At 40.3% G+C, this 57,671-nt stretch carries 57 protein-coding genes, 1 pseudogene and 1 other annotated feature (2 of these 59 running past the window's edge); of the genes and pseudogenes, 41 read left to right on the top strand and 17 right to left on the bottom strand.

What is annotated here, in order from left to right; all coding sequences use genetic code 11:
• Positions 1–1,045: the start of a transglycosylase domain-containing protein gene (locus BUB71_RS06550; protein ID WP_073154013.1), read on the bottom strand. It extends 1,337 nt beyond the left edge of the window; the window shows 1,045 of its 2,382 coding nt (coding positions 1–1,045); its start codon is at positions 1,043–1,045; its stop codon lies off the left edge, out of view.
• 78 nt (positions 1,046–1,123) lie between these two features.
• Positions 1,124–1,328: a binding site (T-box leader), on the top strand.
• Between the two features lie 44 nt (positions 1,329–1,372).
• On the opposite strand from BUB71_RS06550, the gene tyrS reads away from it, so the two are divergent.
• A complete protein-coding gene (tyrS, locus tag BUB71_RS06545; RefSeq protein WP_073154012.1) occupies positions 1,373–2,593 on the top strand; it encodes a tyrosine--tRNA ligase in 1,221 nt (406 codons plus the stop codon).
• A 120-nt stretch (positions 2,594–2,713) separates the two neighbouring features.
• On the opposite strand, the gene rpsD is transcribed toward tyrS, so the two are convergent.
• Both rpsD and trmB read right to left on the bottom strand, forming a co-directional pair.
• Complete coding sequence (gene rpsD / locus BUB71_RS06540) at positions 2,714–3,313, bottom strand: 30S ribosomal protein S4 (protein ID WP_073154011.1); 600 nt, start codon at positions 3,311–3,313, stop codon at positions 2,714–2,716.
• Positions 3,314–3,610: 297 nt separating this feature from the next.
• Entirely contained in the window at positions 3,611–4,252 is a 642-nt protein-coding gene (gene trmB / locus BUB71_RS06535; protein ID WP_073154010.1) for a tRNA (guanosine(46)-N7)-methyltransferase TrmB, read from the bottom strand.
• 327 nt (positions 4,253–4,579) lie between these two features.
• Here trmB and BUB71_RS06530 point away from each other — a divergent pair, with 327 nt between their 5' ends.
• The 9 genes from BUB71_RS06530 (at position 4,580) to BUB71_RS06490 (ending at position 13,189) form a co-directional block, all read left to right on the top strand.
• Complete coding sequence (locus BUB71_RS06530) at positions 4,580–5,551, top strand: sugar phosphate isomerase/epimerase family protein (RefSeq protein WP_073154009.1); 972 nt, start codon at positions 4,580–4,582, stop codon at positions 5,549–5,551.
• Positions 5,552–5,571: 20 nt separating this feature from the next.
• Entirely contained in the window at positions 5,572–6,603 is a 1,032-nt protein-coding gene (locus BUB71_RS06525; RefSeq protein WP_073154110.1) for a Gfo/Idh/MocA family protein, read from the top strand.
• On the top strand, positions 6,600–7,652 hold the full coding sequence (locus tag BUB71_RS06520; RefSeq protein ID WP_073154008.1) for a Gfo/Idh/MocA family protein: 1,053 nt from the start codon (positions 6,600–6,602) through the stop codon (positions 7,650–7,652). The genes BUB71_RS06525 and BUB71_RS06520 overlap by 4 nt, the downstream gene beginning before the upstream one ends.
• A 138-nt stretch (positions 7,653–7,790) precedes the next feature.
• Entirely contained in the window at positions 7,791–8,270 is a 480-nt protein-coding gene (locus BUB71_RS06515; RefSeq protein WP_073154007.1) for a PaaI family thioesterase, read from the top strand.
• 27 nt (positions 8,271–8,297) lie between these two features.
• On the top strand, positions 8,298–9,089 hold the full coding sequence (locus BUB71_RS06510; protein ID WP_073154006.1) for an NUDIX hydrolase: 792 nt from the start codon (positions 8,298–8,300) through the stop codon (positions 9,087–9,089).
• Between the two features lie 75 nt (positions 9,090–9,164).
• Positions 9,165–10,349 (top strand): N-acetylglucosamine-6-phosphate deacetylase, encoded by a 1,185-nt coding sequence (gene nagA, locus BUB71_RS06505; RefSeq protein ID WP_073154005.1) that lies wholly within the window; start codon positions 9,165–9,167, stop codon positions 10,347–10,349.
• Between the two features lie 72 nt (positions 10,350–10,421).
• Positions 10,422–11,162 carry a glucosamine-6-phosphate deaminase gene (nagB, locus tag BUB71_RS06500; RefSeq protein ID WP_073154004.1) on the top strand — a complete coding sequence of 247 codons (741 nt, stop codon included), beginning with the start codon at positions 10,422–10,424 and terminating at the stop codon, positions 11,160–11,162.
• Between the two features lie 79 nt (positions 11,163–11,241).
• Positions 11,242–11,976, top strand: coding sequence for a GntR family transcriptional regulator (locus BUB71_RS06495; RefSeq protein WP_073154003.1), 735 nt, complete (start codon positions 11,242–11,244; stop codon positions 11,974–11,976).
• A gap of 97 nt (positions 11,977–12,073) precedes the next feature.
• Complete coding sequence (locus tag BUB71_RS06490) at positions 12,074–13,189, top strand: aminopeptidase (protein ID WP_073154002.1); 1,116 nt, start codon at positions 12,074–12,076, stop codon at positions 13,187–13,189.
• A gap of 309 nt (positions 13,190–13,498) precedes the next feature.
• Here the strand turns inward: BUB71_RS06490 and BUB71_RS06485 are convergent, their stop codons facing one another.
• The gene (locus BUB71_RS06485) at positions 13,499–14,041 is read right to left on the bottom strand and encodes a hypothetical protein (protein ID WP_073154001.1); all 543 of its coding nucleotides are present in this window, start codon (positions 14,039–14,041) and stop codon (positions 13,499–13,501) included.
• Positions 14,042–14,220: 179 nt separating this feature from the next.
• On the opposite strand from BUB71_RS06485, the gene BUB71_RS06480 reads away from it, so the two are divergent.
• Positions 14,221–14,517: an Fpa/YlaN family protein gene (locus tag BUB71_RS06480; protein WP_073154109.1), complete on the top strand. Its 297-nt coding sequence runs from the start codon at positions 14,221–14,223 to the stop codon at positions 14,515–14,517.
• A 67-nt stretch (positions 14,518–14,584) separates the two neighbouring features.
• On the opposite strand, the gene cax is transcribed toward BUB71_RS06480, so the two are convergent.
• Positions 14,585–15,679 carry a calcium/proton exchanger gene (gene cax, locus BUB71_RS06475; protein ID WP_073154000.1) on the bottom strand — a complete coding sequence of 365 codons (1,095 nt, stop codon included), beginning with the start codon at positions 15,677–15,679 and terminating at the stop codon, positions 14,585–14,587.
• Positions 15,680–15,830: 151 nt separating this feature from the next.
• Here cax and BUB71_RS06470 point away from each other — a divergent pair, with 151 nt between their 5' ends.
• Together BUB71_RS06470 and BUB71_RS06465 are read left to right on the top strand one after the other, a co-directional pair.
• A complete protein-coding gene (locus BUB71_RS06470; protein ID WP_084731186.1) occupies positions 15,831–16,649 on the top strand; it encodes an NYN domain-containing protein in 819 nt (272 codons plus the stop codon).
• 130 nt (positions 16,650–16,779) lie between these two features.
• Positions 16,780–17,163 carry an Asp23/Gls24 family envelope stress response protein gene (locus BUB71_RS06465; protein ID WP_073153998.1) on the top strand — a complete coding sequence of 128 codons (384 nt, stop codon included), beginning with the start codon at positions 16,780–16,782 and terminating at the stop codon, positions 17,161–17,163.
• A 367-nt stretch (positions 17,164–17,530) separates the two neighbouring features.
• Here BUB71_RS06465 and BUB71_RS06460 read toward each other — a convergent pair whose 3' ends face one another.
• On the bottom strand, positions 17,531–17,875 hold the full coding sequence (locus BUB71_RS06460; protein WP_073153997.1) for a YugN family protein: 345 nt from the start codon (positions 17,873–17,875) through the stop codon (positions 17,531–17,533).
• A 41-nt stretch (positions 17,876–17,916) separates the two neighbouring features.
• On the opposite strand from BUB71_RS06460, the gene BUB71_RS06455 reads away from it, so the two are divergent.
• The 9 genes from BUB71_RS06455 to BUB71_RS06415 all read left to right on the top strand — a co-directional run bounded on the left by BUB71_RS06455 (position 17,917) and on the right by BUB71_RS06415 (position 23,526).
• Positions 17,917–19,236, top strand: a complete 1,320-nt coding sequence (locus BUB71_RS06455; protein WP_245815536.1) for a M20 metallopeptidase family protein — start codon at positions 17,917–17,919, stop codon at positions 19,234–19,236.
• Positions 19,237–19,270: 34 nt separating this feature from the next.
• The gene (locus tag BUB71_RS06450; protein WP_073153996.1) at positions 19,271–19,723 is read left to right on the top strand and encodes a CBS domain-containing protein; all 453 of its coding nucleotides are present in this window, start codon (positions 19,271–19,273) and stop codon (positions 19,721–19,723) included.
• A gap of 85 nt (positions 19,724–19,808) precedes the next feature.
• The gene (locus BUB71_RS06445; RefSeq protein ID WP_073153995.1) at positions 19,809–20,675 is read left to right on the top strand and encodes an SPFH domain-containing protein; all 867 of its coding nucleotides are present in this window, start codon (positions 19,809–19,811) and stop codon (positions 20,673–20,675) included.
• Between the two features lie 7 nt (positions 20,676–20,682).
• Entirely contained in the window at positions 20,683–20,832 is a 150-nt protein-coding gene (locus BUB71_RS06440; RefSeq protein ID WP_073153994.1) for a type II toxin-antitoxin system antitoxin, read from the top strand.
• Between the two features lie 108 nt (positions 20,833–20,940).
• On the top strand, positions 20,941–21,351 hold the full coding sequence (locus tag BUB71_RS06435) for a YlbF/YmcA family competence regulator (protein WP_073153993.1): 411 nt from the start codon (positions 20,941–20,943) through the stop codon (positions 21,349–21,351).
• Between the two features lie 94 nt (positions 21,352–21,445).
• Entirely contained in the window at positions 21,446–21,700 is a 255-nt protein-coding gene (locus BUB71_RS06430; protein WP_073153992.1) for a DUF2129 domain-containing protein, read from the top strand.
• 83 nt (positions 21,701–21,783) lie between these two features.
• A complete protein-coding gene (locus tag BUB71_RS06425; RefSeq protein WP_073153991.1) occupies positions 21,784–22,269 on the top strand; it encodes a hypothetical protein in 486 nt (161 codons plus the stop codon).
• Between the two features lie 168 nt (positions 22,270–22,437).
• A complete protein-coding gene (minD, locus tag BUB71_RS06420; protein ID WP_073153990.1) occupies positions 22,438–23,238 on the top strand; it encodes a septum site-determining protein MinD in 801 nt (266 codons plus the stop codon).
• Positions 23,239–23,259: 21 nt separating this feature from the next.
• Positions 23,260–23,526: a hypothetical protein gene (locus tag BUB71_RS06415; RefSeq protein ID WP_073153989.1), complete on the top strand. Its 267-nt coding sequence runs from the start codon at positions 23,260–23,262 to the stop codon at positions 23,524–23,526.
• A 140-nt stretch (positions 23,527–23,666) separates the two neighbouring features.
• Here BUB71_RS06415 and BUB71_RS06410 read toward each other — a convergent pair whose 3' ends face one another.
• Positions 23,667–24,524 carry a hypothetical protein gene (locus BUB71_RS06410; protein WP_073153988.1) on the bottom strand — a complete coding sequence of 286 codons (858 nt, stop codon included), beginning with the start codon at positions 24,522–24,524 and terminating at the stop codon, positions 23,667–23,669.
• Positions 24,525–24,866: 342 nt separating this feature from the next.
• On the opposite strand from BUB71_RS06410, the gene BUB71_RS06405 reads away from it, so the two are divergent.
• A complete protein-coding gene (locus BUB71_RS06405) occupies positions 24,867–25,265 on the top strand; it encodes a hypothetical protein (protein WP_175552305.1) in 399 nt (132 codons plus the stop codon).
• Positions 25,266–25,293: 28 nt separating this feature from the next.
• On the opposite strand, the gene BUB71_RS06400 is transcribed toward BUB71_RS06405, so the two are convergent.
• Both BUB71_RS06400 and BUB71_RS19485 read right to left on the bottom strand, forming a co-directional pair.
• Complete coding sequence (locus BUB71_RS06400) at positions 25,294–25,536, bottom strand: hypothetical protein (protein ID WP_139279000.1); 243 nt, start codon at positions 25,534–25,536, stop codon at positions 25,294–25,296.
• The gene (locus tag BUB71_RS19485) at positions 25,520–25,675 is read right to left on the bottom strand and encodes a hypothetical protein (RefSeq protein WP_175552304.1); all 156 of its coding nucleotides are present in this window, start codon (positions 25,673–25,675) and stop codon (positions 25,520–25,522) included. The genes BUB71_RS06400 and BUB71_RS19485 overlap by 17 nt, the downstream gene beginning before the upstream one ends.
• A gap of 254 nt (positions 25,676–25,929) precedes the next feature.
• Between BUB71_RS19485 and BUB71_RS19480 the strand changes: the two genes are divergently transcribed.
• A complete protein-coding gene (locus BUB71_RS19480; protein ID WP_175552303.1) occupies positions 25,930–26,097 on the top strand; it encodes a hypothetical protein in 168 nt (55 codons plus the stop codon).
• Between the two features lie 235 nt (positions 26,098–26,332).
• A complete protein-coding gene (gene cas6, locus BUB71_RS06395; RefSeq protein WP_073153985.1) occupies positions 26,333–27,076 on the top strand; it encodes a CRISPR-associated endoribonuclease Cas6 in 744 nt (247 codons plus the stop codon).
• A gap of 28 nt (positions 27,077–27,104) precedes the next feature.
• Here cas6 and BUB71_RS06390 read toward each other — a convergent pair whose 3' ends face one another.
• On the bottom strand, positions 27,105–27,845 hold the full coding sequence (locus BUB71_RS06390) for a YheC/YheD family protein (protein WP_073153984.1): 741 nt from the start codon (positions 27,843–27,845) through the stop codon (positions 27,105–27,107).
• Between the two features lie 142 nt (positions 27,846–27,987).
• On the opposite strand from BUB71_RS06390, the gene BUB71_RS06385 reads away from it, so the two are divergent.
• Complete coding sequence (locus tag BUB71_RS06385) at positions 27,988–28,269, top strand: hypothetical protein (protein WP_073153983.1); 282 nt, start codon at positions 27,988–27,990, stop codon at positions 28,267–28,269.
• Between the two features lie 288 nt (positions 28,270–28,557).
• Here BUB71_RS06385 and BUB71_RS06380 read toward each other — a convergent pair whose 3' ends face one another.
• The 4 genes and pseudogenes from BUB71_RS06380 to BUB71_RS06365 form a co-directional block, all read right to left on the bottom strand.
• Positions 28,558–28,881, bottom strand: coding sequence for a PTS sugar transporter subunit IIB (locus BUB71_RS06380; protein ID WP_073153982.1), 324 nt, complete (start codon positions 28,879–28,881; stop codon positions 28,558–28,560).
• Positions 28,882–28,943: 62 nt separating this feature from the next.
• Entirely contained in the window at positions 28,944–29,270 is a 327-nt protein-coding gene (locus BUB71_RS06375) for a PTS sugar transporter subunit IIA (protein WP_073153981.1), read from the bottom strand.
• A pseudogene (locus tag BUB71_RS06370) lies at positions 29,270–30,552 on the bottom strand (PTS sugar transporter subunit IIC). The gene BUB71_RS06375 and the pseudogene BUB71_RS06370 overlap by 1 nt, the downstream one beginning before the upstream one ends.
• Before the next feature lie 34 nt (positions 30,553–30,586).
• On the bottom strand, positions 30,587–31,912 hold the full coding sequence (locus BUB71_RS06365; RefSeq protein ID WP_073153980.1) for a 6-phospho-beta-glucosidase: 1,326 nt from the start codon (positions 31,910–31,912) through the stop codon (positions 30,587–30,589).
• Between the two features lie 270 nt (positions 31,913–32,182).
• Here BUB71_RS06365 and BUB71_RS06360 point away from each other — a divergent pair, with 270 nt between their 5' ends.
• The 3 genes from BUB71_RS06360 (at position 32,183) to BUB71_RS06350 (ending at position 34,152) form a co-directional block, all read left to right on the top strand.
• Positions 32,183–32,914: a GntR family transcriptional regulator gene (locus tag BUB71_RS06360; protein WP_073153979.1), complete on the top strand. Its 732-nt coding sequence runs from the start codon at positions 32,183–32,185 to the stop codon at positions 32,912–32,914.
• A gap of 5 nt (positions 32,915–32,919) precedes the next feature.
• Positions 32,920–33,639 (top strand): chitin disaccharide deacetylase, encoded by a 720-nt coding sequence (gene chbG / locus BUB71_RS06355; protein WP_073153978.1) that lies wholly within the window; start codon positions 32,920–32,922, stop codon positions 33,637–33,639.
• A 150-nt stretch (positions 33,640–33,789) separates the two neighbouring features.
• Positions 33,790–34,152 carry an EthD family reductase gene (locus BUB71_RS06350; protein WP_073153977.1) on the top strand — a complete coding sequence of 121 codons (363 nt, stop codon included), beginning with the start codon at positions 33,790–33,792 and terminating at the stop codon, positions 34,150–34,152.
• A gap of 172 nt (positions 34,153–34,324) precedes the next feature.
• Here BUB71_RS06350 and BUB71_RS06345 read toward each other — a convergent pair whose 3' ends face one another.
• The gene (locus tag BUB71_RS06345; protein ID WP_073153976.1) at positions 34,325–35,278 is read right to left on the bottom strand and encodes a hypothetical protein; all 954 of its coding nucleotides are present in this window, start codon (positions 35,276–35,278) and stop codon (positions 34,325–34,327) included.
• Positions 35,279–35,487: 209 nt separating this feature from the next.
• Between BUB71_RS06345 and BUB71_RS06340 the strand changes: the two genes are divergently transcribed.
• Positions 35,488–35,826 (top strand): hypothetical protein, encoded by a 339-nt coding sequence (locus BUB71_RS06340; RefSeq protein WP_073153975.1) that lies wholly within the window; start codon positions 35,488–35,490, stop codon positions 35,824–35,826.
• A 295-nt stretch (positions 35,827–36,121) separates the two neighbouring features.
• On the opposite strand, the gene BUB71_RS06335 is transcribed toward BUB71_RS06340, so the two are convergent.
• Positions 36,122–37,267 (bottom strand): hypothetical protein, encoded by a 1,146-nt coding sequence (locus BUB71_RS06335; protein WP_139278998.1) that lies wholly within the window; start codon positions 37,265–37,267, stop codon positions 36,122–36,124.
• Between the two features lie 144 nt (positions 37,268–37,411).
• Here BUB71_RS06335 and BUB71_RS06330 point away from each other — a divergent pair, with 144 nt between their 5' ends.
• The 7 genes from BUB71_RS06330 (at position 37,412) to BUB71_RS06300 (ending at position 43,485) form a co-directional block, all read left to right on the top strand.
• The gene (locus BUB71_RS06330; protein ID WP_073153973.1) at positions 37,412–38,071 is read left to right on the top strand and encodes a GntR family transcriptional regulator; all 660 of its coding nucleotides are present in this window, start codon (positions 37,412–37,414) and stop codon (positions 38,069–38,071) included.
• A 15-nt stretch (positions 38,072–38,086) separates the two neighbouring features.
• On the top strand, positions 38,087–38,539 hold the full coding sequence (locus tag BUB71_RS06325; protein ID WP_073153972.1) for a pyridoxamine 5'-phosphate oxidase family protein: 453 nt from the start codon (positions 38,087–38,089) through the stop codon (positions 38,537–38,539).
• A gap of 132 nt (positions 38,540–38,671) precedes the next feature.
• Complete coding sequence (locus BUB71_RS06320; RefSeq protein WP_073153971.1) at positions 38,672–40,114, top strand: 4-hydroxyphenylacetate 3-hydroxylase family protein; 1,443 nt, start codon at positions 38,672–38,674, stop codon at positions 40,112–40,114.
• 20 nt (positions 40,115–40,134) lie between these two features.
• Entirely contained in the window at positions 40,135–40,905 is a 771-nt protein-coding gene (locus tag BUB71_RS06315) for a carbon-nitrogen family hydrolase (RefSeq protein WP_073153970.1), read from the top strand.
• A gap of 48 nt (positions 40,906–40,953) precedes the next feature.
• Positions 40,954–41,628, top strand: coding sequence for a DUF2848 family protein (locus BUB71_RS06310; RefSeq protein WP_073153969.1), 675 nt, complete (start codon positions 40,954–40,956; stop codon positions 41,626–41,628).
• 2 nt (positions 41,629–41,630) lie between these two features.
• Complete coding sequence (locus tag BUB71_RS06305) at positions 41,631–41,975, top strand: cupin domain-containing protein (RefSeq protein ID WP_073153968.1); 345 nt, start codon at positions 41,631–41,633, stop codon at positions 41,973–41,975.
• Between the two features lie 196 nt (positions 41,976–42,171).
• Entirely contained in the window at positions 42,172–43,485 is a 1,314-nt protein-coding gene (locus BUB71_RS06300) for an MFS transporter (RefSeq protein WP_084731182.1), read from the top strand.
• 54 nt (positions 43,486–43,539) lie between these two features.
• On the opposite strand, the gene yknW is transcribed toward BUB71_RS06300, so the two are convergent.
• A complete protein-coding gene (gene yknW / locus BUB71_RS06295) occupies positions 43,540–44,232 on the bottom strand; it encodes a YknW family membrane protein (protein ID WP_073153967.1) in 693 nt (230 codons plus the stop codon).
• A 172-nt stretch (positions 44,233–44,404) separates the two neighbouring features.
• On the opposite strand from yknW, the gene BUB71_RS06290 reads away from it, so the two are divergent.
• From BUB71_RS06290 to BUB71_RS06275, 4 genes are all read left to right on the top strand, one after another.
• Positions 44,405–50,680, top strand: a complete 6,276-nt coding sequence (locus BUB71_RS06290) for a non-ribosomal peptide synthetase (protein WP_073153966.1) — start codon at positions 44,405–44,407, stop codon at positions 50,678–50,680.
• 35 nt (positions 50,681–50,715) lie between these two features.
• Complete coding sequence (locus BUB71_RS06285; protein ID WP_073153965.1) at positions 50,716–57,012, top strand: non-ribosomal peptide synthetase; 6,297 nt, start codon at positions 50,716–50,718, stop codon at positions 57,010–57,012.
• 121 nt (positions 57,013–57,133) lie between these two features.
• Positions 57,134–57,391, top strand: coding sequence for a hypothetical protein (locus tag BUB71_RS19035; protein WP_139278997.1), 258 nt, complete (start codon positions 57,134–57,136; stop codon positions 57,389–57,391).
• Positions 57,392–57,581: 190 nt separating this feature from the next.
• Positions 57,582–57,671 carry the 5' end (the start) of a non-ribosomal peptide synthetase gene (locus tag BUB71_RS06275; RefSeq protein WP_073153963.1) on the top strand. Its footprint extends 7,512 nt past the window's final position, so the window shows 90 of its 7,602 coding nt (coding positions 1–90); it begins with the start codon at positions 57,582–57,584; the stop codon falls past the right edge of the window.

The raw sequence follows: 57,671 nt of genomic DNA, 5'->3' as shown, positions 1-57,671 counted from the left end.
TTTTCTTGTACTCGGCAAGTGTCTTACGATATTTCCCTTGTTCGCTTAATTTTTGAATATCGAGATGGTCTGCTTTCATTAGTGCTTCAGCAGAAGCATTTTCTAAAGCAAACATAATATAGGGGAATTTTTGATAAGCGTAGTCAAACTGATCTGCTTTGGCGAGTGACGCTTTGATGTCAAAATGAATCGCTTGGTTATACTCTGCTTTCGTGATTCGTTTTTGCTCTAACATCTTGGTTAGAACTAGTTTCATCCGCTTATATCCCCGCTCGAGATTCTTGGGGTTTTCGCTAAAGGGATTTAGATCGTTAGGGCGTTGAACCATACCTGCGATGTATGCTGCTTGTGCTAGCTCAAGATCTTTCGCATTTTTATTGAAGAGGCCTTGTGCTGCTGCTTGCACACCATACATCTTACGACCATGTGCCCCTTCTCCAAAAAAGACACTATTCATATAATACACAAGGATTTGGTCTTTGTTGTACATTCGCTCAAGACGAAGAGCAAGAATAATTTCCTTCGTCTTACGATCAAGGTCTTTTCTTGAGTCCTTGAGGATGATATTTTTGACCAATTGCTGTGTCAATGTGCTACCACCTGTTGTCACCTTTGAATCGGCCAATTGTTGATAACTAGCCCGGATCAAAGAGCGAGGCACAATCCCATTGTGCTTATAAAAATCTTTGTCTTCGATGGCAAAGAAGGCATTAATCAAAAAAGGACTTACTTCATTTTTCGATCGGATCAGTTTTCGTTCATTATCCTCATAACGAAACGAACCGATACGAACGGGGTTTCCATTTTTGTCAGTGTTTTGGAAGTATGCATAGCTTGTTTGAAAAAGGCTGTCCAAGTCTTTTTTGAAATTCGTTTTTTGATAGATTCTTTGATCTTTTGTCATTGCCGAGACCATACCAGCAGCCACTCCAATAGAACCCATAGAGACAATCAAACTTACCGCGAGAAAGAAATAAAGGACATAGCCAATACCTTTGAATACCTGCGCGGTAAGTGACAGAAATGGATTTGTTTTACTTCTCATTCACTTGCTAACCTCCCCGCTGTAAGGTAATATTATAGCATATTGTTATATGTAATTATCTGTATCTTTGAAAATAAATTATCTACTATGATCATGTAAGTAGTCATATGGAAAAAGACTGTCCAGAGAGCTGATGGTAGCTGCGAATCAGCCAGTCCCATTGATGAAGTACACTTGGGAGTATTGAACGGTTGTTCACGGTTTGTCACCGTTATCGAATGAGAGGAAATAGTTTGCTGCTATTTTCAAAAAGGGTGGTACCGCGGAACACTTCGTCCCTTTATGGCGAGGTGTTTTTTATATTTTTATAAAAGGGAGTCATCAACAATGGAAAGACCATTACAAAATCAATATGAAGAGATTATACGTGGGACTGTTGAGGTGTTGCCAGAAGGTCTCTTATATAAAAAGTTACAACAATCAGTAGAAAAGGGTCAACCTTTAAAAATAAAATTAGGAATTGACCCAACTGCTCCTGATATTCATCTAGGTCATACCGTACTTTTTCAGAAGCTACGTACCTTTCAACAATTTGGTCATATTGTTCAATTGGTGATTGGAGATTTTACAGCTCAAATAGGTGATCCATCAGGTCGCTCGCAGACTAGGAAACAATTAACACACAAAGAGGTAAATCATTATGCTGAAACTTATGTTGAGCAATTGTTTAAAGTGTTAGACCGAGAAAAGACAGAAATTCACTATAATAGTGAATGGTTAAGTTCACTTTCACTTTCGGAAGTAACGCAATTAGCAGCCAAATGTACAGTTGCGCGGATGCTTGAACGAGATGATTTTGCAAAACGTTATCAGAGTGGGCAAGCAATCAGCGTACATGAGTTTCTGTATCCATTAATGCAGGGCTATGATTCAGTTGCATTGAAATGCGATGTTGAAATCGGTGGTACAGATCAAACTTTTAATCTCTTGATGGGTCGTCAGCTACAGCGGGAGTTTACTGATTTAGAAGATCAACAAGTGGTATTGACGATGCCATTGCTTGAGGGTTTAGATGGTGAACGCAAGATGAGTAAGAGTTATGGAAACTACATTGGAATTGATGAACCTGCAGATGAAATCTATGGTAAGGTCATGTCCATACCTGATGAACTTTTGAACAAATATTTTCTCTTAACAACTGATTTGTCGAATGAAGAATGTAAACAAATTGAAGAAGGATTAACAAAGAATCAGTTGCATCCAATGGAAGTAAAGAAAAAACTAGCCGCAACATTGGTTCGAATGTATCATTCACAGGAAGCAGCGGTGCAGGCAGCGACGCGCTTTCAAACACTGTTTCAAAATCGTACTTTACCTGATCAGATTGAAGAGAAAACATGGACAGGTAAGGCAGAAGGCGTTTGGATTATTGATTTGCTACGAGAACTTGGACTCGCAGCGACAGGTGGGGAAGGACGACGTGCAGTACAGCAAGGAGCAGTGCGAATCGATGGTGAGAAGTATACAGATGTAGAGGCGCGAGTCTCAGTGAAAGATGGGATGGTCGTGCAGATTGGAAAACGACGTATTCGACGTATACGGAGGTAATAAAGTAGGAGGCATCCTGTATGCGGCCAGAACCTGCGTCGAAGCGTGAAATGTTGACGGAGCCATTGTTGTCTATAAACTAAGAGCCTATCTAGGTGATAACTAGATAGGCTCTGTTGATTAACGTGAGTAGTACTCAACGATCAGGGTTTCATTGATTTCAGTTGGTAACTCACTACGCTCTGGAAGTCGAGCATATTCAGCTTCCAGTTTATTTTCGTCAAAAGTGACGTATTCAGGGAGATAGGAGCGCTCTTCAATCGCTTCCTTAATGATGGATAGATTGCGGCTCTTTTCTCGTAGACCGATCACATCACCTGGTTTTACGTGATAAGATGGTCGATCCACTTTTTGACCATTTACAGTGATATGACGATGAACAACTAGCTGACGAGCTTGCGCGCGAGTACGTGCATAACCAGCACGATAGACTAGATTATCAAGACGGGACTCTAACAATTTCATAAAGTCCTCACCATGAATACCTTTTAACTTACCCGCTTTATTGTATAGATTGTGGAACTGCTTTTCTGTCAAACCATACATACGGCGCAATTTTTGCTTCTCTTGTAGCTGCTTGCCATACTCACTTAATTTTTTGCGTTGCCCTGGTCCATGTTGTCCTGGTGGAAATGGGCGTTTTAATTCTTTGCCTGTACCTGTTAGTGAAAAGCCGAGTCGACGGCTTAACTTCCAAGCTGGTCCTCTGTAACGTGCCATTGGTTTGGCTCCTTTCATCATTTGCATATTGTGGCAAATGACAGGGTGCTGGTTTGTAGAACCTTTCCTTACCCGGATAGCGACGAGTAGGGCAAAGCAATAGCATCCACTATTGACAAACCAGTGAGGGTGATCCCTTCACCTATCGTTTGCTAGCTATCCTCAAAACCCTTGGAGACTTTTGAGTCATACGAAGAAAGATTATAGCAGGACACAACGAAAAGTCAAGTAGGAAGGCGAAACGACGGAGCTTTTATAGAGATTGGTGAATTTCCCATTTTGTTATAACGAATCAACTTACTGAAATCTGGGTGGTTTTGCTTCTAAATAATAGATGGGAAATCCGTTTGCAGTAAATTTTTCTTCATACTCTGTCGTAATATTATCTTGTGACCATTTGCTCCAATGAAGGTCATTTGTTACATGCAATATGTTCCAACCTCTTATTTGTAATTCAGCTAATGAGAAGGTAAATAGAGGTTTACTATCCGTTTTCAATGCAATTGTACCTGATGGCGCTATAACTTGTTGGTAACGGTCTAAAAATAAACGATGGGTTAATCTTCGTTTACGATGTCGAAACTTTGGCCAAGGATCACTAAAGTGAAGATAAAGTTTTGCTATTTCTCCTAGGGCAAATAGGTCTGTTAGTAATTTTACATCTGCCCATACATAACGTACATTCTGCAAATGTTCCCCTTTTTGAACGGCCTGTAACAATGGTTCTTTTGTTCGTTCCAGTCCAATCCAATTCACATCTGATTTGCTTTGTGCCGCTTGGACGAGGAATTTTCCTTTCCCAGTTCCTAATTCGACATGAAGGGGTAGAGATCGAGGAAAATGTTGATTCCATTCTCCTGGTTGTATCTCACCCGGTTGATAAACAGATTGGTGTGAGATTAATTTTTCGCTGGCTGCTGGTTTTCTGCGTACTCTCATAAAATCATGTCATCCCTTATCAGCTAAATATTGAACTCTATTATATCGAAAAAAATAAAGTTTTGATGGGATAAAAGGATGGTAAATAAAAAGGTGGCTCCCATTATGCAAACTGGGCAAATATCTGTTTTTTAACTCTTTTCACGAATGATTGCGTTGCAACTTTATTTCGATTATCCTCATTTAGGGTGGATGATCGATACATAATCGGTTGCCCAAAATTCTGGTGGGAGAGAAAATGCCGACTTTTCAGATGGGACCGCTTTCAATCTCTGCTAATCTGCTTGCTTTTTCGTTAAAAATTAAAGAAATCAAGGGGGAAAAGAAATGAAGCTAGGTATTTTTACTGTCTTGTTCAGTGAGAAGCCGTTTGAGGAAATGCTCGACTATGTAAAAGAATCTGGATTAGATGCAGTTGAAATTGGAACAGGTTGCTATCCAGGGAATGCTCATTGTCATGTCGATGAATTATTAGAAGATACAAGTAAACGAAAAGCATTTAAAAAAGCAATAGATGAACGCGGTCTAATGATTAGTGCATTAAGCTGTCATGGAAACCCCATTTCTCCAGATCAAAAATTCGCAAAAGAATCACATGAGACCTTTACCAAAACAGTACAATTAGCTGAATTACTTGAAGTACCTGTAGTAAATACATTCTCAGGTATTCCTGGGGCAGATGAATCATCAAAGCATCCAAGTTGGCCAACCTTGCCTTGGCCACCAGAGTACCGAGATCTTGCTGATTGGCAGTGGGAGAACAAGATTATTCCTTATTGGAAAGAGATGAGTACTTTTGTTGAAAAGCATGGAGTGAAAGTAGGGATTGAGCTTCATGGAGGCTTCTCTGTTCATACTCCTTATACGATGTTAAAACTGCGTGAAGCAGTAGGGGAATCGATTGGTGCAAATCTTGATCCAAGTCATATGTGGTGGCAAGGTATTGATCCAGTTGCAGCCATTAAAATTTTAGGTAAAGAGAATGCCATTCATCACTTCCATGCAAAAGATACCCAAATTGATCAAGACAATGTGAATATGTATGGCTTGACCGATGTACAGCCATTCACAAACTTGTCAAGTCGCGCTTGGCAGTTTCGAACAGTTGGTTTTGGACATGGATTGAAAGATTGGGCGGATATATTGGGTGCGCTTCGATTAGTCGGTTATGATTATGTAGTCAGCATTGAACATGAAGATGCTCTCCTTTCTATCGAAGAAGGCTTTCAAAAAGCAGTGCAAAATTTAGAGCAGGTGCTTCCACGTGAAGATTTAGGCGATATTTGGTGGAATGATTGATGAAGAACGGGGGAGAAGTTTTGACAAAGATTCGAGTAGGTGTAATCGGATGTGGCAGTATCGCAAAGCACCGCCATATAGTAGAGTACGCTCTTCAACCACAAGTTGAGCTGGTCGCCTTTTGTGATACTGTGATCGAGCGAGCGCAAGAAGCAGCAGATCAATATGGTGGAGTAGCTTATCAAGATTATCATGAAATGCTTGAAAGAGAATCTTTAGATGCAGTTAGTGTCTGTACACCTAATGTCGTCCATGCACCTGCAACCGTTGCTGCTCTGAAAGCAGGCTGTCATGTGTTATGTGAGAAACCGATGTCTGTATCTGATGAAGAAGCACTTTCGATGATTCAGATAGCAGAGGAGCAGAAGAAAAAGTTAATGATCGGTCATAATCAACGATTGATGCCACCACATATAAAAGCGAAAGAAATCTTAGCTAGTGGATCACTCGGTCGAGTGTTTACTTTTCGGACTGCTTTTGCGCATGGTGGGCCTGAGAGTTGGGCTGCCGATGGTGAAAATAGTTGGTTTTTTCAAAAGGATAAAGCATTTATTGGTGCGATGGGTGACCTTGGCGTTCATAAGATTGATTTATTGATGTGGTTATTAGGAGAAAAGATTACCGAAGTATCCGCTATGATGGATCGTCATGAAAAATCAGGAGATGTTGAAGATAACGCCGTTATTGTCGCCCGAACAGAATCTGGAGCTATTGGAACCATTGTCTCGAGTTGGACACACGCGCCTGGTGAGGATAACAGTACGATCCTTTACTGTGAGCGAGGCGTTATGAAAATTGGAGTAGATCCAATGGATCAAGTAATTGTAAATTATCGTGACGGCAGTGTAGAAAAACATCAAGTAGGCATCATTGCTACGAATGATGGCCAGGTTGAAAGTGGTGTGATCACAGCCTTTATCGAAGCGATTGTAAATGATACAGAACCGATTGTCCCTGGGGAAGAGGGACTAAAAGCGTTACAAGTAGTACTTGGAGCCTTACAATCTGTAGAAGAGAGTCGTACAATCACGCTCTCAACTCGAAAAAAATGAATGAAATCATCCAGGTCGGTATCATTGGAGCAGGTGGGATTTCTACACAACATCTGAATGCACTACAGAAGGAACCACGAGCTCATGTTAAAGCAATCGCAGATATATCATTGGAATTAGCAATTGAACAAGCTCAAAATTTTCAAATCCCGCAAATTTATGGCGATCATCGGGAGATGTTAAGCAGGGAACAACTTGATTTTGTCATCATTTGTACACCGAATCATTTACATGGCCCGATTGCAATTGATGCCTTAAAAGCTGGTATGCATGTGTTAACTGAGAAGCCGATGACGATGAATCTGGACTGGGCGCTAAAGATGAAAGAGATTGCTGACGCGCAGAACAAAATTTTAATGGTTGCTCAAAACAATCGTTTTCATGCTGAAACCGTTCACTTACGTCGGCTAATCGATGAAGGACGTTTAGGTACGATTTACCATGCAAAAGCAGCCTGGATCAGAAGAAATGGAATTCCAGGCTGGGGAAACTGGTTTACTGTAAAAGAGCTTTCTGGTGGTGGATCACTGATCGATATTGGTGTCCATATGTTAGATTTGGCAATGTGGTTAATGCATTTTCCAGAGCCGGTCTCTGTACTAGGGAAGACATATAATATCTTTGGCTTGGAACGTAAAAAGGTGGCCCATTGGGCAAAAGTAAATGAAAAAGGTGAATTTAATGTTGAGGATCTAGCGATTGCCATGATTCAGTTTGCTGATGGTTCTTCGCTTGTGGTAGACAGTAGTTGGGCGAGTCATACAAAGGAAGAACGAGCCTATGTAAAGCTTTATGGGAAAGATGGTGGAGCAGAGTTTGATATGCTTCATAAGAAAACAATGATCTATACAGATGAAAATGATTTATCTGTTGATATTGAGCTAAGACCCACACCTCAGGATGAGCGTTTATTGGCTGTAGGGAATATGGTAGATGCTATTTTGGGGAAAGCAGAACCCATTTGTAAACTGGAAGAAAGCATAGCTGTTCAGAAAATCCTTGATGCGATTTACCAGTCTGCCGAATCTGGCGAATTAATAAAATTTTAGCTGTTTCAGAGGCTCTCTATCATGAGGGTCTCTCTGTTTTACACAATTATAAGGAGATTGGTATATAATATTATTGAACTTATAAAGAATTTGCTGGTGGGAATCAGGGCAATTTGAAGATAAAGGAGGGTGAATGATATGATGGAACAGATTGAGTTAAGAGATATGATTGATCAATTATCAGATGAAGATGCAAAATCATTGACTACATTGGTTCGGCTGCTAAAACATACTCATGGAAAACCTTACTCCTTTTTTGAACGAATATTAGACTTTGATATTTTTGGCTTTGATTCCGAACGAGGGCTCTATCAGTCGAAAATGACGATTCGTGATGAACTTAGAAATAAGATGAAAATTCTACATGGTGGTGCTTTATCTACTTTTGTAGATACTTCGATGGGGGCTGCCATCTATCAACAATTTCAAGGTGAGCGAGCAGTAACCATTGACTTACACGTTCAATTTCTTTCACCTGGGATTACTGGGGATCTATTCGCAGAAACGAAAATAATCAAACAAGGAAGAAGAACGCTATTTGTAACTACAAATGTAATCGATCAAAACCAGCAACTAATTGCTGTTGCAAATGGAATTTTCCATCGGAAAAGTAAATAAAGGCAGGGGGGAGGCTGATGAAAAGTAGTGGCTCTCTCTTTTCATCAAGCCAGAATAATGGAAAAATCAATTCAAAAACTGAAAAGTATACTTTCAACGCGGAGGAATACTCGGCTTTATAAAGATCAATTTGTCACAAAAGCTTTTTGTTACAACAACAAAGGTCAGATTATTTTATTGCGAAAGCCAGAGAATGAATGGAATGAAAATACACAGGGTTGGGACTTGCCAGGTGGAAAAGTAGAAGCAAAAGAACGTGTTGGTATAACCAAACCAGCAACAAAGAAAAAATCAGGAAAAAGATCTTTTCAGTTGTTCGATGTAGAGAAAGCGCTCAATCGAGAACTGTTAGAAGAGATTGGACTTCAAATTGGGAAAATGTATGTCGATGATTTTTTGTATCATTTGGAAATAGTAACAGAGAAGAAGCTACGTAGACATATTGGAAAATTTATTGTAGAGGCTTCAAAGGGAGATCCAGCGGTTCAATTTGATCCTCATTTTACAATTGACGATATCGATTTAAATCCTAAAACCCCTGATCTTCTGCCTGAACATGAAAAAAAATATCTATTAACCCCTGCACAATTAAATGAAATTTGTATTTTAAAAGATTCCAATACAAACTGGGATCAACAAACAGTACAAGAATTGCGAACAAAAACAGGTTGCCCGCATAATCAAAGCCTTGAGGAATGGATTGAAGAATTTAAGGACTTTCCAAAATGGCTGTTAGAAGATATCCTCCAAGCAGATCGAATTTATCAATCACTCAAGGAAAAGCAATCAAGCATGGAAATGGGTCGGGAAGAAAGATGAGTGAGTACTTATCTTTCGAGAAAATTGGTCTATACATCTAGTTGTCGTGATCATATAATGAAAGGAGCATCGCCAATGGACAATCAACGATTTATCTTATCAGGCGCTCAAATTGTAACAGACAAGCAAATTTTGAAACAAGGCTATATTGAAATCGAAGCGGGTCAGATTAAACGATATGGTCAGCAGCAGCAGCTTCCGACTGATCAGTCAGTTCCACAGATCAAACTCCCTGCTCACTATATGGTGGTTCCTGGAATGATTGACGTTCATATACATGGAGCAGCAGGAAGCGATGTGATGGATGGTACTATGGAAGCATTAACCACAATGGCTACTGCTCTTCCCAAAGAAGGAACAACTGCTTTTTTGGCAACAACGATTACTCAAGAATCTGCTGCCATTGATCAGGCATTGGAAAATGCAGCAGATTATATAGAACAGCAACCGCACTCTGGTCTTGCGGAATGTGTAGGAATTCATTTGGAAGGGCCGTTTATTTCAAAAGAGCGAGCAGGTGCCCAGCCTTTAGAATATATTCTCTCTCCCCATGTTGATTCTTTCATGAAATGGCAAGAAAAAGCACGACAACAGATTAAGTTAGTCACATTAGCTCCTGAAGAAGGAGAAGGGCTTGAGCTCATCTCTTATCTCCAACAGACAGGGGTCATTGCTTCAATTGGTCATTCAAATGCTAGCTATGCAGAAGTTCGACAAGCGGTTGAGCACGGTGCAACTCATGTTACGCATTTATTTAATGGTATGAGAGGTTTACACCATCGTGAGCCTGGGGTAGTTGGAGGAGCGCTATTATCCCCTGAACTGATGGTAGAGATGATCGTAGACGGAATTCACGCTCGGTCAGAGATGATTGATTTCGCATATCGTCTGTTAACTTCAAAGCGAGCGATACTCATTACAGATGCAATGCGTGCCAAATGTTTAAAACCTGGTATATATGACTTAGGTGGTCAAGACGTGCAAGTATCAAATGAGAGTGCAAGATTAGCAGATGGAACACTTGCTGGAAGTATTTTGAAAATGGATCAGGCACTACGTAACATCATTCATTTTACAGGGTGTTCTCTTTTAGAAGCAGTGCAAATGGCGAGTCAGAATGCAGCAAAAGAATTAGGATTAGACAGAAAGGGCTCAATTACAGAAGGTAAAGACGCTGATCTTGTTGTGTTGAATGATCAATATGAAATTGTCCAAACATATTGTCGTGGAGAGTTGGCTTTTGAAAAAACAGTAGAGTGAAGCAAACCGCGGATAAAAAATAATTGACCTATTTTAACAAGCTGAAACGAAGAACGAAATGAGGTAGAGAGAATGCAATTTATTCAAGTCAAAGATTATCAACAACTCTGTGAAGTAGCGAGTCAAAAGATCATCCAAATAGTCAAAAAATCACCTAATAGCACACTTGGTTTAGCAACTGGCGGTACTCCAGAAGGCATCTATCGGCTACTATGTAAAGATCATCAACAACATGGGACCTCTTACCAACTTGTGCAAACAGTTAATTTAGACGAATACGTTGGTTTAGCGAAAGATCATCCAAATAGTTATCATTACTATATGCAACAACATCTTTTTTCGAAGATTGACCTGCCTGAGCATCAAGCTCATATACCAAATGGTTTGGCTGACGATCTTGAACAAGAGTGTGAACGCTATGAGCAGTTAATTGAGCGTTTAGATGGAGTAGACTTGCAAATATTAGGGATTGGGCAGAATGGTCATATTGGATTTAATGAACCAGGTACCTCGTTTTCTTCTAGAACACATATTGTGAAATTAGCTGAGTCTACGCGGTTAGCAAATCAACGATTTTTTCATTCGATTGATGAAGTACCTAGATATGCGATAACAATGGGCATTGGTACCATTATGAAAAGCAAATCAATCCTACTATTAGTAAATGGAGTGAAAAAAGCGACTGTTCTTCGACGCTTGTTTGAAGAAGAGGTTCATAATCAATTGCCTGCTTCTATATTAAAACACCATCCGCATGTTACAATCGTTGCCGATGAGGAGGCAGCATCGCAATTAAAAATTCCAAGTAATTAATGCAAAAAGTCTTCTAGTAAGAAATGGGCTATTTTGCTATATTGATACAATGAAATGTCACCATTAAGAGGTGCAAAGCATGCGTAAAGTAGATAAAAAAAGTCCTTTACCCCTTTATTACCAACTAAAAGAAATTTTATTAGAGATGATCGAGAATGAGGAGTTGATCCCTGGGGATATGGCTCCTCCTGAGAGAGAACTCTCAGAATATCATGGAATTAGTCGGATGACCGTTCGAAAAGCGATTATGGATTTGGTACGTGCTGGGATACTTTACCGTGAACAGGGAAAGGGAACGTATGTTGCAAAACCAAAGCCTGTTCATCAGCTTAACCAGTTACTTGGCTTTACAGAAGAGATGCGGGGACGAGGATTTGATGTCCAGACAAAACTACTCTCTTTTCGTAGAGTTCCTGCGAGCCGATTGCTTAGAAAGCAACTCCAATTGGAGCAACAGGTTGCCCAAGTAATCGAATTGGTTCGAATGCGCTATGTTGATGATGAGCCTTATGCTTTAGAAAGAGTTTGGTTAAATGGTGAGCGATTCAGGAAATTAGAACCAGCAATGATTGAAGAAAATTCATTATATGATGTCTTAAAGGAGCATTACTTTGCAGCTCCTCATTGGGCAAGACAAACCATTGAGCCGATTCAACTAAATCGAGAGGAAGCAAAGCTATTTTCAATGCCGATTGGAACATTGGCACTCTTATTCTGTAGAACAGCTTATCAGGCAAATGATGAGGTTTTAGAATATACAAAGTGTATTTATCGAGCTGATCAGCATAAATATGAAGTAATGTTAACTGTTTAACTACTAAAAAGAGCGAATTTCCGTTCCCAAATCTCACATAGGAAAAGAATGCAGGATGTGATAAAATAGAAATATTGGCAAAATAGGGAGGCAAACGATGAGAGATTCTAGGGTAATCGAATTAGCAAAGTTATTAGTTCATCATTCTTGTCGTGTACAACCAGGTGAAAATGTGTTGATTGATCTATTTGGTGAAGGTCGTGAATTGGTTCTTGCACTTATTGAAGAGATATATCGTGTAGGTGGGTATCCACATGTGCAGCTTCATGATCAGCTTGTTCATCGTCAATTGTTATTAGGGACATCTGAACCACATGTTCATCTATGGACTGACTATTCAGTCTACAAAATGAAACAGATGGATTGTTACATAGGCGTTCGTGGTAGCAATAGTGATGCTGAGTTACAAGATGTACCTGATGAAAAACTCAAACAATATATGCGTACCTTTAGTCATCAGGTACATAGTGAACAGCGAGTAAAAAATACAAAATGGGTTGTATTGCGTTACCCCAGTTCCTCTTTTGCCCAAATGGCAGATATGAGTACCCCTGCATTTGAAGACTTTTATTTCCGTGTATGTAACCTCGACTATGAGCGGATGAGTCTAGCGATGGATGCTTTAGTCAAGCGAATGGAACAAGCGGATAAGGTACATATAGTTGGCCCAGGAACAGATTTGCAATTCTCCATTAAAGGTATTCCTGTTGTAAAATGTGCGGGTGAGTTTAATATCCCTGATGGAGAAGTTTTCACTGCTCCAGTAAAAGATTCGATAAATGGTGTGATTACCATCAATACGCCATCTCCATATGCTGGGACAGTTTTTGAACAAGTGCGCTTTGAATTGGTTGATGGCAAAATTACGACGGCGTCAGCAAATAAAACAGAACGAATCAACCAGATTCTGGATACAGATGAGGGAGCTAGATACATTGGGGAATTTAGTTTAGGGATTAACCCTTATATCGATCATCCGATGAAAGATATTCTGTTTGATGAGAAAATTCACGGTAGCTTCCACTTTACTCCAGGTCAAGCCTACGAGGAAGCAGATAATGGCAATCGCTCAGCGATCCATTGGGATTTGGTCAGTATTCAACGTTCCGATTACGGCGGTGGAGAAATCTACTTTGATGGGGAATGTATCCGGCGTGATGGACTCTTTGTCGTGCCTGATCTAGAACCGCTTAATCCTGAAAATCTAAAGTAAACGACCAACAAAGATGGTTTGCAATGACCGGACAAATGCGGGGTAAGGAGCATTTGTCTATAAAGCCACGACTGTGTAGCGAAAAATAGGCGGTAGTACTCTGTCTGCACATTTGCTAAGCAGGTAACGCTGCAAGTCTCACTATGACGCGCATAGCTGAGTTCCGCCCTGAGCAAGCAGTCGTGGCGCCTTGAATACTTCTAGCATGAATTGGAGGCATCCATCATCCTTTTCAATAACACGGAGTGCATAAACCTTGACTCTCAGAAAAGAAAGCGACTTCTAGATTGTCTTTGAGTGCCATCAAGTTTATTTTTTAGGTTCCATTAACCATAATTCAGCTAATTTTGCATGGACATCGATCTGCCCTTCCTGCCATTCGCCAGCTCCAGGTGTTGGTACTGAGTCCAAACTGACAGAAGGATTAACCAGCTTATAGAGTAAATTGGTTGCACTGACTGTCTCTAACTTCCAATCACCATTTATTTTTTGCAATTCCACTTCAACTGTAATCCCACCATCGGGAATTCGTAAGTACTGGCTAGAAATAGACGCTGTTTGCGGTTTTGTTGTATTTTCAGCAACTAATATAGTCTCAGTTTTATATCCAGCATCATTGTTCTGCTCTTTTAATTGACGCATATTTGTGATAAGCGTTTGAAGTTCAGGAATCGAGTTACTCTTATCGATCAGCGATAGTGCATCTCCCATTAATTGAGGATCACCACTCAATAGTTCATCCAGAAATGTAAAAAGGATCTCTTGTGGATCTGTCAGATCACTACATGCAGTTAATGGGAAGACCATTAAGATCAGGATGATGATCCAAGTACTAACGAGCCGAAAGTTCACCAAAAAAGCTCCTTTCGTTTTGTTTAAATAATTTAGATATCAGTAGCAACTCTATTATATCAAATGGAAATATGACATCTGTCTGTCATATGCAAGAGTTTCTTTGCAATGAGATGGGGCTTCATGTTACACTAAATATAGCGATTATTGGACCGATAGCGGTCGATGGGGGGAGTAATGTGACCACACCGACACAGACCGATTTAAAACAACGTGCTGTGCAATTGTTAAAAGAGGATGCGGAGAAGATCGAGCAGTTAATCGCTGTCCAACTCGAGCATCTCACATTGCCTAAGTGTCCTCTCTATGAGGAAGTGTTGGATACACAGATGTTCGGTCTTTCCCGTGAGATCGACTATGCGGTTCGTCTGGGGTTTATTACCCGCGAGCAAGGGCAACGTATTATTCATGAATTAGAACGGAAATTAGCTGATTTATACACAATGATTCTCCCTGGAGTAGGGGGAGAATCATGATGTGCGCTTTTCAATAAAAAGACCTGATGGAGTGGAAGTTGCCATCAGGTCTTTTCAATCCAGTGATTTAAAGGACGAAGAAAGCAGCGCCTAAAATCACATAAACAATTAACAATAGGACACCTTCATACCAGTTTGTTGATCCATCTCGCGAAATAGAGCTGGCGATTAAAGCCGATACGGCAATGGCAGCAATCTCATGAGGAGTAAAAACGAGATTCATTTGTGATCCAAAAAGCAAACTGATAAATACAAGAGCAGGTGCAACGAAAAGCGCGATTTGCAGGCTACTGCCAATTGCAATTTCCACTGCAGCTCCAATGCGATTTTTAACAGCTAAAAAGATAGCTGCACTATGTTCCGCTGCGTTTCCAATAATCGCAATGAGGAAAGCACCTACGAAAATTTCAGACCAGCCAAGCGCCTTTGCAACCGATTCTACACTATGTACGAGCCATTCACTTTGCACAGCTACAAAAGCAGTAGAAACAATTAATAAAAGCAATGAAATATTTCGAGACCAACTTGGTTCTTCTTTATCCTCTTCTTGCTTTATGGGTACCGCTGCTGATTGATCTGTTTGTGAAGCTAGAAAATATTCTTCACTTAACTCTTTTTTATGCGTGAACAAGGAAAAGTAAAGCCATAACAGATAGCCGATGATTAATAAACCTGCCATAATGAGACTTAATGTATTAATATCGGAAGGAGTTAGGTCACTGATAAAAACAGCCGGAATAAATAGAGCAATCACAGATAACATCATCAGTGAAGCATTATGACCCGCCAGAATTGGATTGAAATGTTGCATTTTAAATTTCATTCCTCCTACCAACAGGCTGAGTCCCAAAACAAGCAGCAAGTTACCGATTACAGATCCGGTGATACTCGCTTTTACCATATCAAACAGGCCTGCTTTGATTAAAAAAATCGCAATAATTAATTCAGCAGCATTGCCGAAAGTCGCGTTTAGAAGTCCTCCTAAGCGTTCTCCTGCATAATGCGCTACACTTTCAGTCGATTTTCCTAACAGTGCTGCCCATAAAAGTAATGATAAACACGAAGCAATAAATTTAACGGACTCATTTGCTAGTAAGAAGTGAGCCACCACGCTAAAAACCGTGGATAGAATAAGCAAAGGATAAAACCATTTGTTTTTCACACATGACACCTCATCTTAGTGAAATTAAAAATGTAAGAAAATAGTAAAAACGTTGAAATAGTAGATCTGATTTCTCTCCATCATTTTAGCAGGAAAACAGATTTTTAGAGAGAAATAATCCATCAAGCTTAAATTTTTGAAAGGAGGCGAAATGATGGACTCATTAAAGGATACAGCAATCTTCATTGATTTAGAGAACGTTTATTATGGATTGAAAAAATATCATATGGATCCTGATCACCCAGAGGATTCTCATAATCTCTTTTTGAGATTGCAGGAATACTATGGAAAAGACTCAATTCGGATGATCGAAGCATATGCCGACTTCGAGCAGATTGAGCTTTCCATGATGAGTTTGCAAAAAAAGCGAGTCCATGTTCACCAAGTGTATGGAAATGGAAAAGAAGGGCGTGACAGGAAAAATGCGGCTGACATCCAATTATGTATCGATGCGATGGAGGTATTATATCAAAAACCAGAGATTCGTCGCTTTGTGATTGTAAGTGCTGACCAAGATATGATACCGCTTCTTGACCGTCTTTGGGTGACAGGAAAACAGGTAGAGCTCTTTTGTCTTTTTGATGAGAGTTTATCCAAATCTGCTCAATTGCATAAGTTTTGTGATCGAGCATACGATCTTTTTGAATTTCTAAATATTAATCAGTTTCAGAATCTTACACAGATTGAACGAAGAATCCATGATGCGGTTATTCAGATATATGAATGGTATAGGGACCCAAATAATAAAGGAAAGAGCTATGGGAGTACTTGGATAAAAAATGATTTTATAAGAAAGTTTCACATGGAAGAAGTGGAAGCCAACCAATTATTTACCCGTATGCTCCGAGAAAAGTATTTGATCCCCTATGAGATCGAAATTGATTTAAAAACGTATTATGGATATAAAGTAAACCTTCTTCATCCGCAAGTTCAAATGATGATCAAAATCGCTGGCTATAAAGTTAGTTGATTCCTTGTTGAAATGTGAATCTTTATTGTATTAGAATGGAGAAAACATCTCCATTTGACAGAATGATTCAAATCGGAAAGATGTTTCAACAATGAATATGAATCTCTGTCAGAAAAGAAGGGAATTTCTCATGTCAGAACAAAACACAGGTGTCGTGCGGATTGCTGATGATGTCGTTGCCATTATAGCGGGTCTTACCGCTAGTAAAGTTCCTGGAATTGCGAGTATGTCAGCCGGAATTACAGAAGGTTGGGCGAAACGAGTAAGTGGCAAAAATTTAACAAAGGGGGTCAATGTTGAAGTTGGTGAGCTAGAAACGGCTGTTGACTTAAAAGTAATCGTTGAATACGGTGTGAAGATCAATGAAGTTTGTCGACAACTTCAACAGCAAGTAAAAGAAGCAATCGAAAATATGACAGGTCTAACTGTCGTCGAGGTAAATGTAAAGGTAGAAGGAGTCGATGTTACGGATTCCAAAGGACAAGATCAAGCAAGTGAACGTCGAGTTAAGTAAAAAGTGTTATCAAATGTAGGAAATTTTCGTTGGTTAATATGTCCTGTTTGCTGAAGGTAACAATAGATGTTTATATGTGGTATTTAGAGTATTGAAAGAATTCCTCCTAATTTGCATTTGGAGATGTAGATTTGAACTGTTTTTTGAGAGATATGGAGAATCATGTTTCTCTCATAGTGAAAATAAATATAGAGAATATGTCTATTGAGTAGCAAGTTTAAGATATAATTTTTCGTTCATACAAGGATGATTTGTGCAGTACAGGATGTATGTCACAAAATCTGGAAAAGTTCATCATGACATCTAAAGAGAGTATCTAGAATAATGAATGAGAGGGAGGAGAATTTCAACGCTCCCTCTCATTCGTTTATTTCTTTAAGGCTGCTTCGACTTCGGCAATTTTTGCAATGACCTGATCGTTTAATTCAGAAGGAACTTCTACTGTATCATCAACCCCATGTGGAAAAAAATGTTGAATAAAGACCGGATCATGAAGGCGAACTTGTGCTTTTGGGTGTTCCAATTGTTTATCACCGATTACTCGCCCAGGAAATCGTAGATAGTAGTTTCCTTTTTCTGTATTATATTCTAGGTCGTAGGTTACTTTTTCATAATCCCAAGACCACCGTAGAAAGCCGAGACCTTTCATGGTTGTCTCCAGTTGGGCAAAAGATTTTTCAATCCCTTTTGTTTTTGCTTCAGTAAAAATCATAAATGACTCCTCCTTTATAATAAGACAAAAGGCGACGATTTTTGCATAACTTCATGATAGTACGTTCCTTTGTAAAATGGCAAGTTACAGAACTGCGAATGAAAATCTATGAAAAAATGAAGGTGATCATGTTGGAAATCAAATCGTATATAGAGGAAATATATTCACAGGCAGTTTTATGGAGAAGACATTTTCACAAATATCCGGAACTTTCCAACAAAGAAAAAAAAACATCCGATTTGGTTGCCAAACACCTGCAATCACTCGGTTTAGAGGTAAACACCGGTGTTGGTGGATATGGAGTGACTGGGCTGTTAAAGGGATCAGCACCTGGCCCGACCATTGCTTTTCGTGCTGACCTCGATGCACTACCGATCCAAGATGAAAAAGATTGTGAATATCGCTCAACAGTACCGGGAGTGATGCATGCATGTGGTCATGATGGCCATACAGCAGTTTTAATGAGCGTTGCGACAATTTTAGCTAAATTAACCCATTTATTGCAAGGGAATATCTTATTTATTTTTCAACCTGCTGAAGAATTGCCTCCAGGAGGGGCACAACGAATGATTGAGCAAGGGGTATTGCAAGGCGTCGAGGCAATTTATGGGATGCATTTATGGACACCCATTCCCAGAGGGATGGTGGGCTATTCTGATGGGGAGGCATTAGCAGCTAGCGACGGATTTGAGATTGAAATTATTGGAAAAGGTGGACATGGAGGCATACCAAATGAAGCAACGGATGCAGTAATGATTGCTGCTCATCTCATTGTAAATTTGCAGTCCATTGTTAGCCGTCAACTAAATCCTCTTCACCCAGGTGTGGTAACTGTGGGTGAAATTCAAGGGGGTCATGCCTTTAATGTGATTGCAGGGACATGTAAAATTAAGGGAACAACACGTAGCTTTGACCCACAGGTACGTCAAGAATTATTGACACAAGTTGAAAAGATAACGACTGCAACTTGTCAAATGTTTGATGCTTCTTATCGTTTAGAGGTTCATCGAGGATACCCGGCGTTAATCAACCATAAAGAGCAGAGTGAGATCGTGAAACGGCTTGCGCAAGATGTTGTTGGAGAAAATCATGTGCTAAGAATGGAACCAATCATGGGAAGTGAAGATTTTGCTTATTATCTTCAACAGATTCCAGGAGCATTTTTCTTTGTTGGAGCTGGTAATGAGCGCAAACAGATTGTAGCACCCCACCATCATCCAGCTTTTGATATTGATGAAACGGCGATGACGATTGCAATCGAATGTTATCTAAAAATAGCACTAGAACATATAACTGTTATGAAACAAAGAAAAGGTTTATATGATTCGGAGAATGTTTCCTTGTCGGACTGGTTATCCTAAGCTCATCAAGACCTTTGTAAGGAGAGTTGAGCGGATGAAAGTAAAAGATGTGATGACTGTAGATGTAAAAACTGTTCAATCAACGGATAATCTATTTCTTGCAGCATGCATCATGAGGGATGAAAATGTTGGCTTGATACCCGTTGTGGATGAAGGTCGCCTAGTTGGCGTTATTACTGATCGTGATCTCGCAGTTCGCGGTATAGCTGAAAAGAGACCAAATTCAACTGAAGTAAAGGCATTAATGTCAACTGTGTTAGTCTCAGCAACTCCTGAAATGAATTTAGAAGAAGCAGCACATATGATGGGGAATGCCCAGATTCGTAGGTTACCTGTTGTAGAAAAAGAACAACTTGTTGGAATTCTCGCCATTGCTGATTTAGCTACGGATGGTGAGCAGGGACAGATGAGCGAAGCAATGAGTGAGATATCGGAAGCATATCACGATGATCGTTCAAATCGAATCCCAAATGCTCCTCTTCATTAATTTACCGCCGAAAAGGCGGTTTTTTGTTTTCAAAAAGAAATCGATATGATATCATATAGATAACACAAAAGGAGGTACTAAAAATATGAATCATCAAGAGAAACGTGCACATAGGATAAATGGATTTATTATGTTATTTTTATGGTTAATATTAGCAGTTGTTGATTTAGTGTTGATTGGTGCTTCATTTGAAATTCCTGCGATGTTTGTCGTGACGATCTTACTTTCTATCTTTCTGATTATCTCGTTGGGCGGTTTTATTTTAATCCAGCCAAACCAAGCTCGAGTATTAACGTTTTTCGGTAAGTATACAGGGAGCGTGAAAGAAAATGGATTCTTCTGGGTAAATCCGTTAGCCAGTAAACAAAATATTTCTTTGAAAATCCACAATTTTACCTCAGATAAGCTAAAAGTGAATGATTTAGATGGGAACCCGATTTTAATTGGTGCTGTGGTAGTTTGGCGTGTCGTCGATACGACCAAAGCATTGTTTGACGTGGACGACTATGAACACTTTGTTGAATTACAGAGTGAAACCGCTATTCGTACATTAGCGAGTCGCTATCCTTATGATACGCAATCACATGAAGAGCTTTCGTTGCGTGGAATGACTGAAGAGATTTCTGATCAATTAAGACAGCAGCTACAAGAGCGTATGGAACAAGCTGGAGTTGAAATCATTGAATCTCGGATTAGTCATCTGGCATATGCTCCAGAGATTGCACAAGCCATGTTAAGACGCCAGCAAGCACAGGCTGTTATTGTTGCAAGACAAAAAATAGTAGAAGGCGCAATGGGAATGGTTGAACAAGCCTTGCAACATCTTGAAAAGAGTGGGGTCGTCGAATTGGATGAAGAGCGTAAAGCATCAATGGCGAACAACTTGCTGGTTGCCCTTGTCTCTGATGGTGAGGCACAGCCAGTAATTAATACAGGCTCGCTATACTCGTGACCCAGCGATGAAAAAACGATTTCTACTTCGACTTGATCCCAAGCTATATGAGATGATTGAAAAATGGGCCGCAGATGAATTTCGCAGTGTAAATGCGCAAATCGAATTTTTGTTAAAAGAAGCTGTTCGTGAGAAACGTAAGAAAAAAGATCATTGACCATCTTCGATTATGAAGGTGGCTTTTTTTATGCAAACGGTAGAAAATGGAGAAGAGCAGCTTTTTTAAGTTTCTTTTGGTACAATAAAAAGAAGGGGTGAAAGACTGATGGAAGGATTCGATATGACGAGTATTTTCGCAGATGTTGCAAATTTAGCAGAACAAATTAATCATTCTACGGAAGCGAAAGAATATCGTAAATATAAAGTCCACCTTCAAGAACATGCAGAGGTGCAACAGCTCTTGCAAGAGTTTCAACGGGTTAAAGATGACTTTGCTGAGGCTCAACGCTTTGGCATCTTTCATCCTAATTATCATGAAGCAAAGGCAAAGGCGCAAGAATATCAACAACGACTCAATACACATCCAGTCATTGCCCAATTCAGGCAGGCGGAAGAGCAGTTAGATCAACTTTTACATCAGGTATCGCTAATTATCGCACATTCGGTATCTGAATCAATCAAAGTTCCTTCAAATCAACTACAAAAGCAAACTCGAAATCAATCTTGTAGCCGTTGATTTGCCCTTCCACGATCAGCATGATAACATAGTGTAAGATGACGTCCAATCCACCCATATTTAGTCCTAGTAGAAAAGGAGTTAAACGAAACAGATGAATATAGTAAAAAGATTAGGCTTGGCTGTTTGGGTGAAGGATTTAAAAGCTGCTCGTGCTTTAGGAAGATGGGGGAATATACACTTTATTTCGAAACGATTAAAGTATGTTTATCTATATATTGATGAACTTACAGCGGATCGTATTGTGACACAGATAGAGCAACTACCCAATGTATTAAGAGTCGAACGGTCGCAGAGAAATCGTATGGATTTTGACTTTCGTAAAGAGGTTGAACCCTCTTCGACATAAAATGAAACAACTGCTGGGTATGACTTAGCAGTTGTTTTTATGAATGAGTATAAGGCAACTGTAGAATAAGGGAGTGACCGTGTTTGAACATTTTTCACGATATTAAGAATAAGTTTCAAAAAGGATTTGAGCAAGCAGGGCATCAATCACAGCGAGTGATGAATGTAGGAAGACTCAATCTGAGCATTAAAAATAAGAAAGAAGAGCTATCAGAATTGATTCACCAGGTTGGCTGGGCGTTTTATGAATCTTGGCAGCCTGATGAAGAATGGAAAATGACGGATTCTGTCAAACAAGCACTCCAAAATGTACATGAGGTTGAAAAACAATTAGAAGAACTTGAAGCGGAGTTAGAACAACTGAAAAGTTCTAATATTAAGTCTCGACCAACTGCTGAGACCGTACAACTACCCATTGCAACAATTGATGAACCACAGATCAATAAAATGAATGAATCAATAAAATCGCGCTCTAACATTGTTTTTCTTTGTCCCTTCTGTGCAAAAGAAGTGGGAGCTGATATCTTCCGGTGTCCACATTGTGCAACGGTTTATCATAAAATTAATTAAAAGAGAAATTGGATTTTTTTTACAACGATCTTTTTTTCCTTTGTTCATTTTGCTAAAATAATAGAGATGTTTTGTAAAATGTTTGCACCTAATGTCGAAACGTAGTAAAGCGAAATTGAACTTTTATATAGAGATGAATAACCATGGGGTCAGAAAGGGGTACAGAGGATGACTCACAAGTCGATCGCGATCACGGTGACGAGTGGAAAGGGCGGGGTTGGTAAGTCAACAACAGTCGCCTCTGTTGGACTAGGACTAGCTCAACTAGGATATAGCGTTTGCCTTGTCGATACTGATATCGGACTGCGTAAATTAGACTTGATGTTAGGTCTAGAGAATCGCATTGTCTATGACTTAGTTGATGTAATTGAGGGAGTAAGTAAGCTGCGCCAATCGTTAGTACGACATAAAGAATACCCCAAATTAGCACTTTTGCCCGCGGCACAAACCAGATATAAAGAAGAGGTAGCACCTGAACAAATTAAACAATTGGTCGATGATCTAAAAAGAGAATTTGAGTTTGTGTTACTTGATTCACCTGCTGGAATCGAAGGTGGTTTTCGGAATGCCATAGCCGCAGCTGATCGGGCGATTCTTGTAGTAAATCCTGAGATTCCCTCTGTTCGAGATTCAGACCGGGTAATTGGTTTATTGGAATCTGCTAATTTAAAACAGATCGACTTGGTCGTGAACCGAGTACAGCCAGGAATGGTACGGGATGGAGATATGTTGAGCGTAGAACGTGTGCAAAATCATCTGGCGATTAACCTATTAGGAATTGTTCCTGAAGACAAAAGGATCATTCGTTCTTCTAACACAGGTGAGCCAGTCATTTTAGATAATAAATCAATGGCAGGAAAGGCTTTCTCTAATATTGCTCGTCGTCTAACAGGAGAAGAAGTTCCGTTTTTAGAATTGGAAGCCGCCACCTTAATTACGCGAATTAAGCGGTTGTTTCACATTGCCTAAATGGTGAGAGGTGAGAAGGAGATGGCTTTTCTAGATATGTTTGGTAAACAAAAGGAGATTCCTACTGCAACTCGAGCTGATGATCGACTTTCATTGGTTTTGAGCTATCAGCGTGCGAATATCGATGAAGAAAAACTAAAACTTTTTCAAGGGAGACTCATCGAGTTATGTGATGAGTTCGGCTATGATGTCGTGGGTCAAGTAGAAGTTGTTCCGCAATCTCATGAGCGAACCACAATCATTAATGCAAGTATCCCAGTGCGCGTGAAAAAGGACACGCTTCTATAGCGCGTCCTTCGTCTAGCTATTACAATTACTTACATTCGTCTAACGTAACACAGTGTAACCACCCCTAAAATACTGGGGAGAAACCATTCTTTACTCTGCCTTACGAATTTAGTCATATTCTAAAATTAAATAAATCTTTTTTATAGAAATTTATGTGTTTGGAGCCGCTGTTCTAGAAATTCAACAACGGTCGCCGGAAAACCCTTATCTTCATTTAATGTAAATATAGCAATGGAAACACGGGTACAACCGTATGTACGCATAAGTTGAATTAATTTTCTTTTCATATCAGGTATTAATCGACCATATCGATCTTCAAATGCTTTTACCAACATTTCCTCTTCGGTTGTTGTAGAGGTGACCTGTGGTTGTTCTTGAACCCAGGTTTGTTGGTTTGAATAAATATCTTGGTTTAACTTTAGTAAATGATCAGATGCATTTGCAAATTGTCTTTCCGTTTCGGAAGATAAGCTAGCTTGTGGTTGTTGTCCATTAAAAGTAAATTCGTCAAGTTCTTGAATAGGCGGTCTGGACATATGCCAATCCTGAAACTTTCGACGGCGTCTGGGTCTTTGCGCCGGAAGATGGTCAAATTTCTCTGGATATTTCCGCCGTAGTGTATAAATTCGTTGGTAAATTGCGCCTTGAGTCCGTGAAAGTTTTTTTTCTAGCTCAGCGATTGCTGCTGAGAGAGACTTTTTTTGACTTAGAAATTCATTTACTGTTTGGATGACTAAATCCTCTTCGCTCTCTTCCCAACTATTTAAACGAGGCCCTTTCTCTTCCGAATCATCCGAAGAATTAAAACGGTCTGGAAATTCTGATCTCAACTTTCGCACGTGTGACATAATTCCTGCATACCCTCGATTTAACTGAGTTGCAAGTTCTTTTAAGATTTCTCTTTCATTTCTACCTTCGGCAATCCCTTGATTGATAGTAGAAATGATTTGTTCATTCTCTTCAGAAGTATATTTTCCTTTTTTAGTATCGTGGTGCAAAACCATTTCCCTCCTTTTCTTTTAGTTTGAACCCCTAATTTCTTTACCTATAAATATAACAGAAAAGATACAAACTTTACCACCGTTTATTTTTAAAAACTTCCTTAAAAATAAACGTTAAGAATTATCTTTATCCAAAAACAAAACCATTAAACTAACCACATTATATCTATATTGATTATATACATTCTTCTATGAAGAAATGGGATTACATATGAGCTTTTTCTTAATAATTTCTTCAGCAGATGAAATTTGAGTATGAAAAGAGTTACTTTTGACTATACCCATATATATAAGATATTTTTCCATAGTGAAAGGAAGAGAATGGTGAATTCACCTTCAGTGTCTGAAATTAGTTCATGGCTCATTGAAGCGGATCGTCGATTTACAGAAGAAAGACCAGTGCATCATAGTTGGGACCCAACTACACGGGCTTCATTGGTAATCTTATGGGGCTTATTAATATATCCCCTGTTGGATAAAGATTTAAAACAGGAACAAAAGAAAATTTCGGTAGATTTTTTGAACCATTTATTTCAGGAACATTTTGGTGGTAAAGATGGATGTGATTCGATTTTAGCATTATTTCAAAGACATGATTACATCCGTTTTACAGAAAGTCGATACATTGTTCCAGGGACTCGCCTCTTTACAGCTGTAGATGCTGCGCGAATGTATCCGATTTTTCGAACGAGTCTACTTGCACGCAGATTAATGAAAGCTAGCAAAGATCATGGATAAACCCAGCATTCCAAGTCGGAGTGCTGGGTTACGATTTTCTCATTTTAAGAGATTGCAAAAAAAGTCGCAGTGCTTTTCGTTGTTCTATATCGAGCTTCAAGGCTATATTTACTAATTCTTGGATGTCATCTGGAAGATGGCTGATCAATTGGGGTGAATGCCCAATATGATCAATCAGTTGCTCTAATAAATTTTGCGAATGATCAATATGACGATAGGTTTCAATCAATAACATTTCAAATGAACGAGAATCTTTATTCTTCATGTTCATTTAGTAGATGTTCAATCTCCTTTTGGACTCGAATCAATTCATCTGGGTTTAATTTATGAAGATCACGAATCATCATCTCAAGTTTCATTGATCTGAATTCTTCGAGAAAGGACGGAATATAATGAGGATTCACTGACATAATAGGTGACTCCTTCCTGACGAAGTCTAACAGAAATTGTTGAATTGCTCTTTATTCTATCAAAATTTTGCCTTAGGTCAATGACGAACTTTGAAAATCTAATACATATTTTGTCGGCAAGTTGATAAATCTTCATTTTTTTGTGCTGTTATGTATATTTTTTTGGTTTTTTATATATCTGTTGCGGGTAATACATAGGTACAACGTTTTTCGTTTTTTGATTTTATTTCAAAAAGAGAGGTGCTTCATTTCAGATGATAGAGCAATTAAGAGCACTGGAAGAACGGTTGTCCTTAGCAATGCGCGAATATAACCTAGCTTGCGAACGTCATGAATTTCTAGCACAATATGACTTGCATGAAGAGATTAAACAACTACGCCGTATGCATAGAGAATTGAAAATGAAAGTGATGAGAAGTTAATAGATAATAGACGAAAACTACTGACCACATAGGTTGGTAGTTTTTTTATTGAATTTTTAGTTAATATAAAGAAAATTTTTAACGCCTTTTTGTATTTTTCTCATTGTATTATGATAAATAATAAGAATCATCGCTTATAGTATAAATTCAAATTAAATATGTACGCTTCGCAGATTATCATCATTGTGAGATTTGCTTATTTGGCGATGTTCGACTGATGGGAGAGGTGATATATATGCGAATTAAAGTAACCTGTTTTTTACCAAAGGAAGCATCTCTTCCATATTCGCTTAACTATGCAGTGAGTAGCTATTTGTATCGATGCATTACCTTAGTTGATCCTAAACTCGGTACTTGGCTTCATCAAGAAGGACTAAAGTATCATGGTCGTACGTTTAAGCCTATTGTTTTTTCCCGGCTACGTTTTGCCTCACGGCGAAACCGCACCACACATATGGAGGTGCAAGGGCATGTCACGTTCCAGGTTGATTCAATTAATCCACAAATTATCCGCCGCTTAATGGAAGGAATGTGGAAATTAGGCGAGTTTCAGCTATTAGATCTACATTTACCACTACAAAGTATACAAGTTATGAAAGCGATTACCTTTTCTGAAAAGATGCGATATCGGAGTATTAGTCCGATTGTAGTCCCATTGCAAATTGAAGGAAAACTCCATTTTTGTCATCCTTTAGAAAGTGATTTTTATGATCAATTGCGTAAATCTGTGGCCAATTGGTACTTTTTAAAATGGCATGAACGAATTTCTGAGGATACGTTTATTCGCTTGCGTTTGTTAGATCCTGAGAAATTTCAATTACGTAAGGCTGCCACCCTACTTGAATATAAGGAGAAGAAGATTAAAGGATACGAAATACCGTTATATGTAGAGGCTCCTCCGCGCGTTCAGCAGGTGCTTTATGAATCCGGTGCAGGAAGTTTGTCTAGTCAGGGATTTGGCATGTTGGAGGGGGTTTGAGTGACATATAAATGAGGAGCCAAGCTGATTAAGCCGCAATTTTTCGCATATAACGCAATTTGTGGAGTAGCTCTTTTTCATTTCGAAATACATAGAGTCCTGGATAAATGTTGATTTCGTAGATCCAGGGATGTCCTCTTTCATCGATTCCAATATCCAGTCCGAATTCATTCCATTTTGGATAATGAGAGCTAATGATATGTGTTGCAATGTGTGAAAGATAGGATAGTTGATCTATTAATTGTTTTTGTTTCCAATGAGGATAGTTTAAATGGTGATGAAATAGTCGTGGTATGGAAACAGGTATACCGCCACTATATGCATTTGTTGCAATCCCTTTTTCTGTTGCGACTCGACCGATGAATCCTCCAATTTCCCATTGATTGTGAATGCGAGTCAGGTGAACACGAATGTCAAAAAGGCGACCTGTTTTTGTTCTACTTTCAATTCCTTGTTGAATGATGTAAGGACGATTTTTTCTTTTTATGCGCTGAATTCGCTTCCATAGATTTTGTAAGGATGATGCTTTGTAAGAACGATTATGATCACGTGATGTAAGCTGATATCTCCCATCTTCATGAGCATCGATTCGTAGAATACCTTTGCCTTGACAAGAATTATCAGGTTTTACATATAGATATTGATGTCTTTGTAACATATAACGTAAGCTATTAATGGAGAGGGCTGTTGTCTCTGGCAGGTGGTTTCGGAGTCTTGGATGATGACTGAGTAGAAAAGTATTATCTAGTTTTCGTGTTATATCTGTCACTAGTTAGCACCTCCTTCCGCTTAAAATGTATATTTTTATATCTGAAAATACATATTCTAATGCCGGCTTTTTTCTACTGTATGATGAAACAATCGATTTGGCAGGGCGGCTGTTATTATTACTTATAGATTGGAGATTAGGGATGATTGAAGTTGTTTATATGATGAAAATGAAAGCAGATAATGGGTTAATGCTTGTGGATCAACATGAATTTGACTTTGAAATCGACCATCCAAATCAATTAAGTGATGATTATCATGAAAAGATATGCGATTTTCTTTTAGATTTGTATGAAGAAGAGGAGGAAGGATTAGAACCTGCCTATCAATTTGTAAACTTTTCTTATCAAGGTGCCGAGAAAGAGGTTGATTTAACGAACATCTTACAAAAAACTTTGCAAAAAAGAAAAAACCAGGAGTCATAATACTCCTGGTTTCAGCTTGTAGACAAAGTATAAGTAGCCTTCATTTCTGTGAGTCAAGCTTTGCATTTCGCCTCCAGTTCAGGCTGCATAGAAGTATTCTAGGCGCCACGACTGCTCGCTCAGGGTGGTATCAACTCGGCTATCGCCTCAGACAGTACTACCACCTATTCTTCGCTACACAGTCGTGGCTTGGTAGCGCCTGAAAGTCGGGCTACATTGCAAAAACATGCTTTATTTTCCATGATTTTTAACCAAAATATTGGTTTTTCTTCAGTCTGAAATCAGGAGTCATAATACTCCTGGTTTTTTCTTTTCAATTAAGCCTTTCGCTTGAGCTAGCACTTTATCACCATCCATTGTCCCATAAGCAATCGAATCAATCACATCGACTGGTATTTGGTGTGGTTTTGCCTTTTTTTGAATCTGTGTTTTCAGATATCGCACTTGTGGCCCAATCAGAATAACATCCGCTTGATCGAGTTTTGACTTTAAATCGGCTTCTGAAAGTGCTTCGATCTGGACTTCAATATTTTGCTTGGATGCTGCTTGCTGCATTTTATTGACTAGAATACTGGTTGACATACCAGCAGAACAAACTAATAGTATATTCATTGGTCGCTCTGTTACGAAGAGGAAAGCGAAAGATTTGAGATGCTCGTAACAGATTCCCTCCTTTATTTTGTAGATATTTGCTGATAGAGTTCAACAAATTCTTGTGCTAAATCTTTTACCGTCATTGAAGTCATGAGATGATCCTGTGCATGAATGAGTAGAATAGACGGCGCTTGTTCATTTCCAGCAGCTTCTTGCTGAAGTAAACCTGTTTGCACATGGTGAGCTTTTCGAAAAGATTCTTCTGCTGCTGCTAACTTTTCTTTTGCTGCTGGATAGTCGCCTGCTTTTGCGGCTTGAATTGCCTCCATTGCTGATGATCGAGCATCGCCAGCATGAAGAATCAATTGAAAAGAGATCTCAGCTAATGTAGAAGGTTGAGACATCATCATTCCCCTTCCGTTATTGGATTAGCTTTTAATAGCGCTTTTTCTGCTGATTTGATAAAGGGTAGATACAATAAAACGGCAATTGTCAAATTGATCAACTGTAGGATCACACCACTGATGTGACCGCCTGTTACCAGATATCCACTGATAAGCGGCGGTGTCGTCCAAGGCAAGATAGCAACGGTCTTAGGAACAAACCCAAGGCTAATTGCAAAGTATGAACTCAAAGTAAGTACTATGGGTGTTAAAATAAATGGAATCAATAGCATCGGGTTTAGGACAATAGGTAGTCCAAATAAAACTGGTTCATTAATATTAAAAATTCCTGCTGGGGCGGAGAGATTTGCAATGGTACGGTATTGCTTGATCTTTACGGAAATGAAAATCGCAATTAATAAAGCAATGGTAGCCCCAGAGCCGCCTAAAAAGACATAAGAATCAAAGAATGGCTTCGTTACAATATAGGGTACATCGAAGGCACTCGTTCCATGTGCAAATAATTGTTGATTTTTTTCGATCAAGGGTAGATAGGTGGAGTCGAGAATCGGTCCTAAAATATTTGTACCATGTAATCCAAAAAACCAAAGAAAGTGGTTGAGAAAAGCAATAATTAATGCTGCTGGTAAAGAGTTAGAGAGTGATTGAATTGGTTTTTGAATCGTATCGAAGATCAATTGATGTAGGCTAGTCTCAGCAAGTACTGTTAATAAAGTTTGGAACAGTCCAACTCCAAGCAGGATGATAAGAGCAGGAACTAAGGCTTTAAATGATTTAACGATGCCATCAGGAACAGTCTTTGGCATGCGGATAGTAAATTTAGAGTGAAAGAGTAAACGAAAGAATTCAGTTATGACAAGCGATGTAATCAAAGCGACAAAGAGTCCTTGTGCCCCTGACCAAGTAAGAGAAATACCCTGTTCTTGTGTTTTTGGATCCGTTACAACGGGATTATGGTGACCAATACAGCAGATAAACCATCTACATCGTAAGAACGAGCCAACTTATAGCTGATTGATCCAGCGACCAATAGTGACATAATGGCGAAAGAGCCATTCCAAACATTTCCTCCTACAGTTTTCCATGTATCGCCAAAGAGATAGGCCATCAGTTGTTGAAAAGCAGGAACTGGAAAGTTGTTGATTAGGATAACCAAGGAACCCACGATAATGAGCGGCATAATCGCGACAAATCCATCACGAATTGCAATAAGATGACGTTGTGAGCCTATTCTTCCAGCGACTGGCATAAACTTTTCTTCCAATAATTGCATCGCTTTACTCATATAGTAGTTACCCTCCTAGTAGAATTTTGACCCGTTAGAATTTGAATGAATGAAGATGAAACTGAGGTAAATCTTTTCGATGTGCTTCTAACATTTCATCCAGGATGGTCTTTGCTTTCTGATCACTAGGAATTAATGGATTCATGATCATTGCTTGGTAAGCAACCTGGTAATTTCCGCTAATTGCTGCTTCAACAACGAGTTCTTCAAATGCTTTCATCTGTTGGATCATCCCGCGTATGGAGCGAGGGAGTGGTCCAATTGCAAGTGGCTGTGGTCCTTTCCGGCTGATTCGGGCATTTGCTTCAATGACTGCTGTTGCAGGTAGATCAGGAATTGCACCTTGGTTTATGATGTTCACAGTCTGGATATCGCCAGTATCATTATAGATACTGTTCATAAGATTACATGCTGCATCACTATAATAGGCACCTCCGCGTTTTTCAAGTTCAACTGGTTTATGATCTAACTCTTGATCTTGGTATTTTTGGAAAAGCTCTGCTTCAATCTTTTGCACAATTTCTGCACGAGTTCCGTTCTCTTTGAAAGCCTGCAAGCTTTTTGCCAATACCTCGTCCGTTTGGAAATAATATTGATGATAGGGATTTGGAATAAGCTGAAGTGATTCAATAAATGTTTGCTCCCAACCTATGGAAACAATATTGGCTGGAGAGTATTGATCACCGTTTTGGATTAGCCTCTTGATCACCTCCTGTGTCCGATCAATCCCATTTTGCCAGACTCGCTTTCCAAAAACGAAATGATTCATTCCCACAAACTCGATTTCAATTTCGGCTGCTGTACATCCCAGCATTTCTGCGATGCTATTTCGCATATTGAAAGGAATGTTGCATACACCGATCACTCTTTTATGAGGGCTATGTTGAATCAGCGCTTCTGTTACGATTCCGGCTGGGTTAGTAAAGTTGATTAACCATGCATTGGGACAGAGTTCGTGCATATCCTTGGCAATATCAAGTAGAATGGGAATCGTTCGGAATGCCTTGAAAATACCACCTGCGCCATTTGTTTCTTGACCGATGACACCATGACTTAATGGGATACGTTCATCTTTTTCTCTCGCTGCTAATCCACCCACTCGTATTTGTGTTGTGACAAAATCAGCACCCTTTAATGCGGATCGACGGTCAAGAGTCATGCTGAGCTGAATCGGAAGTTTTACTCGTTTTATCATCCGTTTTGCAAGTGCAGTGATAATTTTTAGTTTTTCCAATCCTGCAGGAATATCGACAAGGACAATCTCAGTACAAGGGAAAGATTGGTAACGATTGATAAAGCCTTCAATAATTTCGGGTGTGTAGCTGGAGCCGCCTCCAATAATGACCACTTTCAAACTCATAAATGTTCCCTCCAGACCATGTTGTTCAACTAAATCTTGTTTGTCTATTGCATAGTAGGGTGATTAATTTGTTATAACAAGTTTAATATTTGTTATTACAATATTTGATGGTATTATCATAATAAAAATATGAGCAGATGTCTATCTATTTTTGTTAGCGTTTACAAAGGTGATTTTATCCATTTTTTCCGCTAAGATAAATAGTAGTAATGGTTAGCAATTGTTATGACAATAGAATTATTTTATTTGCGCTGAAGGGAGTTTATACTTGTGATCGAGAAACAGGCAGGTAAAGCGTTATATAGTGAGGTAAAAGATCGAATGATTGAGCTGATTCGTCATAAGCCACCTCATTCAAAGCTGCCAACTGAAGCGGAGTTTTGTGAGCGGTTTGCTGTGAGTCGAACCACGATTCGAACTGCCTTACAGGAGCTTGCTTTGGAAGGTTATGTATATAAACAACAAGGAAAAGGTACTTTTGTTGCCAATCATAAAGTGGATCAAATCCTCACCTCTACAGTAGAAAGTTTTCAGGATCAGTTGCTCTTGCAAGGTAAGCAACCAAATATCCGGGTTGTTCAGTTAGAAGTTGTCCCGGCGAATGAGAAAATAGCGGGTATTTTAAATGTGAAGGTAGGTGAGCCAGTCAATCGTTTAGAACGGTTGCGCTATGCAAATGAAGAGCCACTTCAATATGAAGTCGCCTACTTACCTTGGTCATCTACACCTGGATTGCAAAGAGAGGGATGTGAGCAGTCACTCTATCGTTTGTTAGATCATCAATTTTCTTTGAAAATCCATCGTACAGTTGAACAAATCGAATTGATCCATGCGAATCATTTGATTGCCAGTCAGTTAAGCATTCTTCAAAACGATCCTTGTTTCTATCTGGAAACTATCGCTTATTTGGCTGATGACCAACCGATTGAATATTCTGAGACTGTGTTTCGTGGGGATCGAGCGCGATTTGTGGTAGAAAGGAACTATAATCATAAAGGGTGATAATCTTGATCGATTTGATCGTGAATGCGGATGATTTTGGTTTATCCCGAGGTGTCAATCATGGGATTGTTGATGCGCACAAATATGGGATTGTAACTTCTACTACGATGTTAGTTAATATGCCTGGTGCATCCCATGCTGTCGAATTAGCGAAAGCAACGCCATCATTAGGCGTAGGCATTCATCTCACATTAACTTGTGGACGACCGATTCTTCATGTGCCGTCATTGATGAATGAAGATGGATTTTTTCGGTTAAGCAGTAGGGATCAGGATGATAAGCAAATCGACTTAGATGAAGTGGAAAGAGAATGGGTGGCGCAGATTGAAAAGTTTGCTTCGTTTGGTTTGGAACCAACGCATATGGATAGTCATCATCATGTACATGGATGGGAGATTTTACAACCGATTGTGGCTCGTGTCTCCCAAAAATATCAATTACCAGTTCGTAATCTATTTGAGCATTCTATTGCAGGGATGATTCCATTAACAGATTGGATCACATGTGACTTTTATGGTGATCACATCGATCATCAATTTTTTGATCGATTGATTGACCATGTTGAAAATGATTCTTCTGTAGAGGTGATGACACATCCAGCATATATGGATGCTTATTTACAAGCTAATTCCTCCTATTGTGAACCTCGAGTGAAGGAGTTGGAGATTTTGACGCAAGTAGAGTTAAATCATGTTTTTACACTGGTGCAAATGGGTCGCTTATAATCGTTGAATAAGTTAATTATTTTGGATAAATAGGAAAAAATCATTTTTTTTGCTAGAAATGACATGGATTCTAAGATATTATGAAAACGAAATAGTACTAATAAAAAATAGCGTATATTCTTGAGTTACCAGTTTGAAAGGAATGCGCCTATGTATAAAACAGTTGGTGTATATCGAAATATAAAGGATGTTAAGGCGTTTGAGGAATATTATGTAAACGAAGTGATGCCACGCTTTTTACGGTTGCCAGGCGTGATACGAATGGAGATTACTAGCTTATTTGATGTTACAGAACAACAGCCAAATGGAATGGAAAATATTCAGTTATTAGTCGAAACTTATTATGAATCGAAAAAGGCTGTACAGTATGTGTTATCTTCTTCGATTGGGAAAGATATTGCCAAAAAAATAATGGAGAATCCAACTGGAGAAGTAGCCAGTTTTGTAGGGAGAGAGAAAGTTTTTTATACAAGGGCATATTTAGAGGAGAAGAAAGAAGATCATCATGCATAGTTTTTACAAGGTATATGTGAAGGTACTATCTGATATTAATCAATAGATACATGAAAAATTGAATGATATAACACCACACCCCCATGTTGGTCGACATGGGGGTGTGGCTTGGGATGATCAGTTCCGTTCCGAGGTCAGATGACTGCGGCGTCAGTCATCAGCGCGAGAAGCTTCAGTCACTGCCAGGGTAGTCGTCGCGCCGCGGAGAGACACAAACATCGCCTTTTTCCGGTACAGGGTGACCGTTCCGGTCCTTCGGGCCGTCGGGAACCGTGTCCTCAGACTTCGGCTGGTCGGGAAGTGTGTCCTCCGCCGAGGTTTGGACGTGAATACGGCGCGGGAAGGTGCCACGGAAGTACTCCCCCGGGTTGGGAGCGTGGGGAGGGCAACCGTGATGCCCTTCGTCACCCGCGGAGTATCGCTCTGACGGCTGAACGGGAAGCGGGTAGGCTCCGGTGGGGTGCTGAACCGAAGGGACGTCCTGCTTCCAGCGGTCGACCTGCTCCTGGGTGGGAAGCGGCAAATTCCTGACGTTGCCGTACGGGTTCGTCTCCTCCACCCAGAGCGGCTTCTCTTCGGGCACGCCGTAGAAGGTGTGCTCGGAGGAGGGGTCCTCCCTGCGGGCGTAGACCCCCTTGATGAAGGCTTCCGCCTCCGGGTCCGGCGAGATGCCCTGCACGGACGAGCGTTGGACGGTGTGACCCGTTACGGTGATCTCGCGGTCGTCGTGGAGACGACCCAGGTGCAGCTCCACCTCCGAAGTGGGTCGGCTGTTGTCGTTCTTGTCCGCTTCCTCCAGGAGAGCCGTGTAGTCTCGCCCCATCGGGTCATTTCCCTTGAAGACGCCGGCGGAGGGCTGCATCGGGAACACGACCGTGCCGCGGGAGTTTTCCTCGGTAGCCGGCTGGTTGGACTGCTGCGTCCTGTTCAGCACACGGAGTTCGTCCGCGATGTGCGCGATGTGCGACGTTGCCGACAGCTCGTCCGGCATTTCGTTCTTCAGCGCATCGAGCCAGTTGATGAGCCCCACGACCATCTGGCGCAGCTGGGGGTTGTTCGGCTGGTCCGTGAGCAACTGGTGGATCGAATTGAACAGAGAGTTGACCTGCTCAAGAGCTGCGTACATCTGTCCTCCAGGTTCGGTAACTGATAAATTCCTTATAATGTTGTCATGTCCCCTGTGGGGATCACTTATGTGTCGCTACGAGTCACCTCGATTTCCAGTTTCGTCCCCGAATGGGGTGTGAGTATGGAAGATGTGCGATATTCTATAATTAGATTAGATCAAGCAAATGAAATATTGTCAATATAGTAGAATAAGAAAGGGGGATGTAGATGGATACCAATCCGTACTTCATGTTGTTCGCTATTTTTTTCATCGTTATGATTGTTGGAATCTTATTAACGATGAACAGGTTGGAAAAGAGATTGAAAAATGTTGAAAGACAATTGGCACAAATGGATCAGACTTATCCGATCATGGGTGAAAAAGCAGGAATCATAGAGGAAGATTTTCCTGATGCTTTATCAGCGCTTAAAATTCCGGTCGAATCAAAGCAGAAAATTTATGAATTGGTTCGACAAGGTAAGAAGATTCAAGCAATCAAGGAAGTTCGTATCGCTCGACCGCATCTCAGTTTAAAAGAAGCGAAAGATATAGTAGATCGACTTTGAAGTACATAAGCCCAACCTTTAGCCCGTTGGGCTTAACTTATAGACAAAGTCATGTGATCTACTCGTGATCGTGGCTTATGGTGACGCTCTGATTCGGCTTACGAGGAAATGTGGCTGTCGCGTTCTGACAGCTTTATCGGCAGGACAAAACTGGCCTCCTCTAGCATCCGCTTGCGGAGCCTTGAATCGTTTGACCAAAGGGAAAATGCCGCTTCAGCTGCCGTGTTGCTAAGCTGTGCCCGAATGGAGCATTTGCCGATTACTTCTCAATCGCTTGTCTCTATAAAATATCTTGCTACGTTTGCCATATCCAATTGGCGTACTTTTCTAGATCTTCGTGATAAAGGCGATTTTCGTTCCGTTGATCAAAACGGGTAGCCAAGTCAACTAGTGTTTGATTAAGCCAATGTACGATTTCATCGACATCAAATTCATTTTTTATTTTTGGTTGCAGTGGAAATGCTTGGGGAGGTTGAAACAGAATCGATTTTTTTCCTTCAGCTTGTAAACGATGGAAAAATAAACGTACATGTAGGTAAAAATCAAATCTTGCTGCTGGATTATCCTGTGGTCCTTCCCAAGGATCAAAACCTTTTACCACATGTTCCGTAAATAGATGATGGGCGTCCTCCAATTGGTCTGTCAATGCAAGATATCCCAATTGCCACGATAAATCATGATAGATTGATTCATGAATTAAGTAGTTACGAGTTCTTTGATAGAACTCTTCTGCTTTATTTAAATAACCTTTTTCCCATAAAGGCATGATAAGAAGGGAAGGTAAAGAGTTTTCTACGACTCCGTCCGTTACATGTCCATCAAGAATTAATGTTCCTACTTCTAGTGCTTGATCGATATCATCTAATATTTCAAATTGACTTCTTGCTCGTGTATATAAGTCCCATTCATAAGTTTCGTCAATGCGCTCCTCTTTTTTTTGCTCACTAAGCGCTTTTTCCCAAGCATAGTATGCTTCTTTTGCTTTTTTCAACTCGCCTAAGTCCGTTAATAAAAACATGCGTATTTTATGTTCTAGGACTTCATGTTGATAACCATCTGCTTTGATCCGTTGTAGATAGTCATCCAACAAGGCCCAAATTTTCTCTTTGCTGATTTCAGGATAGTTTACTGCAACATCGACGATGATAATGTAGTACCAATAATAGAGCAGTTCAAGTCCCTCTTCGCTGATCTCATCGTATAAGTTTAGGTCGCGGTCAAGGGCAGAGAATATCCAAGCTAAAGCAACTAATGACCGACGGTCACGTGCTGCTGCAAGCAAATCAATCCTTGCTCCGATGCCTAAAACGGTGAGTTGATGTTGGTCAGTAATCTGAATCAGTTCATTTAGTAAACGTACTTTTTCAGAGCGTTTCGTCGTTAATTCGGCTTGTTCCCATAATTCATCTATTCTCTCATTGGGGTCCATGATTAGGATCATAGCCTCCTTCAGCATTGGAATGTCCAAGAATATTATAACATTGGAAAATCAGTCGACGAATCAAAGTTGGAAAATAAGTTTTGACGACAGTATAATGAATATGGTATTGTGTATACATAAAAACAAACAAAGGTGAATGGAATCATGTCTGATCTCAATCTTCAACCGATTGAAAAAGAGGAGACAACGAAAGAGCGCGCCTACAAACGAGTAAAAGAAGCGATATTAAGTGGGAAGTTATCCTATGAATCCTTATTTACAGAGGTAGGTATGGCTAAAACGCTTCAAATATCTAGGACTCCTGTTAGAGAAGCGTTGCAGGAATTGCAGAAAGAGGGACTGATCATTGCTGTTCCACGTAAAGGGTTGATGGTGAAACGAGTCAGTCAACATGAGGTGGAAGAAGTATTTTTGCTTCGTCATTCTATCGAGTGTGAAGTGATCAGTCGTCTTGCTAAACAGTTATCACATGAGCAGCTAACTACCTTAGAGCAGATTTGCCATGAGCAGGAAGATGCGATGGAGAAAAAAGATGGAGGCCGTTTTATTAGCTTGGATCAAATTTTCCACATCACTTTGACACGCCTAGGGAGTTATCAACTTGTGGAGCAAGTGCTCGTCAACTTGCATGACTTATCTCAGTTGATCGGGCTGCAAGCTGTCAAGCGTGAACAGCGGATGGGTGAAGTGATCACAGAGCATCGCTTGATCATCCAAGCACTGGCTGCGCAAGATCAGACAAAAGCAGTTGCCATGATGTCCAATCATCTCTTAAAGACAAAAGAAGCACTACATATTGAATAAGGGAGTGGTATGTGAATGGGGAAACCACTAACTGAGTTAACGCCAGAAATGGTAGATATATTACAAGGGAAGACGGTGGTATTGCTCCAAGCTGTTGAGCCAGAGAGTCAAACCATTTATTCAACTGCATTATCTTGGGTCTATGCGATTGATCAGCAGACCATTCGATATGCAATTGATCATAAGTCCCAATTTATTCGTATTTTAGAAGAAAACCCAAACATTGTGCTTCATTTCATCGGCTGTGAAAGCGTTTTCCGTGTTGCTGGAAAGGCAAAATTGCGCGCAGCCAAAGCAGAAGATGTGTCCATTAATCTAGCATTAATTGAAGTGAAAGTGGAAGAAGTACGCGATATCATCTTCTTCGGTGGCAAAATCACCACAGATCCAGCATTTATCAAGACCTATGATGAGAAATTGATTGAGAAGCTAGATCGTGAAGTGGGTCAAGCCATTCATCGATTATAACGATTTGCATCCGACACCATCATGTGTCGGTCGTTTTCTAGGTTATGAATATAAAATTATACTTATTTAGCATTGGAAGAGCGCTTGATCAATTTATAAAGTCATTTGGTGGTAATGAGGAGGAACAAACAAATGAGAACAGGGCAGGAATATTTACAAGCCATTCAAGATCAACGAACCATTTATCTCAATGGGCAGCGAGTTGACAATGTAACAACACACCCTGCTTTTATTGGGATTACGCAAACATTTGCCTCAATGTACGATTTTGCTGCCGAAGAAGAGAATGGTATGCAATACCTGACAGAGGATGGAACAGTAGCAAATAAAGTATATATGATGCCTCGAAATCGAGATGAGCTAAGAGAACGACGGGAAGCGATTGAAAAATGGGCCAAGCAAACTTGCGGATTTGTAGGGCGAAGCCCTGATCATGTAGCGGCATTTTTAGCAGCTTTTGCAAGCCATGAGGAGATTTTTGCTCGCGGTGGTGAGCGATTTGCAAAGAACGTACAAGATTTTTATAAAAAAGCACGTGATGAAGATTTATTTCTATCCTATGTCATTATTCCACCCCAGATAGACCGTAGTAAGTCAGCCCACGAACAAAAAGAAGATCATTTACCTGTTGGTGTCTACGAAGAGCGACCAGAAGGCATCATAGTAAGAGGTTCACAGATGCTAGGTACAAGTGCCGCTGTCTCTGATTATCTATTTGTCAGTTGCATTGTTCCCTTACGGGAGGGTGATGAAGATTATGCCATCTCATTTGTTGTCCCAATCAATACCCCTGGTCTAAAACTCTATTCTAGACCTAGCTTTGCGATGGGCAAACCAAGTACATTTGACTATCCATTATCGACACAGTTTGATGAAAGCGATTGCTTAGTTGTCTTTGATGATGTATTGATTCCTTGGGAACAAATTTTTGTTTATCGCAATATTGAACTAGTTCGAGCCCAATTTCATGAGTCACCTGCACATATCTGGGGCAATAGTCAAGCACAGGTTCGCTTTGTAACCAAGCTAAAATTTCTAATTGGTGTTGCCAAGAAAATTACCGAAATGAATGGTACGGATCGCTTTCCACAAGTACAAGAGAAATTAGCCGATATGGCTTCACTTGCTGCTACGGTGGAAGGGAGCTTATTAGCATCAGAGTATCATTGTTTGGATCGAAATGGATATGCTGTGCCCAATCCGCGTTTTTTATATGGTGTAGTAGGAATGCAGGAGAGCATGTATTCTCGCCTTATTTCCATTTTACGCGATTTATCTGGGGGCGGTGTACTACAGGTTCCTTCATCGTATCTAGAGATGGTAAATCCAGAAACTCGTGAAGATATAAAGCGTTACATTCGATCAAGTCAAGGTGAATCGACAGAGAAGATTCAATTATTTAAGCTAGCATGGGATATCATCGGATCAGAGTTTGCAGGTCGCCATCAACAATATGAGCTCTTTTATAATGGAGCGCCTCATGTAGCAAAGGGGTATAGTTTCCGAAATTATAACTTCCAAGAAACCACGAAATTAGTTGATCAATTTTTAGGAAGTTATAGATTGCCTGAGTAAGTAATGTAGGAGGGATTGCGTTGAAAGTAGCATCTGTTCAGGTTGAGATTCGAGATGATGAGAGTAAAGAGGAAAGGATCAGCAGGGTTGAGAAAATGTTGGATTCATTAACTGATCATGATTTGATCATTTTACCTGAGATTTGGGCTACGGGATTCTTTTCATTTGATCGATATCAAGCAGAAGCAGAACCGTTAAATGGTGCTTTTCGAGAAAGGTTTGCTGCAAAAGCAAAGCAGCTAAATGCTTATTTTTTGGCGGGAAGTATGGTGGAACAGGAAGGCGAGCATTTTTATAATACTTCATTGCTTTTTGACCCGAATGGTCACTTGGTTGGGACATACCGTAAAATTCATCTTTTTCGCTATCAATCAGAAGAGGGGAAGATTTTATCCCCGGGAAAGGATCTAGGTGTTTTTCAAACTGAGTTAGGCACGGTAGCGCTCTCTACCTGTTTTGACCTTCGTTTTCCAGAGTTATATCGGAAACAGATTGACCAAGGAGCAACACTGTTTCTCGTCACCTCAGCTTGGCCGCTCGCTCGCTTAGAGCATTGGAATCTGTTAAATCGCGTGCGACCATTGGAAAATCAAACTTTCTTAGTCTCGAGTAATTGTGTAGGGTTGACACGAGGTTTTCAATTAGCTGGTCATAGTGTTGTGGTCAATCCGCGTGGTGTCCCGATCGCATCAGGAGATGAAACAGAGATGTTGATTCAGACAGAATTTGATTTAGCTCAGGTGAAGGAGATTAGAGAGAGCTTTCCCCAACTCACATGTCGCATGTTATAGAGATGATTCTAACAGAGATCGGAGAATGGGAAGGAGTTTTTATCAAGTATGGAATGGAGAGTTGAGCAACAAGTTCTTGAGTGGAAGCCACGTCGATTCGTTATTGCTGGTTACACTGGAAGAAATCAACGAGCAGTAAAAAAACATATTGAAGAGTTAAAGGAATTGGGTGTCCCAGCGCCAAGAACAGTTCCGATGTTGTATGACATCACACCAGAATTATTAACCCAGCAACAAGAAATTTCTGTTGTGCGAAATGATGGCAGTGGTGAAGCAGAAGTTGCTTTACTTAGGATCAATGGGGATTGGTATCTTGGTTTAGCAAGCGATCATACAGATCGTATATTGGAGGCTGAGTCTATCCAGAAATCAAAACAAGTTTGTGCCAAACCAATTGCCAAAGATTTATGGCCACTCGCCAGGATTCGGGCGTATTGGGATGAGTTGCAATTGACAAGTTGGGTTACGGTTGATCAGCAGGAGCAACTTTATCAATCAGGAACCTTGGCTGAATTTTTACCACCTGAACAATTGTGGACAATTGTGAATGAGCGTGGTTATGCAAGTGAGGAAATGGTGTTATTGTGTGGAACTTTGGCGTTGATAGATGGCGATTTCCGCTATGGAGAGGCATTTCGGGCGGAACTATATGATCCACGAAGAGACGAAACGATCAAATTACAATATCAAGTGCGTCTGTTAAAAGATGCAGAGGAGGATTAAAATTGGCAAAACCTGAGTTAGAGTTTATCGATTTTAAAAAATTCCCCAGTACTCCTTTTACAAATGTAAAAGGTTTAAGCGAACGAATCATTGCCAAAGATGCGGAAAGTGATGTAGCAACACGCATTTTACAATTTGAGCCTGGAACAGATACTTCACCTAATGGTGTGCAAATTCATGATTTTTGGGAAGAACTTTATATTATTGAAGGATCGATTATTGATTTGGAATTAGATGAAGAGTTTACAGCAGGAATGGTTGCCTGTCGACCACCAGGTATGAAACATGGGCCTTGGAAATCACCAAACGGGTGTAAGATTTTTGAAGTTCGCTATTACAGCAAATAGCCAATTTAGGAGCGAAATGGCTTTACTTCAAAATGAAGAGAAGCCTTTCGCTGATGAAATTTCATTACATGGAATGCCATGATTTCTGATGATTTTTTTTCAGGAGTGTAAATAGAATTTTCTTCTTATAATTGCAATCTTTTGGATCTCTTGATCATAAATGAAAGCGTTTTAATCAGAATAGGAGGGGAGTTCTTTGTCCAACTTACAGACACAGAATATCGCTACAATCAAGCCGCAAACACCTAGAAGGGCATTAATTGCTAGTTTAGTCGGAACTGTCATTGAATGGTATGATTTCTTTTTATATGGTGTAGCAGCATCACTTGTCTTTAATCATTTATTCTTCCCATCTGATATGGACCCGTTTGTCTCATTGCTCCTATCTTACGCAACATTTGGCATTCCTTTTTTCTTTCGTCCTTTAGGTGGGGTGATCTTTAGTCATATTGGTGACCGAATCGGACGAAAGAAAACATTGGTTTTTACAATTATTCTAATGGGTGTGGCCACCGTATTAATCGGTGTATTACCTGGCTATGCTGCTATCGGGATCGCAGCGCCTATTTTATTAACGCTTTTACGCGTAATTCAGGGAATTGGTTTAGGAGGAGAATGGGGAGGAGCGATCCTACTTGCAGTAGAATATTCACCAAAAGGAAAGCGAGGTTTATATGGAAGCATACCGCAAATGGGTGTACCAATTGGTCTCTTTCTAGGAACCATCGCTATGTCTGTTGTTTCGGTGCTACCTGATGATGCTTTTATGTCTTGGGGCTGGAGAATTCCTTTCCTACTGAGTGCGATTCTCGTCATCGTAGGGCTTTGGATTCGTAAAGGTGTTGATGAGACACCTGCATTTAAAAAAGTGAAAGAGACAGGAAACACAGCAGATTCCCCGTTGCTTGATACATTGCGTCAAAACTGGAAAACGATTCTTATTTTCTTAGGAATCAAAGTGGTAGAGGTTGGTCCGTTTTACCTCTTTACTACTTATATTATTGAATATGCGACCAAGCACTTAGAATATTCAAAGAGTGCCATTTTAAACCTTACTTCATTAGGGGCGATTATCTGTGCACTGATGATTCCGCTAATGGGGCATCTTTCTGATCGCTATGGACGAAAGGCTGTTTTTATTGCTGGGACAATTGGTATTATTATAACTGCTTTCCCTTACTTTTATTTGATCTCGTTAAAATCGAATTTGATGTTTGCAATTGCGACTATTATTTCTTTAGGAATTGCCTGGTCGGCGGTTACGGCACTGTTGGGTACGCTTTTCTCAGAAGCATTTAACACCAATATTCGCTATACAGGAATCACCGTTGGATATCAGTTAGGTTCTGCGCTTTTTGGTGGAACTGCTCCAATGATTGCGGCTGCACTGGTAAAACAATATCAAGGAGCTTGGACACCTCTAGCGATCTATCTGGTGATAACAGGCATTATTTCCCTTATTTCAATCTTCTTTATTCGAGAGACCCATCGAACGGAAATGCCGGATTAATAGTAGTATAACCCCAATTCTAATGAAGGAGGAATTGGGGTTTGTTTTATTTGCTCACTGACCAATGGCAGCAATCGCTACAGAGAACACTGCGCCTAATAGGAAGAAGATAGCTGCACCAAACCATGCTTTAGTTGGTGTTAAATTTGCGATTTTTTGCAAGCCAAGACCATATAAGATTACTGTCCAAATATTGAATGGTTCAATGGAAGAAAGTGCAACTTTCGATAAGCCTTCGACAGGTAAAAGCGCTCCTAGACTAAGTTCAGAAAATGGAGAGAGGTTCCCAGTAAAAAGTGTAAAGGCAGTGTCGACCAACAAAGCGCAAACAGCTAATAGGTATAAGTGGGTTTGGAAAGAGAATAATTGCTGAAAGTTTGCTTCTCCACGTAACCCTTTTACAATTAGCCAACTGACTGCAGCGCCGAGTAAACTGGTCAAACCAGCGGCGATTAGACCAAGAATACCGGAGAAAATCAAGGTTGATTGTTGGATTGAAGCCGCCGTTTCACCTGGATGCTGGGCAAGTATCGCTTTTAGTGTCGCTGGGTTTTGTAAACCAATATAATTGGCTAATAAGACAAGAAATGTTGTGATTCCTGAATAGATAAGTAACGTCTTTAGAAAAAGTGGCTTTTCTTTAATCTGTGTGAAATGTTCTTTCGGTGCTGTGATCGTTGACAAACAGGAAAGTTCTTTTTTTAACTGTTCACTCTCTTCTTGTTGTAACTCTTTTGCCTCTTCCATATGGATACCACCCTTCATGATCAAAATAGATTGGATTTTCTCTATATCTATGAAATAAGCAGAGGAATATACCAGAAGCTGTATAAAAGGATGATTTAGTTCTATAATTGGGTCGTCCACCATATGTTAAAAAAACAAGAAGGTGGGCTTTTTCTGTTTGGGAGGCTGAATCATGAATCAATTGTCGGAAATAGAACAACGATTAATAAATAAATGGAATCAAACGGAGCTCGATTTACCGAATGTTCAGAGAGTTGAAGCGCTGTTGATTGAACAAGCGATGAAAAACCCAAATCATCTTGCAGTCGTAAATGGAGCGGATCGTCTCACTTATGGTGAATTAGAGCAACGTTCAGCACAATTAGCGTGGGTATTACGAGAAAAAGGTGTTGATAGAGAGAAAATTGTCGGCTTACTGGTCACTGATTCCATTTGGATGATTGTCGCCATATTTGCCATTTTACGCGCGGGTGGAGCGTATTTACCACTTGATCCCAACCAACCAATTGAGCGTTTAACAGAATTGCTTACAGATAGCCAGACAAAACTTGTATTAAAAGAAAAAGATGTTTATCTTCCTGGGTATCATGGAGAGATACTTGCGTTAGAATCAAGTCTTTTAGAGGCAGAAAATAGTTGGTCTGAGATAGCAGATGGGGATAAAAGGGATTTAGCATATGTGATCTACACATCTGGTTCAACCGGAAAGCCAAAAGGAGTAATGATCGAACATCAGTCGTTGCTCAATTTAATGATTTGGCATCAAACGTATCATCAAGTGACAGCGGATGATCGAAGTACACGATATGCGGGATTTGGGTTTGATGCCTCTGTTTGGGAAATTTTCCCATATCTATATGCTGGTGCAACGATTCATCATGTACCACATTCGATTCGCTATGATATAGATGCATTACATCGTTTTTATCAAGATAATCAAATTACGATTAGCTTTTTACCCACTCAGATTGCTGAGCAGTTTATGGAGAAAGAAAATCATACATTACGTAGACTGCTTGTGGGTGGAGATCGGCTACGTCGAATACAAACTCAACCCTATCAAATATTTAATCATTATGGACCAACGGAAAATACAGTCGTAACCACATGCTGGGAAGTGACAAAGCGCGAAGATGGAATGATTCCAATTGGTAGACCGATTGCGAATCAACAAGTCTATATACTTGATCAACAAGGAAAACCGCGGTCGATTGGCGAAGCTGGAGAGCTTTGTATAGGGGGACAGGGATTAGCCAGAGGATATTTAGGTCATGAATCCTTAACAAAACAACAGTTTGTTTCACATCCATCGAATCAAAATCGAAAAATCTATCGTACAGGAGATCTAGCACGATGGTTGCCTGATGGTCAGATTGAATTCTTAGGACGATTGGATCGACAATTACAAATCCGTGGTAATCGAGTTGAGCCCGCTGAAATCGAGGCAATGTTACTTCAATATGAAGCTGTGCAAGAGGTGACAATTGTAGCGGATCAAACGAAGCCAGGAGAGATCGAACTAACCGCCTATATTGTTTGGAAGGAAGCGGGGAGTTTTAAAGAACTACGCGATTATCTAGCCCATCATCTACCTGACTATATGATACCGCTAGCATGGGTGGAAATAGAGCAAATTCCCCTCACTCCCAATGGAAAAATAGACTACAAAGCATTGCCAAAGCCTTCTGCATTTCATCGATTACATTCAACATTTGCCGAGCCACAAAGTAGTACAGAACGCCGTTTGCAGCATTTATGGCAGGAAATATTAAACATTCCCGCGGTTGGTCGAGAAGATCATTTTTTCTGGTTGGGTGGTCATTCTTTAGCTGCGGGTCGTCTAGTTGCACAGATCAGGCAAGAGTTTCATGTTTCGATGAGCTTAGAGGACTGTTTTGCGAATCCAATCTTGCGTGAGATGGCAAATTGGATTGAATCTGCTGAGACTCATCGATTAAGACCTGTGCAAAAAGTTAAGCCATGTACAACCTACCCGCTTAGCTCTGTACAACAGAGGCTCTATGCATTGCAACAATTACCCGGAATTGGCTGCACATATCATACACCCGTTGTTTGGGAGATAAAGGGACCTTTTGACCTAAATCGATGGAAACAGGCTTGGAAGCGCTTGATGGAACGACATGAGGCATTACGTACTTCATTTCATTGGGAAGCAGGACAATTGGTACAAAAGGTACAAGATAACCTATCACTCCCATTTGAACGCTTGGAACTGGGCGCAGATGAACAGGTCAAAACATGTATGGAGTATTTTATTCGACCATTTCAGCTTGATCAAGCTCCTTTATTTCGTTTAGGACATTTGCCATTAGCTGAGCAACATCACGTATTACTCTTTGATATCCATCATTTATTGTTTGATGGTGAGACACTCAAAATATTACAGCAAGAACTTTCAATTCTATATCATGATGGATTTCTATCATCGCGGCATTGGCAATATCGAGACTACGTTTTTTGGGAACAGGATGATTTTAATCAAGTTGAGCACCAGAAAGCAGAAACATTTTGGTTAGAACAATTGAAAAAGCCGACCCATCATTTGTCATTGCCTACTGACTTTATTCGCCCCGCTAGTCAGTCATTTAAAGGTAAACGAATTGCATTTTCGATTCCCCCAGCTCTGACAAACGCTTGCAAAAAATTAGCTTTAGAGCAGGGAACAACACTCTATCTTGTTCTGTTAGCAGTCTATTATCTTTTGTTGGCAAAATATAGTGGGCAAAGTGAAATTACTGTTGGAACTGTTACGGATGGTCGAAACAGGCCCGAGTGGGCAAAAGTGTGGGGGATGTTTGTTCGAACATTGCCGCTGCGTGTAGAAATTTCCCAGGAAATGTCGTTTGTCAATTGGCTCTCTAAGATGACTGCAGTTGCGTTGCAAGCGTTTCATCAGGATCATTTTTCGTTTGATTCGTTATTGAGAAAACTGAAATTACCAAGTGATCGCTCAAGAAATCCTCTATTTGATACAGTTTTCATTCAACAACATCAAACAGCATCATTGATATTAGAAGGGTGTGAAGTCAAGACGCCCGCAATCCCTTGGAATCAGGCCATGTTTGATTTAACTTGGGAGATTGAAGAGCGGGATGTGATTCACTGCACGATTGAATATAATACTTCGTTGTTCCAAGAACAGACAATTCGTCGAATGGAGAAACATTTTACCCATCTGTTAGAGCAGATCATGGCCAATCCGTTTCAAACCATGAAAGAGCATCGTTTGACTACAGCAGCTGAAGAAAGCTTTATTTTGCAACAATTAAACAATACGCAAGTAGCGGAAGGAGATGAGTGGTTAAGTCAAACCATAATCGATCAGTGGACTGCACAAGTTCAGAAACATGCAGATCAGATTGCAATCGCATCCGATGAGAATAACATCACATATGCTGAATTAGATCGGTTAAGCAATCAATGGGCACATCGATTAACAGCGTTGGGCGTTTCCGATGAAAAGATTGTTGCCATTTTAGTGAAGCCATCAATTGAGCAAGTGATCGCCATATTAGCCGTTCTAAAAGCGGGTGGAGCATTTTTGCCGATCGATCTCAATTACCCAAGTGAAAGAATCAGGGCGTTATTACAGGATAGTCAACCGGGTTGGATCATCACTTCTGAAAGAGATTCCGTTTATTCAGATTTTGCAGGAACTATTTTAAGAGTGGATGATGCTGAATGGACACAAAATGCTTCTGATGCGCTGACGACTAAACCATTACCTAAGCATCTAGCTTATGTGATCTATACTTCTGGTTCTACAGGGCAGCCCAAAGGAGTAATGGTAGAGCATCAAGCATTACATAATCTTACACAATGGCATATACGGCAGTATGAGGTAACAAAGGATGATCGTAGTACGCGTCTTGCAGGGTCTAGCTTTGATGCTTCTATTTGGGAGCTATTCCCTTATCTAATAGCAGGAGCAACAATCTATATCGTCGATGATTCGACGCGAAAGGATGTTTTTGCGCTACAACGTTTCATCGCCCAACATCAGATCACGATCTGTTTTTTACCTACTCCCTTAGCGGAACCATTTATGGAGTTGGCACATCCAACATTGCGTGCCTTGCTTGTGGGCGGAGATCGCTTACGCCATGTTCCAGCAACAAGTTATGCTGTTTTTAATAATTATGGTCCTACAGAGAATGCCGTAGTAGCAACTTGTTATCAGGTAACAGGAGCAGAAGAGTCGATTCCTATCGGGCGACCCATTGCAAATAATCGGATATACATTATGAATGATCAGCAGCAGCTTCAGCCGATCGGCGTTCCAGGTGAGCTTTATATTGCTGGTGCTAGTTTGGCTCGTGGATACTTAGGACGCCCTGATTTAACAGAATTGAGCTTTTTACCAGACTCCTTTCAAGCTGGTGAGCGTATGTATCGGACGGGTGATCAAGCTCAATGGTTACCAGATGGCACCATCTCATATCTTGGACGAATGGATCATCAGGTTCAAGTACGGGGACATCGGGTTGAATTACAAGAAGTAGAGCAACAAATACTGCGTTATCCACAGGTTGAGCAGGCACTTGTTCTAGCAAGACAAAATGTGAAGGAAGAAACGATCCTCCATGCTTTTGTTGTTGGAGATAAGCGTATACAGGAGGATTTATACAAATTTTTAGCGGAACGATTGCCAGATTATATGTTACCCGCTTACTATACCATGCTCGACTCATTCCCACTAACTCCAAATGGAAAAGTGGATGAACAAGCATTACGTGCGATCCCTCTTGAATCAGTATTAGATCGAGAATGGCAGCCGCCTACATTACCAACTGAAAGATTATTAGCGGAGGTATGGAGCAGTCTACTAGAAGTGGAATCGATCGGGATCGATGATTCTTTCTTTTCATTAGGTGGGGACTCCATTCTGGCGATTCAAGTAGTAGCAGAATTATTTCGCCACGGATGGAAATTAGAAGTGAGTCAACTTTTACAATATCCAACGATCCGAGAATTAGCGCCTCAATTGACAGCAGAACATCCCATTGAAAGTAAGGAAACTGAAGAAAGTGGCGAGGTCAATTTAACACCGATTCAGCATTGGTTTTTTCAACTACCATTTGCTGACCGAAACCATTGGAACCAAGCAGTGATGCTCACCCAATCAGAGCGATGGAATGATAAGAGTATAAAGTCAGCCGTTCATGACCTTGTTATACATCATGATGCGCTCAGGATGTGCTATCGATTTACTGGAAATGAAGTGACCCAACTTAACCAAGCAGAGTCTGATCATTGCTATACAATTGAACATTTGATCTGGGATGGCAAACAAGCACAAAAAGAGTGGATAAGAAATGAAGCAAATCGTCTGCAACGTTCCCTTTCTTTAGAGAAGGGTCCCATGCTATGTTTTGTTATCTTTGAAACACCTAACCAGCATTTTTTACTCATGATCATTCATCATTTGATCGTTGATGGGCTTTCTTGGAGAATTTTACTAGAAGATTTCCATGCAGCTTATCAAGCGTATGAAAGAGGAGAAGCGGTTCGCCTCTTACCAAAGACAACTTCTTTTCAAGCATGGTCACGACAATTGCAACAATATGCGACAGGGGATGAGTTAATAGCAGAGATTCCTTTTTGGAAATCAGTTGAGGAGAAAGAAAGCTATCCTCTACCTAAAGAAGGAAGCGCATTCTGGCCTTGTCGATATGGTGAAACCCATTGGATTGAGCAAACGCTGCTAGCTGAAGAATCAAAGTTATTATTAGGCGCAGCCAATCAAGCCTACCATACTGAGAGTAACGAATTACTATTGGCAGCATTAGGACTTTCGGTCGAGGAATGGACAGGAAGGAAAAATGTCTTGATCGAGTTAGAAGGTCATGGTAGGGAATCTATCGTACAGGGGATCAATTTAACTCGTTCAATCGGATGGTTTACCACCCTTTATCCAGCCCACTTCCAATGGTCATCCCCAGAACTCAAAGATGTAATTTTAGCAATCAAGAAGCAACTGCGTGCCATTCCCAACAAAGGGATTGGCTATGGAGTATTACGTTATCTTACACCACCTGAGAGTCGTTCAGCTCTTTCTTTTCAATTGCGACCAGAAATTCGCTTTAATTATCTGGGGAAGATGGACAAAAAAATTCAATTTGCTGGGATGGGCAAACAATCTGCGTTGCTTGGTAACTGTCTGAGTCCAAATGCACCATTAGCACCATTGGAGATTTATGTAATGTTGAGCGGTGAACAATTGATCATTCAATTTCGCTATCATCGATTAACCTTCAGCAAACAAACGATGGAGTATTTATTAGACGACTATTGTAAGAATTTGAAACGGATTGTTCAGCACTGTTGCAGCCAAAATGGGACGCATTGGACAGTAAATGACTTTAGTGCAACGCAACTGGACGAACAAGAGCTAAGAGATTTTTTAAGTGATTTAAACAGACCATAGAAGCTTTTTATTTTATTTAAATGGAGGTCATCAAGGTGATTACCAAGGATAATATTCAAGATATTTATGAATGTACACCTCTACAAGAAGGTATTCTATCTCATGCCCTACAACATCCTCATGACCTCGCCTATTTTCAACAGATTAGTTTTCAATTAAAAGGGAACCTAAAACCAGAATGGGTCAGACAAAGTTTACAAAGCTTGGTGAATCGTTATGAAAGTTTACGTACGCTATTTCGTTACCAGGAATTCCAACGACCTGTCCAAATTGTATTCAAGCATATGGAAATTGAATGGTATGAATCACCATCTGTTTTAACTGTTGAAGAGTTGACAGAGTGGAAAAAGCAAGATCGAACCCGAGGATTTCAACTGACAGAAGGGCCCTTAATTCGCTTTGCTCTATTCACAACAGGAGAAGGGAAGTATGAACTGATCTGGAGCTTTCATCATCTCTTATTAGATGGTTGGTGTTTGGGGATTTTACTCAGCGATTGGCTAAAATTATATGAGTCAATTGCAAGTAAAAAGCCGCTTTCTTTGGGGAAAGTGACACCTTATCGCACTTATATCCAATGGCTGATGAAGCAAGATCGTGAAGCAGCACTCGCTTTTTGGAAAAAACAATTGGAGAATCTGGAAGTTTCGCATGGTTGGAAAAAAGAGCATGGAGCAAAATCTACTCCCGTTGTCCATCAGCAATTACAGTGTTCTTTTTCTGCCGACATGACCGCACGGCTAGCGGAATGGGCACGGAGGAGAGGGGTGACGTTAAGCAATTTAATACAGGCCTTATGGGCCATTGTCATGCAACGGATGAATCATTGTCAAGATCTTGTATTTGGAGCTGTCTCTTCAGGACGGCAAGCGCCTATTCGAGGAATTGAACAAATGGTCGGGCTTTTGATTCAAACCATCCCGATCCGTATTCAAGCAGAACCAGAAGAGCGTTTTCATCAGTTTGTACGCAAAATTCAACAAAATGCTTTTGCAGCAGAGCGTTATCATTATCTCTCATTGGCAGAGATACAAGCAGCAACATCCATTGGAAAAGATGGTATCAAGCAACTGATCGCTTTTGAGAGCTATCCATTAGATCTTTCATCATGTACTGCTAAATGCAGAGAGTTAGAATTTGAAATTTGTGGGATCGACGCTTTTGAACAAACCCATTATGATTTAAATCTGATCATCTATCCAGGTAAACGATTCACAATCAAGTTTTCGTTTCATCCAGATGTTTATACACAAGAGGAAATACAACAGTGTTTCCATGGATTAGAGCGGGTGGCAATGCAGATTCTTGATGATTCAGAGTTGCCTGTCAGTCAGTTATCACTCATCTCAAAGAAGGATAAAATATTAACCATTAGCCGAGCAGTCGAGCAACAAGTTCCCTATCCTGATCAACAGACACTACATGGGCTATTTCAATGGCAAGCAGAACAGCATCCAAATGGAATTGCAATTGTTGATGGAAAAAGAAAGATAACTTATCAAGAGCTTGACCAATACTCTAATCAATTAGCATGGTATCTAAGAGAAAAAGGTGTCAATCGTGAGACAATTGTTGGACTTATAGTAGAGAAATCGCTTGAGATGGTTGTTGCGATTTTGGCCATCTTAAAGGCGGGGGGTGCCTATTTACCTATTGAACCTCACTATCCTCGTGAAAGAATTACTTATTTATTACAGAATAGTCGTACACCCCTTGTATTAACAGGGACAGGTATCTCGGTTCCAGACTCATTTAATGGTGAAGTGATAACGCTTGATTCAGCGACTCTATACCAAGGCAAAGTAACTTCGCTACCAGCAGTCAATCACTCTGATGATCTCGCTTATCTGCTCTATACATCAGGTTCAACAGGTGAACCAAAAGGGGTTATGGTTGAACATCGACAAGTGATCCGGCTCTGGTTTCATGAACAAAGTAAGTGGTCAGTTCAAGCAACGGATCGTTGGGCGATGTTTCACTCCTATTGTTTTGATGTATCAGTAGGAGAATTGTTTGGTGCTTTATTGCATGGGGCAACACTTGTCTTAGTACCAACTGAGATTGCCAAAGATGCTTACCGATTGCGGCAACTGTTAAAGGAAGAAGAAGTGACCATCCTTTGTCAAACGCCATCAGCTTTTAGCGCCTTGAACACAGTAGAGGAAGAGGTGGGAAATCATGATCTGTCTCTTCAGCGCATTATTTTGGCAGGGGAAGCTCTAATACCAAAGCAGTTAACTTTTTGGAGTAGTAAGTATCCTCAAACCAAACTGATCAATATGTACGGACCAACCGAAGCGGCGATCTATGCTACAGTCAAAGAAATCGATCAAGAGACCATTGAGAAAAATTATAGCAATATTGGAAAACCTTTGCCGACTGTTCATTATTATATTTTAGATCATGAACAACAACTTTTACCACCCGGAATGGTTGGTGAGTTATATTTAGGTGGTGCTGGTATAGCTCGTGGATACTTTCAACAGCCAGCGTTGACAGCGAGCCGTTTTTCACCTGATCCATATCTTCAGCAAGGAAGAATCTATCGTACAGGTGACTTTGTACGGCAATTGCCAAATGGCGACCTTGAGTATTTAGGCAGAATTGATGAGCAAGTAAAAATCCGAGGTTACCGGATCGAGCTAGGTGAGATCACAACCCAATTATTAACACATCCAAATATAAAAGAGGCCGTTGTCGTGGTAGATGAAGGAGATCTCTGCGCATACGTGGTAGGAGATTTACTAATCGATGAGCTACGTACTTACTTAGCAGGCCGGCTGCCACAATATATGATTCCAGCTCATTTCATCTCGATTAAACAACTGCCCTTGACAACAAATGGAAAGCTGGATCGCTTAGCATTGCCTCATCCGTCAGAGCGAAAGGAAAAAGTGTATCGATCTCCAAGAAATAACTTTGAGAAACAATTGGTACAAGTATGGGAAGATGTACTTCAAGTAAGTCCAATTGGTATGGATGATGACTTTTTCAGGCTGGGTGGGCATTCATTAAAGGCATTTCAACTCATTAACCAGCTCAAAAAAAGATTAGGTTATTCTCTGCCCTTATCGATTTTATTCAAGGAGTCAACCGTGCAAGCAACAGCACAATATCTCCAACAATCATCTGATCCACGATTTGCTCCGATAAAGCCCATGCCCAAACAGCGAAAATATCCAGTTACCTCCATGCAAAAGCGGCTTTATATTTTGCAAAATGTTGAAGGAATTGGTGCTAGTTATCATTTACCTCTTGCCGTCGAATGGAAAGGAGTGCTAAATTTAGAAAGATTAACAAAAGCATTTCAACAGTTAGTGGCACGTCATACAATCTTACGCACTTCATTTCATTTAGAAGAGGGTGAAATCATACAAAAAGTGCATGACCAGGTCGATTTCTCACTCTCGAAAGAAAGAATCGCTGATGATGAGGAGATCAAGACATTATTGCAACAGGCGATTGTACCCTTTGATCTCAGTCGGGCGCCACTCTTTCATGCACAGGTATGGGAACGACCTGCGAAGCAGGAATGGGTACTCATGATTGACTTTCATCATCTCATTGCCGATGAATATACACTTCATTTGCTTTGGGACGAATTAATTGCCCTTTATGAGGGAAAAAAATTAGCACAACAATCGCTTGCGTATCCTGATGTAGCGATTTGGTTTGAGCAACAGCAAAAAAGGAAATGGATGCATGAGCAGGAGAAATATTGGCTTGAAACGCTGAAAGAGGAGTTGCCTTTATGGGAAATGCCCACAGATGCTCCTAGATCTGTTACGCCAGAGTTTACAGGTTCAATCTATCAATGGTCCATTCCTGAACAGCTCTATCAAAAACTTCAACAGTATGCCCAAGCTCAACGTACGACTTTGTACATGGTTTTATTAGCCGTATACACTATTTTTATTTCAAAGTGGAGTAAACAGATGGATATGGTGATTGGCATTCCCTTTTCAATTCGCTCTCATACCGACTTAGAGCAGATTCCTGGCATGTTGGTCAATACATTACCCTTGCGTCTACAGTTGAATCAGGAAAAATCATTTATGCAATTATTGCAGCAGGTAAAGGAAAGGATGTTATCTGCATATCAACATGGAGAATATCCGCTTGATCAAATTGTGGAAAAGAGAGCTGCTCTTTATCATCAATCACGGCATCCTCTTTTTGAAACAATGTTTGTTTATCAAAGTGAACAGATGGTTGAACAAAAGTTTCATCAGTTTTCGCTTCATCCTCTAAAAATCCCAACGGAAACAGCAAAATTTGAGCTAAGTTGGACTGTTCTAGAAACTGATAAACTAACCTTAGCGGTTGAGTACCGAACACAGCTCTATCATCCAGATACAATCAAAAGAATGGCAGACCATTTTCAACATATATTGGAGCAGGTACTGGAAGATGATGACCTGACCATCCCCAATATTAAATTGGCAAGTAATCAAGAGCAACAGCAACTGCTTGAATGGTCAGAAGCCAACGCTTCTTATCCCCAGCAGCAAACATTGCCACAACTATTTCAACAACAGGTTTCCCTTTATCCAGATGCAATCGCTGTTATAGATGGGGAAAGGAAGCTCACGTATCGCGAATTAGATCAGCGTTCGAACCAGTTGGCCCGACTCATTCAGGCGAAAGGAATAGGCAGGGAATCCATTGTTGGTCTGCTAATAGATCGATCACTCGAAATGATCATCAGTATCTTGGCTGTTTTAAAAGCAGGTGGCGCTTACTTACCTATTGAGCCCGAATATCCGATGGATCGAATCGCTTTTCTCTTGCGAGATAGTCAGGCAAAATTACTGATAACAAATCAAAATGACTCTACTTTGCTTGCCTTTTCAGGTGAATGCTTAATGTTGGATGAGCAGACTTATCAAGGTATCGATTCATCAGCGCTTTTGCTTGAAAACAGTCCAAATGATCTAGCTTATGTCATCTATACATCCGGTTCAACAGGACAACCAAAAGGGGTCATGGTTGAACATCGTCAAGTGACAAGGCTCTGGTTACACGATCAATGTCAATTCGATTTTGATCAAAATGACCGATGGGCGATGTTTCATTCTTATTGTTTTGACGTCTCAGTAGGTGAATTATTCGGTGCTCTCTTACATGGTGCTACATTGGTTATGATTCCAAGCTGGGCTACTAAAGACCCTAAGCAGTTTAGACAGATTTTACATCAAGAACAAGTGACAGTCCTCTGTCAGACACCAACTGCTTTTACAGCACTCTCAAACTATGAGCAATCTCAAGCAGATCATGCACTATGCATTCGTTATCTACTTTTAGCGGGTGAGGCGCTGCTGCCAAAACAACTGCGTAAATGGCATAAAATCTACCCTCAAACCAGGATATTTAACCTTTATGGCCCTACAGAAGCTGCTGTTTATGCCACGATAAAGGAAATGGATCAGCAAACGATGAAATGTGATCAGAGTAATATTGGGCGTCCAATGCCTACTACGTCTGCATATGTACTTGATGATCAACTCCAATTACAACCAGTTGGTGTGGTTGGAGAGCTATATCTAGGTGGTGCAGGTGTCACACGTGGCTACTTGAATCAGCCACAATTAACCAAGAAGCGTTTTATTACGCATCCATTTCGTAGTGGGGATCGACTTTATCGAACAGGTGATTTGGCGCGTTGGTTACCAAATGGAGAAATTGAATATCTCGGTAGAGACGATGATCAGGTAAAAGTCCGGGGGTATCGGATTGAATTAGGTGAGATTACAGCACGCACCCTTGAACATCCAGCAGTAAAAGAAGCGGCAGTGATCCTGCATAAAACAAAATCTGATACAGCGACAATCGTTGCTTATATTGTAGGAGGCACGCCGAAAGAGCTGCGCACTTATCTAGCCAAGTATTTGCCTGATCATATGCTTCCACACAATATTCTTTCCATTGAGAAGCTACCCAGAACAACCAATGGCAAATTAGATCGACATGCATTACCAACCCCTGATCCTAAGTCTCTCATACAAACGGAGCATCTACCTCCTACTTCTCCAGCTGAGCAATTATTAGCTCGGATTTGGGAAGAGGTATTAGGCATAAAGTCGGTTGGTATAAAGGATCATTTCTTTACAATAGGCGGGGACTCTATTTGCGCTATGCAAGTTGTTGCTCGCCTGCGGCAAGCAGGTTGGGAATTAGAAATGAAAGAATTATATCGATTCCCTCATATTGCAGCGCTTGCATCAAAGCTTCGACCGTTATCGACAAAGAAGATAGAAAAAGGAAAAGGGGAAGAAGTTTCAACAGAGGATATCAAGCAAGTACTTAATTTTGTGGAGCGTAACTTCCCTTAATCGGATTGTAACCTTTCACATAGTTGATCGACCTACATTGAATCTTCCAATTGTTTCATCGTCCGATCAACTTTCAATCCAGATAAAATTTAAAATAAATGTCATGGATCGAGGTGGAAAAGTGCACTTTCAGATCAATGATTGCAGCTTATGGATGACTTCTAGGCAGTATGAGCAATTGCGTAACGCACTTTTTGAACACTTTTTGCAAAAGTACCGACAGTATCGAGAATTTGCAGGGAAATCAGCTGAAGATTTGTTTCAAGAAGAAGTAAGTCAAATAGAAGCATTATTGGTCAAGTTATTTCAATTTGATAGAGAAAAATTGTACTCAGATGCAGAAGAATATTATCGGCGGGTACGTCATGTGAGCTATTGAAGAAAAAACCAATCAAAGAGTAATAGGGGTGATCGTCAAAACGTGAAATATTGACGGAACCCAATACTTTTTCTACAAGTTGGAGACTGCTTTTTAGCAGTCTTTCTTTTTTATTAACTGCTTAGACAAGATTTGTCCAATCGTTGCATATACTCAACCAGGAATCAACTCGTAAAGCGGTGATATAAGAATGAAGCAAAATCAAGTAAAATGTGTCTACCGATTAACTCCTTTGCAACAAGGTATGTTGTTCCACTATTTAGAAAACCCGATAAAGTTG

It is taken from the genome of Seinonella peptonophila (assembly GCF_900129355.1).
GTDB lineage: Bacteria > Bacillota > Bacilli > Thermoactinomycetales > Thermoactinomycetaceae > Seinonella > Seinonella peptonophila.
This window is presented reverse-complemented; position numbering and strand designations above follow the sequence as displayed.

Coding starts and splice junctions, on each gene's coding strand:
- tyrS (WP_073154012.1), top strand. CDS start 1,373: ATGGAAAGACCATTACAAAATCAATATGAAGAGATTATACGTGGGACT.
- rpsD (WP_073154011.1), bottom strand. CDS start 3,313: ATGGCACGTTACAGAGGACCAGCTTGGAAGTTAAGCCGTCGACTCGGC.
- trmB (WP_073154010.1), bottom strand. CDS start 4,252: ATGAGAGTACGCAGAAAACCAGCAGCCAGCGAAAAATTAATCTCACAC.
- BUB71_RS06530 (WP_073154009.1), top strand. CDS start 4,580: ATGAAGCTAGGTATTTTTACTGTCTTGTTCAGTGAGAAGCCGTTTGAG.
- BUB71_RS06520 (WP_073154008.1), top strand. CDS start 6,600: ATGAATGAAATCATCCAGGTCGGTATCATTGGAGCAGGTGGGATTTCT.
- BUB71_RS06515 (WP_073154007.1), top strand. CDS start 7,791: ATGATGGAACAGATTGAGTTAAGAGATATGATTGATCAATTATCAGAT.
- nagA (WP_073154005.1), top strand. CDS start 9,165: ATGGACAATCAACGATTTATCTTATCAGGCGCTCAAATTGTAACAGAC.
- nagB (WP_073154004.1), top strand. CDS start 10,422: ATGCAATTTATTCAAGTCAAAGATTATCAACAACTCTGTGAAGTAGCG.
- BUB71_RS06495 (WP_073154003.1), top strand. CDS start 11,242: ATGCGTAAAGTAGATAAAAAAAGTCCTTTACCCCTTTATTACCAACTA.
- BUB71_RS06490 (WP_073154002.1), top strand. CDS start 12,074: ATGAGAGATTCTAGGGTAATCGAATTAGCAAAGTTATTAGTTCATCAT.
- BUB71_RS06470 (WP_084731186.1), top strand. CDS start 15,831: ATGATGGACTCATTAAAGGATACAGCAATCTTCATTGATTTAGAGAAC.
- BUB71_RS06465 (WP_073153998.1), top strand. CDS start 16,780: ATGTCAGAACAAAACACAGGTGTCGTGCGGATTGCTGATGATGTCGTT.
- BUB71_RS06460 (WP_073153997.1), bottom strand. CDS start 17,875: ATGATTTTTACTGAAGCAAAAACAAAAGGGATTGAAAAATCTTTTGCC.
- BUB71_RS06450 (WP_073153996.1), top strand. CDS start 19,271: ATGAAAGTAAAAGATGTGATGACTGTAGATGTAAAAACTGTTCAATCA.
- BUB71_RS06445 (WP_073153995.1), top strand. CDS start 19,809: ATGAATCATCAAGAGAAACGTGCACATAGGATAAATGGATTTATTATG.
- BUB71_RS06440 (WP_073153994.1), top strand. CDS start 20,683: ATGAAAAAACGATTTCTACTTCGACTTGATCCCAAGCTATATGAGATG.
- BUB71_RS06435 (WP_073153993.1), top strand. CDS start 20,941: ATGGAAGGATTCGATATGACGAGTATTTTCGCAGATGTTGCAAATTTA.
- BUB71_RS06430 (WP_073153992.1), top strand. CDS start 21,446: ATGAATATAGTAAAAAGATTAGGCTTGGCTGTTTGGGTGAAGGATTTA.
- minD (WP_073153990.1), top strand. CDS start 22,438: ATGACTCACAAGTCGATCGCGATCACGGTGACGAGTGGAAAGGGCGGG.
- BUB71_RS06415 (WP_073153989.1), top strand. CDS start 23,260: ATGGCTTTTCTAGATATGTTTGGTAAACAAAAGGAGATTCCTACTGCA.
- BUB71_RS06400 (WP_139279000.1), bottom strand. CDS start 25,536: ATGAACATGAAGAATAAAGATTCTCGTTCATTTGAAATGTTATTGATT.
- BUB71_RS19485 (WP_175552304.1), bottom strand. CDS start 25,675: ATGTCAGTGAATCCTCATTATATTCCGTCCTTTCTCGAAGAATTCAGA.
- BUB71_RS19480 (WP_175552303.1), top strand. CDS start 25,930: ATGATAGAGCAATTAAGAGCACTGGAAGAACGGTTGTCCTTAGCAATG.
- cas6 (WP_073153985.1), top strand. CDS start 26,333: ATGCGAATTAAAGTAACCTGTTTTTTACCAAAGGAAGCATCTCTTCCA.
- BUB71_RS06385 (WP_073153983.1), top strand. CDS start 27,988: ATGATTGAAGTTGTTTATATGATGAAAATGAAAGCAGATAATGGGTTA.
- BUB71_RS06380 (WP_073153982.1), bottom strand. CDS start 28,881: ATGAATATACTATTAGTTTGTTCTGCTGGTATGTCAACCAGTATTCTA.
- BUB71_RS06375 (WP_073153981.1), bottom strand. CDS start 29,270: ATGATGTCTCAACCTTCTACATTAGCTGAGATCTCTTTTCAATTGATT.
- BUB71_RS06365 (WP_073153980.1), bottom strand. CDS start 31,912: ATGAGTTTGAAAGTGGTCATTATTGGAGGCGGCTCCAGCTACACACCC.
- BUB71_RS06350 (WP_073153977.1), top strand. CDS start 33,790: ATGTATAAAACAGTTGGTGTATATCGAAATATAAAGGATGTTAAGGCG.
- BUB71_RS06345 (WP_073153976.1), bottom strand. CDS start 35,278: ATGTACGCAGCTCTTGAGCAGGTCAACTCTCTGTTCAATTCGATCCAC.
- BUB71_RS06340 (WP_073153975.1), top strand. CDS start 35,488: ATGGATACCAATCCGTACTTCATGTTGTTCGCTATTTTTTTCATCGTT.
- BUB71_RS06335 (WP_139278998.1), bottom strand. CDS start 37,267: ATGATCCTAATCATGGACCCCAATGAGAGAATAGATGAATTATGGGAA.
- BUB71_RS06330 (WP_073153973.1), top strand. CDS start 37,412: ATGTCTGATCTCAATCTTCAACCGATTGAAAAAGAGGAGACAACGAAA.
- BUB71_RS06325 (WP_073153972.1), top strand. CDS start 38,087: ATGGGGAAACCACTAACTGAGTTAACGCCAGAAATGGTAGATATATTA.
- BUB71_RS06320 (WP_073153971.1), top strand. CDS start 38,672: ATGAGAACAGGGCAGGAATATTTACAAGCCATTCAAGATCAACGAACC.
- BUB71_RS06310 (WP_073153969.1), top strand. CDS start 40,954: ATGGAATGGAGAGTTGAGCAACAAGTTCTTGAGTGGAAGCCACGTCGA.
- yknW (WP_073153967.1), bottom strand. CDS start 44,232: ATGGAAGAGGCAAAAGAGTTACAACAAGAAGAGAGTGAACAGTTAAAA.
- BUB71_RS06290 (WP_073153966.1), top strand. CDS start 44,405: ATGAATCAATTGTCGGAAATAGAACAACGATTAATAAATAAATGGAAT.